Source organism: Bacillus sp. PK3-067 (genome assembly GCF_056738645.1).
The window spans coordinates 230,687-288,357 of record NZ_CP096491.1; the positions used below are offsets into that span (position 1 = coordinate 230,687).

The window sequence follows — 57,671 nt, forward strand, 5'->3', positions numbered from 1 at the left end:
ATGTCTATGTTTTCATAAGGTAATAAGTGCCCCATCTGCAAAAGAATTGTATGTAAATCTTCAAATTTCACATTTTCTCTTGGGGGCATTTTTAATTTTGAGAAAAACTTTTTTTGTAATTCAGTTAACATTATGTATCTCCTCCATTTGCAGAAATCGTATATATTTACCTATATATTAAGACTATTAATTATATATGGCGTACAGCTTGATTAATACATTTCATAAGAGTGTGTAGCACTAAACATATTAGCGACCATTAAGGAGCAAGTGCCCAAAAATCCCTTAATATTTATTCAAATGTATCTTTTTGATATTTTGGCATCTTTACTAATCCCCCAAAGCTGAGTTGATAAGAATTTTAAATGTAATGTCTAAATGTGTACTTTGTGATAAATCGAAAAATAGAGAATCTTAGATGCAGTTATTATTCAGATAAACAACTATATAGCCTTTAATTCTTCTATTTATACATATAATACTCTTTATATCGTTCAAACCTCGATTTTTTTGTTTTTGCTGATACTATGGGTGACCTTAATGTTTTAGAGGATGCTGCTTGCTTTGGCATTTGTAATACTCCACGTTTCTTGAGCTCTCTATACAAACTACTCACTTTGCACCCTACTATTTTCGCAATATCTGGATATTCTGTCCCTTGATTAAATAATTGAACTGCTCGTTTACATCTTTCATCCCATTTTTCTTCTGTGGTTCGATTTTTAACTGTTTTTTTGTCTAGCTTGATACACTCTCTTTCTATATTACACTGCTCAGCATTATACTGTTCTGCGTCTGCTTGACGATTACAATGCTCCTTCCCCTGTAAGGGTATCATTTTTTCTTTTTTCACAACTTCTTTCATGTTTCATTCACCTCATTTTGTTTGATAAATTCTCGCAGCCTACTGCGTTATCTGCAATTCCTGCTAGTTTCTAAGATAATTATTATAAAAAAGACCATTAACGCTCCTTTTCCTTATCCCTACTATGCATAGTTTTAATCTGCTATTTATACGCCATATTGTTTTAGTTGTTTACGCAAACTACTTACATGACATCTGAATTGATGTGCATTTTTAAAATTTGGAAATATCTTCTTTTCCTTAATACAAGCACTTTCTAATATTAGTAGATTTGATTGATCTCATTTGAACCAGTCTATCTATTTTTGAACCTAAATCCAAACAACCCTACAATTACTTTCATAAAACAAATTTTAAAATCTGAATTTACTAATTAATTTTCTAAACAAATGTTAACGATGTGGCAAAATTAAAAATGAAAAAGAGTATGGCTTCCTTCTTGTTGGCAAATGAAACAAAAATTTCTTTAAATCTTTATTAGGAATAAGTTTTAAAGTAAAACTCACCTTGGTTATAGTTTTACATAATTGTAAACTATAGTAAATTGATATTATTAATATTGAATATTCTTAACATTAATCCCATTTATACCCATCAACAAACAAAACATTAATATTAATTTCTACTATGAGTGAATTATCGCTGTGATATCTTGGGTCACTAGTTCAGGAATAGATAATCCGTAGCCTATATGCTAGATGTTTTTTTAGGAGGGTTATCCTATAGTAATAGGTTAGCTTTTATTTGCTACTTTCTCCTCGAAAACTTTATCGATAAGATTATCAATAACTTCCGTGCATCTTATAATAAAATCCGCATCCTCACGAGTAGTATCACTATTGCTAATACGTTCAATTACTTCTGTTCCATATTCCCTATCCTCATCTGTTTTTGCTAAATACCTTTTGTAAGCCCTTACAACTAGTATTGCGTCTTTTTGATCCATATCAATTTGGCGTAGCTCATCATCAAAGTCTTCCAATGAAATCCCTCCTGTTTGTAAATAACGAAGTCTATTTAATTATATTACAATATAAAAATTTATTGTTGTAATTATTTTTGTGAACTTGTGTAAAAGTGTAAATGTCCACGTTTACACTTTTACACATTAAGAACGAAATTAAATGGAAGAATATGAAGTTGGATATAAAGAGCCATATTCATTTAACACTTGTAAAGAAGGATTTATAGAAGGTGAATATAACAGAGGCTTTTAGATTAAACAATATTTATTATATATCGAGTCGATATTATAACTCGATGCTGCTGAAAACGGGATATAGTATTTAAATCAAAGGAGTGAGGAAATGAGTACAGAATATAAATAAGAGAACTAAAATATCTAATGGATCTCACAAATAGTATAGGTAATGTATATAAAAAGATCACTTGTCTTGGAAACAAGTGATCTTTTCATTAGATAAATTGCTACTTGCCAACAGCAGGTAGTTGTTATCCTATTCATATGTTCAATAGGATTATAACACATATTCTAGTTATGTAGTCGGATTTGTTTCTTTTTATTATTTTTTTACTTGCTAATCCATTTGGAGATAATGGGATAATGAAAATCTTTTCCTTGTAATACATATAAAATTCCTTTAAGGAGCCCGAAACCTAATTAAATAGTTAGGATTATTTTGATGTATTTTTTTAAGATGTTCATATGTAAAAGTAAAACTAAGTTTAGGTATTTATATAATTTGTAAAACACGCCGTTGAATATCCAAATAAAAACCCAGTAATATCATGCATAGGTACCGATATTACTGGGCTTTATGAGTTTAACATTTTGTATCTTTTGTAAAACTAGTTTCTGTTTAATCTTATAATTAAATAAACTTTGAAACCCATTTGTAATTATCTCCTATATTTCAAATCAAGAATAATATTATAAAAATCACATAGGAGAATAAAAAACGCATTTATAGATTCCGCATGAAATTCCCCCAAAAAATTCGTAAGAAAAATTAAGTATTTATCCTATTTGAAAAATGCTTAAGCTAGCAGACACTGTTGTTAAAGCCCCTCCTTCATTATTGGAAAGAGTTATATTTCCAGTTCCTGCTGTGGAGGTATTATTTATTAAAGTCAATGTAGACGGGACAGTTATAACTGTGAAAGCAACTTTGCCTGTTGTTTGTATACGGTTTATTCCTGTACCATATCGCCCACCTGGAATTGGTACACCATTTAACGCTAAAGAAAATTGATTTGCCTGTATAGCTGTTAAAGTAAAATCAGCTACATATGTTCCGATTGTATTAATTATTATATTTGTGGTACCTGCTACATGTGTCAATGCTGACCCTATTTTAGGTCCATTTGTATTAAAGCTAACAGCACTTCCTACTGCAATCAATTGATTAGTTGTATCATAGGTATATAAGTAGTTTGTTATCCCTGATACATTATTTCCAGTAGGACCTGTGATTCCTGTAGCTCCAGTAGTTCCTGTAGGACCCGTAGTTCCTGTAGACCCCGTGATTCCTGTAGCTCCAGTAGTTCCTGTAGACCCCGTGATTCCTGTAGCTCCAGTAGTTCCTGTAGACCCCGTGATTCCTGTAGCTCCAGTAGTTCCTGTAGGACCTGTGATTCCTGTAGCTCCAGTAGTTCCTGTAGACCCCGTGATTCCTGTAGCTCCAGTAGTTCCTGTAGACCCCGTGATTCCTGTAGCTCCAGTAGTTCCTGTAGCTCCAGTAGTTCCTGTAGGACCCGTGATTCCTGTAGCTCCAGTAGTTCCTGTAGACCCCGTGATTCCTGTAGCTCCAGTAGTTCCTGTAGGACCTGAGATTCCTGTAGCTCCAGTAGTTCCTGTAGCTCCAGTAGTTCCTGTAGACCCCGTGATTCCTGTAGCTCCAGTAGTTCCTGTAGTTCCTGTAGTTCCTGTAGTTCCTGTAGACCCCGTGATTCCTGTAGCTCCAGTAGTTCCTGTAGCTCCAGTAGTTCCTGTAGGACCCGTGATTCCTGTAGCTCCAGTAGTTCCTGTAGACCCCGTGATTCCAGTAGTTCCTGTAGACCCCGTGATTCCTGTAGCTCCAGTAGTTCCTGTAGTTCCAGTAGACCCCGTGATTCCTGTAGCTCCAGTAGTTCCTGTAGGACCTGTGATTCCTGTAGCTCCAGTAGTTCCTGTAGCTCCAGTAGTTCCTGTAGACCCCGTGATTCCTGTAGCTCCAGTAGTTCCTGTAGGACCCGTAGTTCCAGTAGACCCCGTGATTCCTGTAGCTCCAGTAGTTCCTGTAGGACCCGTGGTTCCTGTAGACCCTGTGAAATACTGTAAACTTACATCATCTATAAGCACTTTAGAACTCCCAGCTTGTCCCTCTTTATAAATAAGTAATATAGCTTTATTTGCTAAAGCCGGCGATGAAGAAGTATTTTGATATATCTCTAACCAATGATTTTGATTACTATTTGGCATATGATCCGATGGGATGCTCATGTTTAAACCATATTTCAAGAATAAAGAATTGTAATAATATGCGAGAATAATAGAAAGCGGAGGGCTTGGGGCACCTCCTGTTTTAGCAAGTGAAATAAGAAATTCAAAACTTTCATTTGGAAAGATAGGTATTACTTGTATAAGGTGAGCACTAGTTTCTCCACCAATTAAGCTTGCACTATACTTACCCGAATGACTATTCGTTCCATCAATTTGTACATTTGTTGTAACGAAAGGATTAAGGGTCCCACTTTCAAAGTTCCCATTAATTATTAGGTTTGTAATCAACAAAACACCTCTTTTCCTAAGAATATTTTATAAATAAAATCAACTTCTTTATGAATTTATATAAGAAATAACGCTTTTATAACTAAAAAACACTTCATTCTTAAATTTTTCCAACAAAAAATCTAAGAATCCTATTAGTGTAAATGTGGAGCATTTTATACCTCATAAAGGGAATAAGGATTTAAAATTTTCATGGGAAAACCTCTTTTGGTCATGTGCCCATTGTAACAATATAAAGTTAGCACAATATGATAACATGTTAAATTGTACAGATCCTCAAGATAATGTGGAAAATAGGATGAATTTCAAGGTGGAACCAGTGCCTTTTGCTAAAGTATATATAGAAGCAATGGATCAAGAAAATAAAACAATTCAGACTGTTGAATTACTACATAAAGTATATAATGGAAGTACCCATTTAAAAACGATAGAAGCATCATATATTAGAGAAGCGTTAGTTGATGAAATGTTAGATTTCTACGATTTGTTAAGGAATTATATTAAAAGTGCAACTCAACAACGGACAGATAAATATTTTTTAGAGATTATCGAAAAACTAGATTCTAGTTCAGCCTTTGCGGCATTTAAGCGCCAAGTGATTAAAAATAATAGTAATCTCATTAATATATTTGGTGAACATATTAATGTTTCAAGGGAACTTAGTCCCAGCTAAAAAATGGATTCTTATTAAAAGAATCCATTTTTTCTTTTATGTTGTATTTTGGGGTCACCATGTTATTTTTAGAGAATTGTACTTTAAGTAAATATAAATATCACTTTTTAGGAGGATTATTTGTAAAACACATCTCTAAATATTCAAATAAAACCCATTAATATCTTGCACACATACTGATATCGCTAGGCTTTATCAATTTTACATTTTGTATAAATCGTTTTAAATCAACGTGGATATGATAATAATTTAGTTAAACTATATGTATAGGTAAATAAAGAAGAATGATTCATTCTTACAGAAAGATATATATCTATCTGTAAGAAAAGTTTATAGGTTAAAGATATATATGGTAATACACAAGTATAAATCATAAGGATAAGCATCATCATGTATCACCCGTTCTTTTGAAAGTGTCCAGAATGTCAATTAGTGTGTAATTTTTATATAACAAAGAAAAAACACCCGTAATGGATGCATAGTAAAATAATTTTGTTTTACAAATAATGAATATATAATTCGAGAAGATTGGCTGGATAATTTTACAGTTGTTGATCTATGGAATATAAAATAAAATATTGCATAGAGGTGAAATACATGGATAAAGAATTAGCAAATACAATTTTAGATCAGCTGAAAAATGGTGAAATAACGGAGTATGTTGTTACGAAAGATGTATTTTATACGTTCAGAGAAGTTGTTGTAAATCGAGAAGATTTTAAGCATTTCATTGGTAACGCACAGCGAGGCGGACAAGTGATTTATACATATTCAGAAACGCCACGTTCATAAAGTGAAACTTTGATCTGTGGGGGCATCCCCCACTGTTTATTAGTTGAACCAATCGGGCATTTTACCACATTGGGATTATATGTGGAAAGATAGAGCTGGCAATCGATTTATGGCAATGTGGTGCTACCCAAAAATACAAAAATCTCCTTCAAAAAAAGAAAGGCGCCTACGCACCTTTCTTTTGTAATTCATTTGTACTCTCTTCAACATCCAAAATTCCTTCTGAATCACTTTAATGCATCATTGTACGGACCTAATTGCTTTTTAGAAAAGTAATGATTTGTCTCCTTACTTTTCAGTAACATATTTCCTTTTATAATTAAAAAATAGGTAGCTACTAGAAAATAGATTAGCCCTAATATCCAATCCAAATTTGTAGCTAGATTGTGTAAAAGAACATACCTCATATATGCATAACCAATCGGAACATGTAGTAATATAACCGCACCTAATCCTGGGTTGTATATTGTTTTAGCTTTTATATTCGCAAAAATACCATGCCATATGAATTGAAAAAAACCCATAAAAATAGGTGCCAAACCAAGCCATATTATGTTTGGAAAGAAAACCGGAAGTAAATAAAAAACATACGCAATCAAAATATTTATTACCATAGCAGATTGTGTATTTAATGGATAGCGATCTGGTATATCACTTTTAAATATAACTACATTAAACAGACCAGCAAAATAACCTGGCCAACGATACTCTTCAAATTGATGCACTAAAATGGCCATAAAACTTAATGCTAACAGTGCTTTTATTTCACTCATTTCTCCCAAATTCACAACTAAACAAACAGCGACAACAATAGCCACAACTAACCCTATATCACACCAATGCTTTCTAAAGAAACTAACCATCTCTATCACCCACTCACTGTCTCAATTTTTATAAAAATAGCGTTCAAATAGGAAATCAATCTGTTTTTCTACAGACAGTACTATTAGATCTGCCCCTGATTCAAGAATTGGCATCATTAATGCTGGAAGAAAAATGGATCCAAATATTTGCACTGTCATCATCATTAAAATTTCTTGATCCGTTTCATTTGTTATTTCGCTCAAAATATTCTTCACTTTACTAAAACCTAGCCTCTTCAAAAAATCTCCATATTCGTATTGAGATGTAAATACCGTAGTTCCCATTGCAATAATTTTCCTAACTAACTCAGGGTATTGCTGAATTACTAATACATAACCCAATAAAAATATTTTTAATCTTTCTTTCGCTGGCACTTTAATATCATCTAAAATAGAAAAAGTACCTTGAAAGCTAATTAATAAGACTTTAATCGTCTCACTAATCAACTTTTCTTTTGAGCCAAAGTGGTAATTGACAAGCGCAATATTTGTATCTGACAATTCTGCGATTTTTCTTATTGTTACACTTTCGAAACCTTCTTCTTTAATTAACTCCAATGTTGTATTTAAAATCTTTTCTTTCGTTGATATGTTTTCATTTTCCCTCAACTTATTTCCCCCTCTAGAATTTATTAATTAAACAATGTTTTAAACATTGTTTAATTTTATGGTATCACCTTCAATTTTTAAAATCAATTTAATCCTTTCGACTTTTCCCTACATTTTTTATAATTTATTTTATACAAAAAGCGTGAAAATGCTAAACTGTTCACGCTTTTTGTATTTGGGGTCACCATATCAAAAAAAGAATATTGTACGTTTAGAATATTTTTCTTTGAAACAAGGGATATTTGATGCTGTGAATTCGATATTTTTTAAATGTTAACCCGTATATTCCCTTCAACAATAGGAAAAGCAAATAGTCGTTTGTAAAGGTATACCTTTACAAACAGGTTAAGAACACCTATGAAACATCAAGTTTATAAAGGTTATTGAGATTATTTTATAAACGTTTATTTTTGTTAAACACCTTTATAAACTAAAGTAATATAATCGTGGTAACAAATGTAAGGATTATGTTAAATATGGTAAATATTTATGGATATATACGTGTAAGTACAAAAGATCCAAATGAACAACGTCAATTACATAAGATGATGGAAAGAGGAGTGGAAGCTCGGCGTATTTTTGTCGACAAAGCAAGCGGACGACATTTTGATCGTCCGCAATATCAATTGCTGAGAAAAATATTGAGTCAAGGTGATATTGTCTATGTAGATGCTTTAGATCGTATGGGACGTAACTATGACGAAGTAATTTAGGAGTGGAAATACATAACAAGGGCATTACAAGCTGATATTGTTGTTTTAGAAAATGAAACATTGTTTGATAGCCGAAAATTTCGTGAGATGGGAGATATGGGCCGGTTAATGGAAGATCAATTTTTATCATTGCTTTCCTATGTTGGAGATCAAGAGCGGAAAAAAATCCATCAGCGACAAGCAGAAGGGATTGCAGTTGCTAAATCTCAAGGTAAGCATTTAGGGCGCCCTCCATTTAACCTTTCAGCATTAAGTCACAAGCAACTAATTATAATAGAAGAAACTTATGAAAAATGGAAAAAAGAGAAATGACAAGCGTTAGATTTATGGAAATATTAGGAGTTAAGAAGAATACTTTTTATAAGATACTAAAAGAATATGCAGAGAACAAATTAAACCCTAAATAAATCATATGAGCCGAATATTCATAGTACATAGTAATGTCTTCCTAGTATCGCAGTTAATAATCCAGCTTTAATAGTTCGGAATTAAAGTACTAAAACAAACATTAGTATTTTCTTATCTTGTAAAAATATGTGACGTTATTCTAAAATTAAAAAGAACTTGCAGAAATCAATACAAGTTCTTTTTAATTATAAGAATTAATAGTTATATTATTTTTCTTTCTAAGAAATCCATTTAGTTATTTCGTATAAATAATTTTGTACTTTTTCTCCTTTTAGTTAAAATACACTTATTGAGAAACTACTTCTTCTGAATTAAAATCTGTAGCCTTTGTTTCATCAATTTTTTGTTGGATTTCCTTTAAAGCTTCAGCATAATTTTGTTTACCCGCTATATTTTTTATCTTTTTTCTATTGTTCTCTGATAGTTTATTATTATATATAACAATCATTTTTTCGTCTTCTATAATATTCCCATAATCATCGAATTCAATATGCGTATTAAAGCTAGCCGTTTTATCAAATCCAGGATTTAATTTTTCAGGGATGAAAGTAGTATCCGGAACTCCATTATCTTGTTTTAAATACACAAAGTAATATTTATTTTGACTTTCAACTGCACTCTTAACTTCATTCTTAACCTCATTTGTACCAGATAAGCTTTGTTCTTCAAACACATTCTTTCCTCCATCCTTCAGAAGAAGATATCCACCGAAAAATAGAATACTTAAAAATACAAAACAACTTAATAAAACTATTTGTTTTTTCTGCAACAAATATATCCATCCTTTACTATATTTAACTTACTTCCCTAGTATCATTAACTTAGTAATTTTACGTTCTTTTGCAATCAATAAAATACTAATTAATAAAATATCACAAATTGCTAATCCTAAACTAATTTTAAATAATAACCATCTATCATTAGAAATGAAAAAACAAACCATAAAGGAAAATTGCCAAAATACCAATAAAGCGAGATAAACCACGTTATGTTTTTCAAAAAAACTGTATCCAAAAACCCATTGTAATGCAAGTATTTGTTTAAACATCTCTAAATAATATATAGCAGAAAAGAAAAGTAACACAGCAGAAAGCACTAAAAATAGTGTACAACTAATTATAGTTAATTGAAGTTTTTCTGTATCATTTGATATCTTTTGCTCAACAAGTGAGTATGCAATAGATACCGGACTCCAAATATTATCAAAATTATACTTTTCAATTGTTCTTTTTGTTTTCTTAAAAGGAAACTCATTATCTCCATTTTTGGTATAGTAGCCATAACCCATGGCAATTGAACTGGATGTATACATCGGCTCAAACTCATGCGTCAAAACCACCACTATTGGATCAATAATTTGATAATTCGTATCTACAGCCATTTGAGTAGTAAATGTAAAATAAGATTGTTCATTTTTTACATATAGTATCTTTATTTGTACTGAGTCAGGATTCTCATGATTTAGCATCATGGAATAATCTTTTTTTATTGTTGTTTTGATATCTTCTTGATTTGCTTCATATTTTTTAGGCACTAAAACCGTTATTTCAGATTTGTTAGGTATTGGTAACTGTAACTTTTCACCATCAATTCCGTATACAGGATTGATTGATAAATAATTTCTATTAATAACGATTTGTTTTCCTTCCATTCCCCAAGGGTTAGGATTTAACTCATTATTCTTTTGATTGAAATAATAATAAGACGGAGCAATGTATATGGCTCCCTGATCCTCTAATTCCTTATATAAATTCTTGAATCGATTCAAACTATCTTCATTTTTGATATCAAATCTGTCTCCAGCCCCTACTTCCATACCTAGTGATGCATAATCTTTCATCAATTCCCATTTTTCTTGTTGTGTAATTGTTTTTTTGAGTTCAATAAAAGTGCTAATCCCTTGTTGCAGTGCAAGAATTAAGAACACAGCTAATATAAATCGAATCCCGAGATTAGAATAAAAGAATAGTTTTATGGGTTTTTTATTTTTAATCATTTGAGATATATGTATATTTTTACTACCAAGCCAAGTAACGATTATAATTAAAAGTATGACTAAGAATAAAAGAGAAATGTTTTCTATCCAAAAGCCTATAAAAGGTACTATTTGCTGATATTGATTGTAGTAATAAAGAAATATTAATAGACTCATGCTAGCCAGAAGAAATGAACCTAAAATGATATTTACATACCTTCTAAGTAAATATAACCCGATTTGCCAAAAATTATCTCCGTGCATATATTGAATAGCAATAGCTTTGTAATTGTTCATAACATCATAAGACATAGCTAGTAATAATAATAAACATAATACAAAACTTGTTGTATAGATCATGGTTTGATACGGATACTCTGTAAAAACAGATATTGATTCATTTTTTGTTATTTTTATTGAAAGTCCATTTTTGTCGGCAATTTTTTTAAATAACTTGATATTTTTAGAATTGTTTAAAGAATATGTACCTCTAATATCTTTAATTGATGCTGCTGCAATCATCGGCCGAATTTCTATTGGGTTAAAATTATGAAAAATCTCAATTTGACCAATTTGATTTTTATTATTAGTTTTTATAGTAGAAAGGAATGCTTCAGAATTACTATTTGAATTCAGGAATTCCCCTGTTTTTAATTTTAACTGCTTAAAATATTGATCATAATCATATAATGCTACATAATACACGATTTTTTCTTGTTTATTTTTTGTAATTTCGTGTGACGTCCTTTGCAGATTTACTTTAGCCTGCATTGCAATTTCTGATAAAATTTTAAAGTTTTCAACTTTATTTTTTTGAGGATTCCCTTCTTTTATTTCTAAAACAAAATTTTCCTCTGAATAGTTAACATCATAATTAAAAGCTTGAAACTGCAAGTATTCAAATTGTTTAATTGATAAAAAACTCACAATTGTAAAAGTAATAAAACTAAGAATAAATATTAATTTTTTCATAATATAACCTTTCTCTTATAATTGAATGATTCTTGAAAACAGATGAGACAAAGCTGTATCATGCGTTACTACAATAATTGTTTTTCCTTGCTGGTGTAACTTTTGAAAAAGAGAGGTAATAATATCACGATTTTCACTATCTAATGAACCAGTTGGTTCATCAGCTAAAATGAGAGTTGGATTTTTAAGTAGTAGTCTAGCGATAGCAACACGCTGCTGTTCTCCTCCACTTAAAGTATGGACTTTCTCTTCACCATAGTTTGTAAGATCCACTTCCTTTAGTACTGAGCATATCGCATCTTTTTTCTGCTTTTTATTTAGCTTTTTATGTTTAATAGCAATTTCTAGATTACTATTTACAGATTCGTTATCTATTAATGCATAGTTTTGAAATATGAATCCAATATCATTTCTTAATAAGTCTCGTTTTTTCTTATTAGAATTTGTTTCCTTTCCTAACAATTTGATTTCACCAGAATCTGGATTTTCTAACATGCCAATAATATTTAAAAGTGTTGTCTTCCCCTTCCCACTTTTTCCATATATCCCAATAAACTCTCCTGCTTTTACTTCCAAATTAAAATTTTCAAAAAGAATTTTATTGTTAAAACTCTTATTCATATTATTTATAAAAATCATATAAATCCCACCTTAAAAACATTTTAAGGGGATTTATATAATTTCTATAAATCCCCACAATATCAATATATTTAATTAAAAAACATATTTTTGGTAAGTTACAGCATATGGTCCAGTAAAAGCTAAATGTAAAGCAGCTTTATAACCAGGTCCTACAGCTATACTCTTATAAGGAGTGCCATTTTTTGTGATTCCAGAGGCATGTACTCTAGAAGAATGATAATATATAGCGTAATGCTCCATTTTATTTTTATCAAAACCAGTATCAAAACTTTCTGCTGCAGAGGCTGCAATAGGTACTAGTGCTCCAATTCCCAACATAGCTGAAAGTGCTAAAGTAATTGCCTTCTTTTTCAATTTTATTCCCACCTTAAAAATCTTGTTTTTTATAATACTAAGAAAATATATTCTAATTTAAAAATTATGAAAGGTGCGCATCTTTCCAATTCATCTTAATCCAAATGGTATATTATAACAATAAATTAATCGAAATATGCAAAATTGCATATTTTTACCTTAAATTAAATTTAATCCCAAAAACAATAAAAAAAACTAGTTCTAAAATGAAGAACTAGCTTTTTGTACATTTACTTTCAATTTAAATCATCTAATTTACTTTTCTATAGTCCATCTTTAAGTTAGCGTTTCCTGATAATTCTAGATATTCTACTGTAATTTTGTGTACACCAGCAGTCATCGGTATTTTTACTTTACGGATATCTCCTCCATTCGCAATCCAAGAATCAATTACCCGCTTATCGTCAACATATATTCTTACTCCATCATCTGCCTTAGCTTCAAATTCATAATTTCCATTCTCAAATAAACCTAATTTTGTAAATCTAGCAGAGAAATTATCATTAGGGATACTTGGATACGGAGAAGTGCTTCCCCAGTTAAAATCAATATTAATAAATCTATCTATTGACCATTTCCCCCCTTTTACAATTGCATCACCCTTTAAATCTTTATTGGCATAATACTCAGCTGTCCAATGTGGAAATGGCACTGCAGTAGCATATGGCTCGATACCAAATTCCACCTTACTTCCGCCACTTTCTTCTAAGTATTGTACTTCAATAAGGTGAACATCTTTTTCTGTAGACTTGCCAAGAATTGTTGCGCCTGTATTGTCGTCAATAACTATCTTTCGAGCATCTTCTACAAATCCACCACTTCCATACCAACGATCTATAACAAGTTTGCCATCAATATAAACTCGTAAGCCATCATCAGCTTTTCCACGAATAATATATTCACCTTTAGGTAAACGTTTTACGGTGGTATAGCGCGCAGAAAAATTATCCTTTGGTACCTTCAAAGTTGGAGCGCCTTCGCCATTATCTTCTGCAAGTTTTTGCTGTTGACCAAATGGCTTAATTACTCTTGCATCTACAGGAAGTCCTTGTAAATTCTTATTTGGATAATAATACCCCAACCAATGATCAAATGGAACTACATCAGAGAAGATACCCGCATTCCCTGTCAATTCATGAAAATCTGTATCTATTTTATGCTCTCCCGCTGTTAACTTTGGTAGTAGTGCACGTTTAATTTGTCCAATTGAATCATTATTCCATCCATCAATAATATTCTTACCGTCAAAATTTACTTTAACATAATCATCGGCAAGAGTTTGCATAAAATAATCCCCTGCTTCTAAATGTTGCGATTGATCAAATTTAGCCGAAAACTCATCATTTTTTTGTCCTTCTGGTGCACCTAATCCCCAATTATAATGAACTTGGCTTGTTTTTTCTTTGTAAACATTATTACTAGATGAAATATCAGCACCTGGAATAACAGCATAAAAATTATCAATATCCGGAGTCCAAACAAGATAATGATCTTGAGGAGTAGACATCCATTCATCATGTACAATTGCTGAACGGTGCCAAACTCTTTCAGCAGGATCAAAGATTTCCTCATATCCTACACCTGTCACAGCATGATTTTTATAAATTGGATGTGTTTGAGTTGTGATAATAGCCGGTCTATTTTTATCTATTTCTTTCTTATATTCCTCAAAAACAGCAGGGTTCACAGGCTTGTTCTTATATTCTTTAATAGTCACAGAATATTTCCCTGTTTTTTCCCAATACTCTTTCGTGCCTGCAATACCATCATTACCAAATGTATTACCTTGGGCATCTGTTTTCATTAATTTCGGTAGCGTATCAATAATATAAGTTTCATAATCTGCCTGATTATTTTTTAGACGTGGGAATCCATTATTTGCCCAATATACAGAAACATTTGCATATGCTGTAGGTAAACATCCATGAGTCCAGTCGTAGTCTGGCACATTCGGTATAAACTTATGATTATAATATGGAGCATTCGCTGAGCGAGTTAACCCATTAATTTTTTTTATATTTTCTATATTTGAGGTAGTGTTCTGTGCATTCGTAAATATATTTATTTCTTCTAATTTTTCCTTAGATACTGATTTTTTAGTGTTCAAATCAATGAAGGAACCTTCTATATCTGATTTTTGCAAATATGAAATAGGTGACACATAAATGCTATTCTCTTTATTAATTGTTTTGAATGGATTAGCACCTTTCCTTGTAGATTCTATTACACCCGGAATCTTTTCGTTACCGCTCACAATAATAAATCCATTTTCCTGGTCTGCTTTTTGTACAACAAAAAGATATGCAGTTATTTTTTTATTTTCGTCATATAATTTTCTATCAAATACCAGCTTACTGTCTTTCCAATCAGTATTAGAATTATTCTGAATAATATTAAAATAATTCATTGCTTGTTGTGTCGCTTTCTCAATAGGGACAATCCTTAAATCTCCCTTTTCTTCGGCATTGACACTGGTTGTAGTGACTAAAAATAAAAATAAAAAGGTTAAAACGGTATAACTAGTTCGAAATACTTTAAACATACAAAAACTCCTTTTCTATAAAATTTTGAATTCTCACATATGATATAACAATATTTAGAAAAAAGTAAATTATTTTCCTATATAAAAATTTACATATTTTTAAAATTGAATTATAAATATATAGACTACTAAAAAGGGAGGTCCATAAATATGTGGAAGAAAACATTACTTATTTTTTGTTTATTATTTTCTATTTCTTTATCCGAAGGTGGCTTTGCATCTGCTCAAACAATCCCATCAAATGAAATGACTTCAAGTTTCTCTTACATTTTAAAGAGAAATGCCTTAATTATGGCTTATGCTGCTGAAGAGGCTAAAGAAGAAGGCACTTATCCTTGGAGTGTTGGATTGGCATTTGCCGAAAAAGTAAAGCCTGGTGGTGAATGGGATTATAAAACAAAATTCGGAAGAAAAAAACAGTTCATTTACAATGGCTACTTGATGAAAGGTGAAGACTTAGGAAATATTCACTTTGGTTATGTAGCAAGAGCTGGAACAATACCAATTGAACTATTAGCTGATATTGAAGGAGCTTACCAAATCTGGTATAGCGAGGAATTAAAAGGATGGGCTGATAATTATTTTGATCAAGAAAATGATGAAGCAGGTAGAGCATATGGGGTTATTTTATGGGATAACAAATTGCTTCCGAATCCCCAAGATCCACCACCTCCACCGGTGAAGCCTTTTGATCCTAGTGCAGAGAAACAAAAATTTAATGCTTTAACTGTTCAAGAAAAAACTAAAATTAAAGCAGATATACAACGTATCTCTAAAGAATTATCAAAGTAAATATATAAGATTTTGATAATGTAAACTGACCTCATAAATAGGGGTCAGTTTTTTATATTCCTTAAATATGCAATTATGCATATTTAAGGAATTCAATTGCTATAATATACCATTTATTCTAAAATGTTATAAGATTATGAATTAAGGAGATGCGATATGAAACCTATTATTAAAGGGGTAAACATGAGTGTTTTAGCAATGAGTCTTTTACTTCCTTCTACTGTCAGTTTTGCGGATGAAAACATTGATTCTAGTCAAGACAAAAAAACTGTTGTCACATCAAAACCACCATCATTAGATCCTGAAGAAGGAAAAAAAATCCTTGAAATCGGAAAGGAAAAAGCTAGGAAAGCTTGGGAACAAGAAAATCAAAAAAATAAGATAAACAGAATGCGACCACCATCTGAAAGCTATTTTCGACCTGTTACACATTTTAAACAAAGTGATTGGTTTTATTGCGGACCAGCATCAGCACGCAGTGTTCTGACTTTCCACAAATCAGATAGTGGATCATCATTTCCAATACCAACTGAAGAACTTCTTGCTTCATTAATGTTAACAACTAACCAAGGAACAAATTCTCTTAATTTGGCTTGGGGATTAAATGCATACAAAGACAATTATGATTTTGCTGATAGTACCTATGGAGCTATGAGCCCTAGTAGCATTAGGGAACTAGAAGTATTAGTAAAAAACAAATTATCAGATGGAACGAATGTACCGATTGTGCTGACAAATACACAACACATGGAACGTTATAAAAGAGCAGAAAAGAACTATAGGCATTTTATAGTAATTAATGGCTATCATGGTGCAGATAGAACAATGCAAATTGTCGATCCTAATCACAAATTAGATAAAGATGGAAAATCCTTAGGTGGTGTATATGAGGAGAAAGTAGACGAGAATGGAAAAGGAGTAGGAAAAGCCGTTCTAAGTGCAACAGGTGGCAATCCAACATTAGTATATTGAGAAATTTTAAAATATTATTGTTTATTCTATGTCTAGGTATACTTGTATCTTGCAGTCAAAACAAATCAAATATAAAAGAAAAAGAGCTTAATAGTACCTATACAGAATTAAAATTGGATTATGAAAACTATTACATGGCGTCTACATTCAATAACAAAATGTACTTACCTGTTTCTGATAATACTAAAGAACGTCTACCTAATAAACTTCTTGCATATAATTTCTCTAACCAAACAGAAGAGACTATATTTCATTCGAAAATGGGTAGCGAGGCAAATATACAAGGGGTACATGCTAATGAAAAATGGTTATTATGGATGGATACCAATGCTATTGGATCAAAAACCATTCTATACGCAAAAAATTTAAGTAATGATAAGGAAAATCAAATCCATAAAACAAATGAAATTATAGAACCTTATCTTTATAAACATTATGTATCATGGATGGAAATTAATGAAGGGCAAAAAAATGCAGATATTATTCTCTATGATCTAGAAACTAATACAAAAACGAAAATAGATACTGTACAATCTTATGATACAGCTAGTACTACACTTCATATGAATGAAGATAAATTAGTCTATACTAACTCTACTGAAAAACAAACTACCATAAGCACATATAGCTTAAAAAATAAAAATATAAACAAATATGTAGTTCCACAAAATAATGTTTTAGCTCCTAAAATTGTAGGTAACAAAATAGTCTATGTAAGCTTATCTAGCGATGAAAAAACAAGTGGAAATTCAATTGAAAGTTATTTCATTTTGGATATGGACTCTAAGCATGTAACACCACTCTCTATTGAAGGGGTAAATACCCAACAAGGAGATGGGATTGGATCTATGAGTGCAACTATGAATTATTGGGCATTTAGAACTGACAATCAAAAAATTTTGGTATACCAATTTAATAAAGATAGTTATAAAAAGATCAAATTAGATATTCCAAATGCATTTCAATTACGTATGTCAGAAAACGGAGACACCAATATTATATGTGACAACCCAAATACCTTCCCAGAAAAAGTGCATGATTCTATTGTGTCCATTTCATATGATAAATTAAAATCTGAATTTCAAAATAAAAAAACAGAGTCCTATATTAATTAAATATCCGAAACCTATTCTATAATTTAATTACTAAAAAATTGAGTTTATAAAAAAGCTATTTCAAAGAAATAGCTTTTTTATTTCCTTAAATAGCAGCGCTTCTTTAAAAAACAGTATATAGAAATAATAAAAACAGAATTTTAACAGGAGTTATAGGATTAATTTGTATTAACCGTTTGTTTTGGTTTATGTATCTTTCGAGAGGAGAGGGTAGGGCATGGAAATGCCTAAAAACAGGTTGTTACTCCGAACGACTAAGTTATTTAGACGTTTGAGCTAAATGTAAAAACACTTTAATATGTATAATTATTTTCTGAACATTACAAACTGTCTGTTTTACTCGGAGATGCTGGTTCTTCCCCTTATAGGGGGAGATGGGCAAAAACACCCTAATTTCATTGTAAATAAATTTGATAAATGGTTTGCAACATTAATAACCGGTTCCTTAACATACAAGGTACCGGTTATTTTGTTTCTAAAATGTGTCTAAACGTACAATTTTCTTTTTTTGATATGGTGACCCCATGCCCATCAACTTAAGAATTTACTTTACCCCCAATTGTAAAAAAAAACGCCATCCTTTCCTATAAATCTACAGAAAGAAAGCGTATTTTTTCATTTTAAGGGGTATTTTATTTTGTTAGCTTGATAGTGATGTGGCGGTATCCCAATTAGGAATGTCGGAAATATGAGACGGAAGCCCCAACAACATATCCTACTAAGCATATAAGTAAGATATCCCCACCGTTACCTAAAAAAACATTAGATTGTATTTTTGAAGGATTCACTAACTCATTAAAATAAGGGATAATATTCATTAATCTAAAGAACGCATATAATATTATAAATTGCCAACTAGTTAGTGTAGCATCTTTTAAAATTATTTTTTGACGCTCATCTTCTTTAGAAAATCCCGTTTCATCACCTGATATTCGTTTAGTAAATGTTATAATCAACGAAACCAAAATCCCTGCAATTATTACAATAATAATATTCATAAAACTATCCTCATTTCCTATAAGTTTTTTGATAAATAAAGAGTGTATCCACTGTAGAGTCTAAAATAAATGCAATACTGAATGCTAATTCTAAACTAGGATCATATTTATTATTTTCAATAGCATTTATTGTTTGTCTACTGACATTACACATTTCTGCCAATTTCCCTTGAGAAATACCTTTATGTTCTCTAAACTTTTTAATTTGGTTATGCATCTCAAATACCTCATCTTTTTTGATGATATGTAAAATATGTTTTACATATCATATGATAAATAAAAAACGGATATGTGTCAAATACTTTTTACATATATCCGTTTTAATATTAGGGGTCACCATACATGGGCATCAGCTTAAGAGATTTTAATACCCTCAAATACTAAAAAACGTTATTCTTTCTAAATAAACTAAAATTAGAAAGGATGATGTTTTCTTATGCATTTTTCGATTCAAGATAAATTACAATCATTTGCGGAAGAATTACAACGATATGTTACACCTGTATTCTTAGAAGAACTTGCAAGAGAAATCGGATTTATAAAACGAAAACGTAAGTTTTCTGGTTCAGACTTAGCTACTATTTGCATTTGGATCAGTCAACGAGTAGCAAGTGATCCCTTGGTTCGATTATGTAGTAGGCTTCATGCAGCGACAGGAACTTTACTCAGCCCCGAGGGCTTAAATAAACGTTTAAATACAAAAGCAGTTTTGTTTTTAAAACATATTTTTTCTTTACTGTTACAACAAAAAATATGTGAACAAACACAAATTCCTAACCAACTTTTCTCTTATTTTGAGCGAATCCGTATCCTAGATGCCACCGTATTTCAAGTGCCAAATGCTTTAGAGAATATATATCCGGGCTCTGGAGGATGCGCCCAAACAGCGGGCATCAAAATTCAATTAGAATATGATTTACATAGCGGGCAATTTCTTAATTTTCAAGTGGGACCAGGCAAAAATAATGACAAAACATTTGGTACGGAGTGCTTAGATACCTTACGACCAGGAGAGTTATGTATTCGCGATTTAGGTTACTTTTCATTGGAGGACTTAGATCAAATGGATCAACGAGGTACATACTATATTTCTCGTTTGAAATTAAACACGAATGTATATGTGAAAAATCCAAACCCAGAATACTTAAAAAACGGTACAATTAAGAAACAATCGGAATACATACAAATTGATGTGAAACAGATTTTGAAACAACTACAGCCTGGAGAAACATTTGAATTAGAAAATGCTTATATTGGTGATAAACAACAACTGTTTGCACGCGTTATTTTTAATCGATTAACAGAAAAACAACTCCAAAAACGACGAGCGAAGATCGCAGAAAAAGAAAAATCTAAAAATAGAACGTACTCAGAGAAAAGTAAAATGATAGCGGGATTAAACGTGTACGTGACGAATACACCTTGGGAATGGGTTCCGATGGAACAGGTACATGAGTTATATACTTTACGTTGGCAAATAGAGATTGTCTTTAAAACGTGGAAATCACTCTTTAAAATAGACCATTATCGTAATGTAAAACAGGAGCGATTAGAGTGCCAACTATATGGAAAGCTAATCGCTATTTTCCTATGTTCCTCTACAATGTTTAAAATGCGCCAACTTCTTTTACAAAAGAAGAAAAAAGAATTAAGTGAATATAAAGCGATAGGGATGATACAAGATCATCTATTTCTCTTATATCAAGCGATACAAAAAGAACCCCAAGAGATAACAAATCTTCTGATTCGCTTGTTCTACCTTCTACAGAAAAATGGGCGGAAATCTCATCGATATGAGAAGAAGACTGTCTTTGATATCATGGGTGTTATCTATGAATATAGTGGATTGAGAAAGCAAAAGAAAGCTGCATAAGTAAAAAAATGAAACCCGTTAGGGTTTATTTCGTATGCTTATTTTTAAAGAAAACACACATTTTAAAAATTTCTTCATTTATGTAAATGTAAGTTTATCTTATTTTTGAGCTTAAGTTGATGGGCATGGACTCACTATATCATTCCGGGAATTTTGTACGTTTAGACACAATTTAGATACATTTGAACAATTTCCTGTACGTTAACTTAAAATGAATAATTACTATTTTTCAGCATATCCTAACTCTTATCCTATAATATAGGTTGGAGAGGACCTTATGCTAAAACATAAATTATCCATAATATTTTGTGGAATTATAATAACATTTTTCTTTATATCGCCATTGAAAGGGAAAGCAACCAATGTGTGTAATGAGAATTTTTATGACTCTTATAATACTTTATTGGCTCCATATGCAAGTCAAGTTATTAGAAAGCAACTTGGAACATATCATCAATATAGTTTAACAGAGACAAAAGTTATAAAAGTTGAGCGATATCCAAAAGGCTCTTTTAATTTTCTTGTGACAGTTGAATATCATACTTATGTAAATGCTCATAATCCTCCCAATTACAAAGTAACAATTACTTTTAAAATTGATTCCAGTGGGGTAAAAGTTAAAGAAGTGAAACAACAGCAAGAATAGAAAAAACAGTAAAGTATAAACTCACCTCTATACATGCTCGGTTAACATAACGTCTCATTATCGGTAGCAAGAAAAAAGACGAATCCCTACTTTCAAAAGGAATTCGTCTTTTCTTTTCTCTATAACCCTATTCATCTTTTTATACATTCCCATCCTCTTGTGGTTTTAGAGTTCTTGTTTGTTACCGGATTAGCAAAAAACCGTATACAATCTTGCATACTCTTAGCGTGGTTATTTTCCAAAATGCTTGCGGTACCCCTAATAGTTAATCTTTTTATTAGCTTTTACTCTTATTGTTTCTACTTCTGAATATGATTTTTCTACAACTCCTACATCTGGAATATTCCCCATTAAAGTGTTTTTAATATCAAAACGCAATATACTAAAAGTATTTTCTTTTAATAACAGCTCTTTATAAATAGAATCATCAACAATTATTAATTTAGATTGTATTTTTTGTCCCTGTCCAACGCCGATTCCTAAATCATCTCCTCCTTTTGTCACAGGAATAATTTGAGTTCCAACCTGTATCTCTTCACTAGAAATATCTTTTCCATATACCACACCTTTTTCTTTTGTGATGGATGGCAAATATTGGATAGGTTCTGTAACACGTGGACGTATTGTTTTTTGTAACATCTGTTCTTTTAGTAGTTTCTCAGCTGTAGTTTTATTCAAAACTCGTACTGATCCAGTATTTTCACAGGATGTTTCATCTTTATGTTTAAATTCAGAACCACACATCTGTTTTTCTTTATATTGCGTAGATGAACTTAATTTAGACTTATATTCTTCTGTTACTTTTTCTACTTGTTGTTGATCCCCAGATACAAGCAGTACATTTGGCAACGCTTGATAGAAACAATACCCTGCTCCTATTATTAATAAAATACTACAAAAAAATAAAAACTTTTTCATCAATCAAAATTCCTCCGTCTTATTAGTGTTTTGCGTCTTTACATGTTTGAGGAAAATATGTGAAGGCGCAAAAAAATAAAAATTATATCGTATATATAATATTTATTTTTTTTAAAGGGTATTTTGAATTATAAATGGCATTTCTTAATAAATACTGATCATCTATCTTAATTTTTTCTTAAGAAAGCCGAAAGTTATTATATAAAGATTCATAAGTTTCCATATCATCAACTCCCATTTATCCCAATAGAGTAAACCCTATTAGGATGTTTCTTTGAATCGTTTCCGTACCCCAAATAGCGTATTTATTCAACAAAAAATTAAATGTAGACTATTGATTATGTGTTTTATTTCTTATTAAACATTACAGTACGTGAAATTATATATTTCCCTTATTAAAAAAAGCCCCCATAGATCTTACACCTATGAGAACTACCTAAGGGTATTTAGACTTTCGACTCCATTTTATACGCTTCATTTAAAGAACTTTGCAACAAAACACTATATTTCCTATCAATATAGTTAATCCAATCAAGCAAACCGAAATAATTTTTTGAAGTATGCATACTCATTTTCTAATTAGATTAATATAAAGGGAATAGAAACGTTATAATATTTTTTAGTTTGGAAGAGCGTAAAATTTTACTTTAAATGTACCGTTAGAAGTATATCCGCTAGGAGGACCTGCGATATACAAATTCTTTCTATCATCTCCTGAAGGAATCGTTAGAATAGAACCATCTCTAACATTTGACCAAATCCCACGGTCTGAACCATTACGTATATCTTTTGCAACACCAAATGACAAAGAGGTAGCACCTGCTCCTTCTAAAACAACTCGTACTTTGGTACCTGCCGCGAGATGTTCAAGTGAAAAATTATTACTTGATCTACTGGTTTGACCAGGCTGTGCCTTATAGAGTGACTCCACTTCTCTTGTTAAAGTGCCAGTTACATTAGACAATTGGAATGTTTGATTATTACCACCATGGAAATTATATACTGTAACATTTGTTCCATTTGCAGTACCATAACCACTTACATCTAACACTTTGTTTTGATCCTTCTTATTCCTTACATAATAATATCCATTTCCTGCTTCTGTTGGTATCCAATATTGCTCTTCCTTATTTTGATTAGACGTAGCAACTACATTATTAGAACCATTAAGATCATTCCAAGCTAATACTAAATTTTGATTTGCTATATTTTTAATTTGGTATGCTGATTTATTTGAATCATATACTAGCTTCCATTTTTGATTATTAGCGTTGCCATTTTGCCACAATTGAACATTTCCATCTGCTTGATTTAAGTCAACGACACTACTATTATTTAAAATAGAAACTATTTGATAAGTACCACCATCTTCCAGTTCCGGTGCATAAGGGTCAAAGTTAATGGGTGGCTTTGCGTTAGCAAGGGCTTTTTCAAATCTTCCATCTTTGATCTCAAGTGTTGCATCTCCAAAGTTCGTAGTCATTAGTTTTTCACGAATATTTAGGCTTGGATAGCCATTCCAACCAACCATTGGTAGTTGGAGCCACTGGTGATAATAGTTTTCTGGCGGCTCGTCATTGCTATTAGCCAGGCGAAAAGCATGTGTCAAGCCGCCGTCCTTATGGTATACAATTTTCGGGTGGTTTCCATCGAATCTAACGTTTGAGCGAGGTTTAGTGTACCAATTACCATGTGCTGAATAAGTTACATATTGAACCTGACTATCTTTAACCCAAACTATTGTGTGTTCCCAGTCATGTCGATGTCCAAGCGCAACAAGGCCCGAAGTTTGTTGATCTTTCTCAAAGTAACTCGCATACATAATGGCAGTCCAACCATTACTTGATTTGGCCCGAGAATAAGTGTTTGAATTTACCAGTCGGTTAACATCTCTACAGACACTTTCCGGGGAACCGACCAAACTTAGGCCAGGGTTAGTCGTGCCATCTGGAGAAATTGCTGCAGTCGCATAACACCCGTCTGTGTCGTAGTCATACTTAGGAGCATAATCTAACTCTATCTTTGACGCATTTTGTGGAAGTGCCTTGATTACATCCCCATATGCTTTTGGGGTAGAAAGAAAACTCTTATCAAATTCTCCACCTAAGTTGAATGCAAATGTACTCAATACTATTAACGCAGTCATTACTATTTTTGATATTAATTTCATGTTCCCCCTCCTAGTTATATAAATAACATACATCGTAAAGGTCAACCTGTGTCTAAACGTAAAAATCCTCAAAATAGCGTGGTGACCTCTAAATATATATCATAAAGTTTATTTTATCCCATTTGCATTTCTTTTTTATTGAGAAATACAATTCAAATCAGTGTTATATTCAGAAATAGATAAAGCACTCTTTCGAAGGCCTTCTATTATTCTAATTTTTATTTAAGAGTTCTCTTTTGCTTATATATAATAAAAAAGAATCCTTATTATAAGGATTCTGCAACATCCCAAACAATACAGTATCCATTACGCGGATTATTTAAGCAAAAAATTAAATGTAGACTATTGTTTAAGTATTTTATTTTTTATTAAACATTACGGTACGTGAAATTGTATATTTCCCTTATTAAAAAAGCCCACATAGATCTTACACCTATGAGAGCTACCTAAGGGTATTTAGATTTAGACTCCATTCTATTGTAACAGGCTTTCACCATACATGAGAAACATAATGAACCAAAAACAGACCATCATAATAAGAAATTCTTTAACCCCTTGCTGAAAGGAAATACGACCTTCTTCCATTCTACATGCCCCTTTTCTCTACAACTTTTTATATGTTAAAATAAGAGGGAAAGAAATGTGCCAATTTCTTTCCTAGACGGTCACTCATGACTTTGCTCTTTGTTTGCTTTTGCAAATGAAGAGCTTTTATTTTGCATACTTATGCTTACTTTCTAACATCGCATAACGTAATAACTTTAACTTTGTCTCTCTTTTCAATGCTTTCCACTCAGATACACCAATTTTCATTTTCCATTCCTCCAATATTTAAATTTGTTATTTATATAGCTTATAAGTTCCAGTTGTAAATCTTTCTAGCTTGTTTATCGCTAAATCCTTCATGGACAGCGAATACTTCTGGAAAATCGGAGAGACACAAATCAATAATTGTATTATCAGTTGTTCTTATATAATAATACTGAACAGCCCCTTCATAATTCGAATATAAATAGTATTTATTAATTTTATAATTTAATCCATTTTTCTCTAATACCTCATAAAGCTTATTTTTAGTTTCATCCATTACGTCAAAAATGGTTAACTGCTCCATTATTAACAGCTCCTCATTGCGTAAATTTACTAAACTAACTCTAAGAACAAGATTGTTTCATTATGCTCATTGGTATGCACATTAAACTGTTTTCCTGTAGCTTCTAATGCACTAAAAAGCATTCTTTTATATCCTTGATCCATAAAATCTACACTTATTTGACCATGATTCATAATAAATTGAAGATCAGCCATCATCTTTTTAACTTTCCGTTCCATATAATAACCTCCTCAATATAGTTATATAACTTATAATTATATTGAGGAGGTTGTAATATGGCTGTTAATAAAGACAAGTACACTCAAATTTTAGTTACTTTTACAAAAGAACAAGTAGAGCAAATAGAAAATTATTGGCATGAAAATAAGCTGAAGAACCGAAACGAAGCAATTCGTCAGATCGTAGACAAAGGGTTAAGTCGTAAATAATGGCTACCCTTTTTATTTTCCCTAAAAAACCTAAAAACGCATTTAAATTCCCTGTCTCCCTTTACATGCGTTTTTATAACAAATACGACTTATTTATATTAACAACACCTTCAAAACCTCATACAAGCAAATCTGAAGGTTCGTTTTTTAGTTAAACTGATTTTTTTCATGTATTCTTTAAATAAATTAAAAAAGAGCCAGATTTTCATCACAGCTCATGAATTAATTGGTTCTGTATGTGTACATGTGGGATATTGGGAACAGCCAAAAAACTTATTTCCTGTTTTATTCGAATTTCGGATGACTAAATCATGTTTACATGTTGGGCATTTCCGTTCTGCAGGTTTTACCCCTTGATACACATCTTCAGCCGAATATTCGGGATTGATTTTATTAATCAATTTCTGAAGTTCTACACGATCTATAAGTTTTACATGGCATGCCTCCGCTAATTCTTTCGCCTGTCTTGTATATACACTGTTTGTTACAACCCAGCCCTCGTGTGCTTTGTAATAGGCTTGTGCTGCATATATCTCTTGTACAGCACTAATGCCGACTCTATTTTTCATCCCGTAGCGTTTCGCCTGGATTACAATACGATTTTTCCCCTTCAATACCAGATCCGCTCCGAAATCATTTGACTGCTTTGTGACTGTTGGAGAATAACCCAACTCTCCAAAGAGAGCTTTTAGGTATACTTCGAATTGATGTCCGTCCATTTTGTCTATATAACGAATACCAGACTTAGCCATTCGCTTTAATATTCTTCGATCCTGGATCTTCCGGTACATGAATTTACAAATACGAAAAAGAACATAAAGGATAAAACCATACATCAAAATTTGTAATATGTTTGGCATTTCTGGTAGATTAGACACTTCGCTCCACCTCTTTAATTGGTTTCATTTTCTTTGGTTGGGCTGTTTCTTTTGTTTGTTGCTCACTCACTTGTTTCTTCCGGACATCGTTCCAATCCTTTTCATTCGTTGGGATGTCCTCTTTAAGATCTACAAAGCATTTCATTGTCTGAATGAAGTCTTTCCCGGCTTTATCATTATCAACTGCCATAATAACCTCTTTAATATCGTGCCCTTCTTTTTTCGCATCCATTAAAGATTGAATTACTGTTTTTGACTTCAATCCATGCATAGAAACTAGGCGAGCGTTTTGTATCTTATTTTGCTTGATACTCCAATGAGATAACATATCAATCGGATCTTCATAAAAATAAATCTTATCCGGTTTACCTACATCAACCGTAAAACCGGCATTGATTTTTTCATAATTCGGGACAATTTGCTTAAAGCTTCCTCTCTTATTCTCCATTTTGACAGTACCTTGACGGTTCATTCCGATGACTTGCCCTTTGCCACCTTCTTCTCTCCATTTGAACACCACGTTATTTTTCTTATCCTGGGCGATGAGATCCTTTTTAATCAGCCAATTCACCAAGCGAGGATCTATTTTCCGTTCATTAATTAGATATTCTTTTATCTCTGTTTGCTTATTTACTTCCAGGTGTTTGGGATAACTAAATGGCTGCTGCTCTTTTTTGCGTTCTTCTTCAGCTTTTGAACGATCAAACTCTTTGTAGTCCCCCTTCTGGATGTCCATCACAGCTTGTGGAAATGTCATGTCATAGTACATCATGGCAAAGCTAATCGCTCCATACCCTTTTTCCCCACGACTATTCCAGGCGTATTGATTGCCTTTAATGATGAGACTGTCATGCTCCGTATGACGATAATAGTTTCCTTCTTTCTTAAATGTTTCTCCTTTTGCTTCCAGATATGAAATCAAGTCTACTTTTCTTGCTTTCATCGCATCCTCCGCACTGACATATGCCATTACGGAATCCCCCCTTTACTCTATAAAATGAAATAAAAAAGAGGACTATTCCGTTTCCTAGTCCTCTTTTGCTACTTATAGTTGATATATTCAATTTTTAATTGCTGTCTTTATAAAAAAATCTTTACTAACAAGACGCTAAATCACCGCATTTTTGAATGAGTATAGATTTTTTTATTTCTTACTATATAATTATCTTTGGCTTCAAATTTAACTTTTCATAGGGTTTTACTATATAGGGAAATGAATTGTTCTATTTAATATCTGTGATTCCCAACCATTGTCTCTATAAAATCATTAATAAAGTTTTTTTGATTTAATTTTAATCCAATGCGAACCCCTGTAGCTTCTGCACCTGGACGGAAATCAGCAATCGTTTGTCCTCTGAAAGATTTTAAATCAACTTCTACTTTACGATACATATATTGAACAAAACTAGGATTAGCTATTGCACTCATTGCAACTACATCATGTAAAGGAGCCCCTTTAATACTTTTATTCAATTTTTTATAGGCACTGTAATAATAATCATAAATTGGTTTTATTAGTGATTTGAATGGACTATTTGTATGTTCCACAATATAATTCACTTCGTTTGGTAGCAATACAGCCGAATTTGTTACATTTAAAGGAATCATTGTTAAATTTTTTGACTGATTAATTACAAACTGTGTTGAGACAGGATCACCATACGCATTGGCTTCCGCTACAGATGTGACATTTCCTGGTTGTAAGAACACTCCGGACATGATATATACTTCCTTTACACTTTGCATTAGTTCTTTCCAAATATTTAATACCATCGCAAGGGAAGTAGATCTTCCTACATCAATAATTGTTAACTCTTCCTTGTACTTTTCAATAATTTTAGGGATTAAGCTAAAATCATGAACAGACATAGTTTTTATACTTTCAGGGGGCCGAATAGGACCAAGCCCTTCTGCGCCATGGATTTCTGGATAATAAGTAGTAAACCCATTGGAAAATGGCAAAGTTGCACCACTTATAACAGGGATATCTTGTCTTCCAGCCAATTGCAAAAGGTATAAGGCATTTCGAGTTGTTTGTTCTTTGGTAACATTACCGTAACTTGTAACAATTCCAACAATTTCAATCTTAGGATTTAGTAGACCATATACGATAGCTAGAGAATCATCAATACCTGGATCGCCAAATAACAATACTTTCTTCAAGGTATATCTCCTTTCTTGCAAAAACTAATTTTATAAGACAAGCTTTATACCATTTATATGTACGAAATTAGTGCATTTATGACGCATGTTTTGAGATATTCCCTCTATAAGTAATTTTCTACTTAACCTCGCATAATACGGCTTGCTCCCTGGATACTTTTGTGAGTTTCTAAATCTAAGTGATTTTAATAATTCAACAGCTACCTTCGACTTTTCAGCAATAAACAATGTTTTCCCCATACGTAATACCTCCTATTAATCTGTAATTTCAGTTTCACGCTTCCATTTCTTATTTCTCCGCTTTTTCACCATTATCTGACCGAATAATAGCAACGTGTTCAAAAAGACAGCTACAAGGAACATACAGCCCGCAAACAGCCATACATTCATGGCATTCTCTCCTTTCGTTCTATAAATAAGAAAGAGGGCTTTTCCTTTTACCCTCTTTCATTTTTAGATATAAAAAAATCACTCTCCGTTATCTCAATTGAGTAACAAAAAATGATTTAATCTGCTTTTCCTGTTATAAAATTTTTCATCGTTCCATTTCCATTGTTTCTCTTTTTCTACCTGATTTCTTTGTAGTTTTCGACTGATCTACATTCCCAGGATCTATTTCCTTATCTTTTTCTTTATCATTCGCTTTTTTTCCATTCAATTGCTGAAAATTTTTATCAAAATCCATTTCTTTTGAAGTTGTAGACTGATTCACTGTTATTCCTTCTTTTCCAAGCTTCTCATCCACCTGATTTTCTAATTTCACTACGTGTTCCTGGCTTACTAGCTCATTATCAATCGAAACATATTTCGTTGTATAATACCGCTCTTCAGCTTTTACACGAGTGACAATGCTATCAATATTATCTGGTGTCTCTTCATATTGTGAACGTCTGTATGCTTCGAATTTTCGGCTTAAATCTTTATCTAATGTAGTTGGCTTCTTTTCTTTTAAAGGCTGAATTTGTTGATCTAGAGAAGCAATAGGTGCATATCCATCTGTCTTCATTTCTTTATATAATTCCACTTCTTTTTCATTAAAAGAGTAATCTTTTTGTGCCTCCGCTTTATCAACTAAGAGTCCATATCGTTCATCTTTTACGATTTCATCTAGACTCATATTTACATCTTTTTCATAAACAACAAATGACAAATTTCCTCTTCCATCAAAGATAGAACTTTGAACCTTTTCATATAAATCTGGTTTCAAAATGTTATTTAAATAGACGTTTTCTCGTTTCCCGTTCTTTTCCATGAGTGAAACATATAAATCGTCCCGATTTGTTTTATCTTGGTTCCATACAGACAAATAATTTATATCTTTCGTAACGGCATCCATCATGTGGATTCTTGCCAGTTCTTCATCTTGCATACCATTTGCTAATACTTCAATTGTAACTAAGTGGTTGGGTGTCTCTTTCGATTTTTCTAATGGATTTTCTTGTACTTTTTCCATCGGTATTTCTTTGTTATTTCTATGGTTCACCACCTCATCTCGTAACGCTTGTTTTACTTCATCCGATAGATACCTTTTCTCGTTTAATACTTGTTCATATGGTGTCTTGTAGTCCCCATCTCCCATATTGAAACGATCCATACTCACAAGCTCTATTCTTCCAAAATTCCTATCGACTTCTTTTGGAATGACAATATGATAACGAGCTTGATCGTAGGGGATGGTTTGACCTCTTTCTTTAGCTTCTTCTCTTGCTTTTTCAATACTTGAAATGACTTCAGCCATTTTTTCATTGGCTTCCCCAAATGGAATCAGTTGATTCGCCTTAAAAGTTTCATTGTCGCTCCATTGAACTAGCATAGTTGGACGATTAATTTCATTTTGATTTATTGCTGCAAACTTTTCTTGATTCGCCTCGTTAAATGCATCAATAAATTCTTTATCACTCAATTTTTCTGCACCTTCTACTGGTTCAAACGCATGATTCCTATCTGCTTGTTCCCTTAACTCTGCAACAGAAACAAGCTCTTGTGTCGTATTACTTAAACTCATGTATTCCACCAATAAAATATTTTTTTCATTCTGTTTTTCATTTACAAAGCTAGGTTGAGCATTTTTTTCTAGTCCAATTGGTGCAAGTATTTTTTCTTCAACCTGCTCATATTCAATCGTTGTATAATACCCATCCTCTTTATCCAAACCTTTAAAACTTGCCTCTTCTGCTACTGTATATCCATGACCCTCTACATGAAAAACTTCTTCATTGTGCTGTAATGGCTTACCTGTTTTTTGGCAATAAATCACTTCTGATTCAGATTTGGGATATAGTCCTTTATATTCAATCTCATTATTCATTACTTCTTTATGTGCTGTTGAAATTCGATGATTAATTACATTCAAAGCCAAACTCACTGAATTTTGAAACCAAAAATCCTTATGATTTTCTTTCACATGCTCATTAACACAATCGACTTTTAAACGCTTTTCACGATCTAATGAAACCTTAGCGATTGGTATATCATTGAAACTATCTTCTAACAAATCAGCTTCATAATATGGCTCTAATGTATCCACAATTTTTTTAAATGTATCTTGTTCTCTGTTTGTACCAAATTCATAAACAATCTGTTCCATCTCCCCTAAATTCAAACGAATATTAGGATTTATTTCTTCTAATACACGATTATCTTCTGAAAGTTGAATTTCATAGTTTTCCCAATGTTTTTCAAAATTTAATCCAAGCCTTTCATTGATAAGTCGCTGCGCATTTTGTTGGATGCCTGTTAAAACTTCGAAATTGTCTCTTACATTTCCATCTTTATTTTCAGACACTTGTTTTGCCATATGATCTGCTCCTTTTTCGTTTGTTTTTTCTTTTTCCAACGAGCTTTCAATTGTTTCAATAAATTCAATTGAAGTTTCATGTACTTTTTTCAACAACTTCGTTTTATCTTTCATTTCTTTTCCTTGTGTCCAGCTCGCTAAATATCCTAACGAATATTCACATGTATCAATCCCAAAATAAGAAGAAACGGCGTAAGCTGTCATTTCTGCTTGAAACTCTTTTTCTGGTGCTGTGTAATTCATACGTGTCTCTGCTGTATGAAGTTTGGCATGTGCCAATTCATGAAGAAGTGTTTTTACATTTTGTAATTCACTATTTCGCGGATTCAAAGCGACCTCTTTTGTTAGGGGGTAACTTACGCCCTTTGCAACGCCCAACTCTGATTTTGGTGCAATAATTTTCACTCCGTTTTTTTCCGCAATGGCTTCCATTCCCTTGTACAAACTCTGGTAATCTGTAACGCTCCCTTCTAGCCAACGATTCGGAAAAATACGAGGAAGATCTTCCGCTTTTGCGTTCGTTTGGGACACATCAAACACATGACCGACAGCAAAATATAAGCGACCTGGTTTCACTTCTACGCTTTTAGATTCAATTTGTTTTTTCTCTTGCTCACTCGCCTTTGTAACGGATTTCCATGTCCCATCTTTGTCTTTAAATTTTGCTACAGTTCGGTTTGGAACAAGAATTTTAATTCCTTTCTCACCCTTCTTAACCGGAAACCCTTTTTCTTTCCAAAAAGAAAAGGAACCAACTGCACTGGCTCCCTGGAATTGACTCTGTATTAATGAAATATTAGATGGTGAATAGTGATAAAACTTTGCCATAAACGTTAAGTACTCTTTTAAATCTCCCGGTGTACGAAAATAACCTTCTACACTTTTTTCCATCTTTTTTGTTAAAGCTTGCACCGCTTCTTTCTTTTCTTCTGGTGATTTTGTTTGATACTTTTTCTTATAACTTTTACTCATGATCTTCTCCTACTCTTTCACTCGCTCTTTGCATTTCCTCCATTTCTTCTTCATTCCATCTCTCAGCTGTATCAAAGAAAAGCTCATGAGTTTTCACATTAACCGGAACTAACATATTTTCCTGATTCATGACATGGACTGCAAGTTCTTCCTCTTGTTCTCGTGTAATTTTGATTGTTAGTTCTTCATCTTTTACAAGTAAAACAAGTTCACCTTCTCCAATCTCTTTAATGACTCCTAATGCGATATCTTCATGAAATAATAACATCCTACTAACCTCCTGTTTTTTTATAAAAAGAAACAATGTAGCTTACGTTACATTGTTCTTTGATGCCTCATGATCTATACGTTTTTGTCTTGCATGACTAATTCGTTCCGCTACGACTTCTTTTGCTATCTTCACACTTCCCATCTCTTGTTTATCAGTCGTAATAAGACTATCTACACCCTCTAAAAAGAAATAGCCATTTAATAACTCAATTAAAATTTGCGTATTTCTATCCGCACTATTTGCACCAAGACGAATTTTTGTTAGTTCACTTTTTAATACATCATGTAAGTTTTTTGATACCACTTCCGTTACATAATTTAACGACCATTCTGTATTTTTTGCCGCTTCGTGCTCCTTGCAAATTCGTCCCATTGCTTCGCCTGTATATCGAATTCCGTGTTCTTCCATATAATCATTTATATAATCTTCTGTCGCTTGATCCATCGTTACCTGTCTTCTAATTGTACTCATTTAATAACCCCTTTCATTTTGATACGCATTCTCTTTTTGCATACGCTCATAATACTTTTGATTCTTCCAGCTTTCATATTCACTTTTAAAAGCATTTTCCACTTTCCTCATAGAATATTGAATAGATACATTCTGCTGAAATTTTCGAAATGACTTTGATTTTTTCATGTGATGGATTCTTTTTTGTTCTTTATCATATGCCTTCATTTCTTGTAAAAAAGCGTTCCCCATTCTTTTATATAGGTCATTGATTTTATTCGTCTTGTAATTTTCATATTGCTTCTTATCATACTTTCCTTCCCCATATGCTTCTTTAAAAACTTGCACTTCTTTATCTAACTTTTGGAGAAACTGATTGTAATCTTTTTTATGATGATGTAGAATATACCGACTGCTTAATTCATCAATTTGCGGCTTTAATGGTTGAATCGTATTGTAGCTATATTGCCACTGTCTTTTATCACTTGGTAACTGTTTATAGATTTGTAAAAACAATGGTTTCAAATGTTGATTACGCCAATCAAAAACGGAATCTTCTTTTTTCCTTCCCACCATATTGTTTCGAATCAGATCATTAATTTGTTTTTGTTCCTGCTTACGATCTAACAAATTATTTACGACTTTACCCTTCATCGCATCTAATGTTTTTGGTTTTCTTTTACCACGTTCTCTTGTTGGAAATGGTTCAACAGTTGCAACATGAATATGAATATTATCCGTATTAAAGTGAATGGCTGCCGACCAGATAGAGCTTTTTTCCAACCCCTCTCTTTTTTGCATTTCCTTCATCGCAAGCCGTGTTACATCCATTAACTTTTTTTCATCCAATGTTTTTGTTTTCTCATCATAAATTCCTTGTTTCTCTAACCAGGGATTATGAAAAGAAATGACATCTTGCCACATGATACTTCCATTCTCATGAGCGGTTTTAAACATTTCCTTTAAGGACTTTTTTTCACTTTCTGTTAAACGATTTGCATGTTCCGTAAATAGTGCCGATGTCTTTTCTGAATCCCCCATGTAGTCTTGATACGTTTCGAACATTTTCGGATTCAGCTTCACTTCACTTTTCGCTTCCTCCCGATCTACATAATCAATATAGTTCTGAAACGCATCGGAACTTGGTAACACAAATTTCGTTTTTAAAACAACACCCGGTGTGACGGAAGACTGAACAGGAACCGCATTACTCATTTTCAACATCCTGCATCATCATTTGAATAAACTCATTCATTTTTTCCATTGCGCTATAACAATCACTCATCATATGGATGTTCTTTTTAATGAGATTTTCCAATTCCATTTCCCTTTTATTTTGTTGCTGAAAAAATGCCAGCATTTCAATTTGAGCTTTCAAAAATTTTTGCCGGGATATTCCTTTCCTCTTTGCCATTTCATCTATTTTCTTTAAGGCAACTGGATCTATATCTCTTATTTTTAGATTCACAATTTCCGCTCCTTTCCGCAATTCTGGGTAGAGATCAAAAAATAGTGAGAAGAGCATAAGGGGTTTCTGCCCCCACCGAGGGTGTGGGGCTAGGCGGAGCCTAGCGAAACGATGGGGGCAAGAAAATCCTCTAGGTGAGTACTCACTGACGATACAAAAACCAACAGATGAGCACTCAGTGAGTACTCAAATATCACTGGTGAGTACTCACTGACGACATGACTTTTTTCACTTTTTATTAATTTCTTGTGCCTTTTGCTCTAACTTTTTGATTTTATCTCGTGCAATTTTTTGTTCTCCTTTAAACAATTCCACGTTCTTTTCTGATGATTTTATTTTTGATTCTAGGGATGCTATTTTTGATTGTGTTTCCGTTTTTTCTGCTTCCGTTTGGTACTTCATTTCATCTTGTAATTCTTTTACTTTTTCATAAACTGTCTTCGCATTTTCTTCTTCCAGTTTGATTGCTTTCCCATAATTTTTTATCTTTGTTTCGATATCCTTTTTGTCTCTTTCTATAAAATCTAGCTCATATGTTTTTTTATCTTCAGCTATCAATTCGTCATTCGCTTTTGTTTTTCTTTGATCGGTAAAAATCGTCTGAACTAATTTATTCGGACTTTTTGTTGCTGCATTTTCTTCTTCAGCTTCGTTCACATCTTGTGTGAATTTACGAATATCCATTTGTTCTTTTTCACCATTTTTATTGTAAATATCGAAAGCTAACGCTCCCCAATTCGGAGATAAGTCTTTTACTTCTACTACGTATTTTCCGTTCTCCTCATACAATACTTTGACAGGTAATTGAACACCTGGATTTGCTTTTTGCTGTGCTTTAAATGTATATCCTGTTTCCTCATATCCTTCTAATCGAAAGTAAATTTGTATAAAGTTTTTATGTGGATTGTATTCTCTTTTCTCTACAATCAATTTCCCCATCCCTGACAACTTAATTACTTTATTTGTCTCTGTATGGAATAGTTTCTCATCATTTGGCATGTAAATTTTTGATGTCAAGAAAGCGAAAAAACCTAAAAATAGAAAGCTGATAATTGTTAAGTAGATCCACGACTTATTTTTTCTTAGATTGATTCTTTCACTCTTCTTACCAATTGCACCTATCACACTCTCACCCCACCTTTTTCGTTATAAAACTTTCATACTTAACTCTTCCACACTTGTAACTCGCCATATTTCATTTTCTTTTTTTATGATGATTCGTAAAACATTGTTAACTTTTTCTTCTCGATTTTGCGTTGGATCTGTCGTGACATTTATAAATTCAGCTAACACATTTACTTCTTCTTTATCTGGTTCATTTTCTTGTAAATAAAACTTCATTTCTATTGGTTTCGTTTTATACGTATCTCCTAATTCGTATTTATCAGTTGGATAGAATTGTTGTAAAAGTTCTTCGCTCATAATGGATTTCGCCTTTTCTTTTCGCTCACTGTAGCCTTCTTTTTCTCGATGAAATGATAATTGAATAAACGTTTCGGCTGTCGATAAATACGCCCTCCTTTGTTGTTCTTGTGCGGAAGGAAGTACCTTATCCAGTCGTTTTTTTAAGTCTTCATTTTGTTTTGTTAGTAATTCATTTGAAAGTTTTAATTGTTTTTCTTTGCCATCACTCATTGACTTTTTACTCAAATAGATATTAAAAGCTGTCACACCTACAACTAAAATGACAAATACAATAAACAAAGATTTTCGTTTATCTTTCATTCTTTTAGTCTCCTATTCTTTCGGTTTTTAGAACCTTCTTACATGACCAGAAAAGACTTTTTTCCAATACGGATTATTTAAATCTTCAATAGAAACACCTTTATTCGTTTGGCAACCAATGAAAGTATTTTTATCAATTACAATGCCAACGTGTCCGTCATGTTTGTAGGTATCAAAGAAAATAACGTCACCTGGTTTCATATCATTTGCTGATACTTTTGTACCAATTTTATTTAATGTTTCCGTACTTACAGCGCCAATCGGACTAGTATACATTCCTACTTGTTCGAATGCCCAGCGTACAAAACTTGAACAATCAAAAATCCCTCTTGCGATGTCATTTGTGTTACGTCCTCCACCAAATACATAGGTAGAACGACCTATCCATTGGCGACCTACATCGGCAACTTTTGAACCGCTACTTCCTCCACTTCCTGGATTTCCTCCTCCACCAGAAACGATAGAACCCGGCTGATAATACTTCAAAACAGCATCGACATAAAGCGCGTCGCCGTAGCACGCGGAGTAGGGTATCATCTCTGGTCTTACACAACGATACATACCCGTATGTTTCACTTTTTGATATTGTTGTTGTGAAAATTTGATTGCTAATTCTTTCGTATACTTGCCACCATTTGCGCCAACAAAATCAAAAAATCCTGTCCCGAAATTGTAAGCTTGAAGGGCTGTTTTAATATGATCCATGTCCCCAGGACTCGTTACTCCGGCTCTTTCTATCGCATGTTTAAATTCCTGTACACCAGCCCAAATACTGTAGTCTGGATCTGTAATACAGTTTGGTGATTTACAATATTTCGTATTAAAAGCCCCCTCTGATGATTGCATTGGATCGCTACCTCGTCCTCCGCTTTCTTGCATCATTTGAGCAAGCATTAAAGCGACAAACGGTTCCACACCAAACTCTTTCGCATGCTTCCGAATCGTTGGCTCCCATTTTAAAACTTCGGGTGAAACATTCATGACTTGCCCTTCACCTGTATAGGTAATATCACCCGTGTCTGTTCCACTATCACTCCCCATTGCCGCAATAAAAATGCTTACTACTCCAAGTAAAAGAAAAGAAAAAAGACCCATCACAAGTAGTGCTAAAGTGATGAGCCATTTCTTTGGTATAATCTTTAAAACTAGATGCATAGTATTAAGCACCTCCCCCGAATAACATCAATTCTTCATCTGTTACTTCTACATGGAAGTGAATGTTTTTTACAGCCCCAATACTCAAGATAACATCCCCTGTTGGCAAATGTGGAATCGCCGCAATCTCACTTTCACTTAACTGTCCTGCAAATACTTTTCGTAACATATCTAAACTGTTATTATCTTGCTGCATGATAAATTTGTACTGTGTAAGTTCAAATAGCTTTTTAATTTCGTCAATCATTTCTTGTGAAGATCCTTCCGGTACAAAATCACGAATCGTGTGACTTGCATATAAAAGCCCTGCAAAGTATTTTCGATCTTCTCGGCTAAGTTTCGTTAAAAATTGTAGAGCATGAGCACTTTCTTTTTTCGTGTTGATGATATGATGCGCCTCGTCAATAATAATGAAATAACGAACTACATCTTCAAACGCAAGTTGCTTTTTGTTAAAAGCTTTTAATTGAGGCGCACCATTTGAAATCATTTCATTCCAAAGAAGATTTAACACATTAAAAATCTGTGCCTGGAATACCTCTGGTTTAAAACTGGATATATTCCGTAAAGAAAAAGATACAACCTGTTCTTTCTTGAAATCTTCAATTGTAGTAGGCCCATCAAATAATTCTGCATATGCTTCTACTAAATTTACAAGATTCAATTCAATCAACTCTAAACGATGTTTTCTGCTTTCTCCTAAATTCTCATGGTGTTTTCTATTTTCTACATCCTCATATAATTCATCACGAACAAAAGATAAAAAGTTTGAGAAAATGGGATACTCGTTTGGTGTTTTTGTTGTAATTTCATTTTTCGCTCCTTTTTCGTCATTCCATAATCCCATACGAATATATAGTTTACGAAGTAAATTTTCATATTCTTTAATTTCATCATCTTTTGCTTCTGGTGCAATGAACCGATAAATAATTGTAAGTTTAGATAAATGCTGGGTAAAACTGACTTCCTCACTTTCTGCTGTTTTATATACTTGAAGTGGGTTAATCTGACCTTGTGACCCATCTAACGCAATTGTCTTTCCACCTAGCTCTTCTACTGTATCTGTAAACTCTTCTACAACATCAAATACCCGAACAAAGTGACCCTTACTTGCATAATCCACCGTTTTCTTTTTTAACAATGTTGATTTACCCGCACCAGACTTTCCAACCATTACACCGTTATAACTCTTTCTTTGATTGTCTTTATGAAAAATATCAAAAATAACATTTCCTTTTGTTTTCGTTGTTCCATAATACGTACCGTATGGATCGTGCAAATAGGAATAATGAAACGGACACCCACCAGCCAAACTGACTGCCGGAATTTCTTTCCCTTTTCTTCGGTTCACATAATTTTTTTGTGTATCAAAGCTCGTTACGAGTGCATCCCATTCATACTCTTGTTCATTTAAAAAGACAGCTCCTCGAAAGTTATAAGATTCTAATGTTTCCATAATCTCTTTTACTTGTTTTTCTAGCTCATCTATTGTTCTAGCGGAAACATAAATACGAATATGAATACGTTTCATGACCTCACCTTGTTTCAAATCCGTATAGAGAGCTTCTAGCTCTAAAAATTCATTTTTCGCATCGATCCGATCTATATTATCCTTCGCTGTATCATGCCGAACACTTTGTTCACTCATGGATTTATTAATCGATTCAACAACCTCTTTTCGGTCATCACTCATGACATCTAATGTTGTGATCACATTTGGCATATTCATAATTTGCTCTAACCAAAAATCATTTACCTCTGTTGGATAATCATAGACATGAATGCAAGTACCTAATCCATCACCTGTTTGAAAATAACTTTCTTTAAAACTAATTCCCCCTTGTGGCTGAACTCTAGCCACTAAAAAGGGGTTGTAACCTTTCTTCTTTTTTAGTTCCTCTTGTTTTTCTTTTTTAGATTTTTTACTCTTGAACGCAAACATATTGTTGCCCCCTTACTACCATATATTTTTCGTTCCTAATTTTGCATTTTGATTAAACAATTTAAACATAAGCTCTAACTTTTTCTCTTCATCCACCTCTAATAGTTCAGTAGAGCGTTTGATATATCGCTTTGCTGCATCTACACGTTCTTTTACGATTAATTCTGTTTCTCCGTAAATAAATAAGAAGGCTTCACGATTGGTTCTGCCCCATTCTAAAAACTGAAGTTCTTTTAACTTTTGATTTAAAATTCGTTCATACAAAGGACTGGTACATTCTTTAATTTTCTTCTCTATATAACGTTGCTGTTCGGTTGTTTGACATGGGAAGTTTAAAAAAACAAGTTTAATGGACTGTTTGTAGGCTTGATAAAAATACGCATGTGAGAAAATAACAAATGCTTGCTCGTCGCTATTCTTAGAAAACATATCGTCACCTTCTACTTGAAGAATTTCTAAAAACTCCTCATTTTTCAGTTCAAATATGCCATCCTCTGTCATGTCTACAATTTGCATAATTTCCGCAATACTTTTCTTTACCTTTGGTTTTTCTTCTTTCTTTTTGTTGAGTACCACCTTCACAATTTCTTTTGGTTCAGAAATTGATTCTTTTACGTTTTTTTCGTTAAATCGAAATGCATTTTTCTTCGGTCTTTCTAGTTGTTTTGGCTCTTCTTTTTCTACATCTTTTTCGCTGAATAACGCCATATGTGAGCCCTCCCTTATTGATCGTTATCAATGGCGCAATATGCACCTTTCCTTCTTAGCAATGTAATAATCAACACTTCATACATTCGTTTTTGAGGATTCGTACTTGGTCGCCAAATCATGATAATTGCAATAGCTACCATGAAAAGAATAAATGGTAGCTGAAAGGACTCATGTACGAAGTTCCTAAGAATCATCGTTACAACTAATAAACCAATTAATAAAAAGAAATCTATTAAGTAAAGCACTTTATTAATCCGTAATTCTGTACTGATTTCCTTCGGAATCCGATAGCTTCTCATCGGGATTCCCTCCTTTTCGACAATAAAAAATAAGCGTACGATTACGCTTATTTTTTATCCGTATTCTTTTTATTTTTGCTCACGATATCTCTCCAACTTTTACCCGTATTTTGACCCATTTGATAAAAACGCTTTGTATTTTGTACCGTTTCAGAAGTATTAATTCGTTCTTGTACACCTCTTACTTTTTGTTTCACTGATGATGTCGTATGTTTAACTTTATCCGTTGTATATTGTCCCAATGTCCGTATTTCCTTACTGCTACTTGCTGCCACTTCTTTATCACTTTCATAAGGAATAATTGGGCTACTATGTGTCACCGTTACGATGTCGGCTGATGCCGGGCTTCCTCCACTTGGTACTGATCTTGGTGTTTCTATTGGTGCCGGGCTACTTCCATTTGGTACTGATCTTGGTGTTTCTACTGGTGCCGGGCTACTTCCATTTGGTACTGATCTTGGTGTTTCTACTGGTGCTGGGCTACTTCCATTTGGTACTGATCTTGGTGTTTCTACTGGTGCCGGGCTACTTCCATTTGGTACTGATCTTGGTGTTTCTACTGGTGCTGGGCTACTTCCGCTTGATGCTGGTCTTGGTGTTTCTACTGGTGCCGGGCTACTTCCGCTTGATGCTGGTCTTGGTGTTTCTATTGGTGTTGGACTTCCTTCACTTGCTCCTTGCCTTACTGTTCCTGGTGTTTGATTCCCTTCATTTGCTCCCTGTCTTACTGTTCCTGGTGTTTGATTTCCTTCACTTGCTCCTTGCCTTACTGTTCCTGGTGTTTGAACTCCTTCATTTGCTCCTTCATTTGCTCCTTGTCTTACGCCTCCTGGTGTTTGAACTCCTTCATTTGCTCCTTCATTTGCTCCTTGTCTTACGCCTCCTGGTGTTTGATTTCCTTCATTTGCTCCTTGTCTTACGCCTCCTGGTGTTTGATTTCCTTCATTTGCTCCTTGTCTTACGCCTCCTGGTGTTTGACTTCCTTCACTTGTTCCTTGTTTTACTGTTCCTGGTGTTTGAACTCCTTCATTTGCTCCTTGTCTTACTGTTCCTGGTGTTTGACTTCCTTCACTTGTTCCTTGTTTTACTGTTCCTGGTGCTTGATTTCCTTCATTTGATCCATTTGCTTTTCCAGCTTCTTTCATTTCATCTTGAAGACTTGTTGTTCCCGATTCTTGCCCATTCGCTACCCCAGGGTTTTCGTTCCCTCCTTTTTTCATGTCTTCTTGAAGTGATGGCGTACCACTATTCTTTTTATCTTTTTCCTTATTTAAGTTGCCTTTTTCTTTTTCCTTATTTGCTTCATCATTTCCATTTGCTTTCTTCTCACCAGCTTTTTTCATTTGATCTTGTAATGAATCTTTATTTTCAGACTCATTTCCATTTTTTAAGCCACTTATGAGACCAGCCATTCCACCTGTTGCCATCGCTGCCGCACTTGCTGTTTTAGCTGCTGCAACACCAGTTCCTTCTGCTGCACCTTTCGCTCCTTTTCCAATCATATTCCCGAGACTCTCCATTGGTTTTGAATTTGCGAGACTGCCAATTCCTTTACCAAGTGCGAAACCACCTACTAACATGCCCCAACTGCTTTTTAACCCAATATCTATACCGAATAACCTTTCTACGGCTGCTGGACCATCTAGAACAGCCATACTAAATGCGGCTAATGCAATCAGATACGGTACACCATTTAATTTGTCATGGAGAAAAGCTGTTCCTATTAGGTATAGCTTCAAAGATAGGAATATCATAATCGTTGCTATAAATATATTGAGGATATTAGATAATACAGCTTTTAACTTTTGACCATTCGCAACATCGGCTGGTGCTAATATATTTGCTAACAAGTAGTTAAAAGACAATTCATAAAATAATCTTGCTAATTTAATACTTACTAATAACAAAGTTAATCCCGTTATCAGTAAAGTAAAAAATATATTCCAAAAGTTCCAATGCCAGCGATAATACTTTTCTGGAAAGAAATCAAACCATCCATCTTTTAATTCTGCTAAAGATGCGACTCCCATCCCATCCATTACTCTTTTATTTTTCAATAATTTTTGTCCATCATCTGATAATTTTTTATCTTTAGCGAACTCAAAATCCGAATCAATTTTTTCTGTAATATCAATCTGTCTAATGTTTTTTTCTGGAATATGATTTTTCGGATTCATGTCCTCTTTCTTTTTCCATCCATTTTGATCTATCACTGCAACATCCGTTATATTCTTCTTAATAATTTCATCACTTAAAGAACCCTTTTGTTCAGATTTCACAACCGCTATGGCATCATCGGTGAACTTATCGACCTTTGTCATACCAGTACTTAATAAACAAATTACACTCAATGTTATGAAAATATTGATGATAATTTGAGAACGATTTATTTGTTTGTTCATAATAAACATGTAGCCAATATATAAAAACGAAATGGCTAAAAGAACGACAAACAATGGATATAACATATCAACAAAATTTTGTATTTCCGGTGAATTAAAGAATCCTTTAATCCCCAGAATTGCATCTGTCACACCTTCTAAAGCATCTACAACTAAAGATAAGCCTACAATTAGGAACCATCCTAGCCAACGCAATACATAATTCACGATGTCTCCTACTTGTAGATAATCCGAGAACGATTCTAAAACCTTTAAAATCTCTTCATCTTTCACTATTTACCCTCCTCTCATGCTTGCTATTGTCCCAATACTTCTTTTGCTGTCCAACTCACCCTTTCATTTAGTCTGTCGATACGAATAATCAATTTTCCTTTTTGTTCCCGATCTACTGAAAGGAAAAGAACCGCATCTTCTAGACCAAGAATGACCTCATTTTCTTCTGTTACAAATGGCGAGTAACTATCTAAAATCAATTGCATTTTATCCGTTATTGTCGGTACACACATTCCCTCTTCCTCCTTTATGTTTGGAATCAAAAAAGCACTCAATTATTTGAGTGCTTTCTAACTTGTTACTTGTTCTTTTTCTTCTAAATCACGCAAGATTCGATTAATCTTGTTTTCGACTGCTTGATAGACACTTTTGTCGATGTGGTCATTGTGAGCTAACATTTGAAATTCACTGTAAAACTCGCCCATTTCTTGATTTTCAACTTCATCTATTGATTTACCTAATTGCGCTAGAAAGAACTTATCAACCAGTTTCAAAACTGCTAAATCAGATTCAAAAAATTCATTAACCGTTTTTTCCTTCCAATTTTCAATGGAGAGAGAATCAAACGGGCTATCTTCCTGCTGAAACGCCTCTTCGGGAATCTCTTCATCAATTCCCATCATGGTTGGTTCTTCTATTGGCTGCATTGTCTCTACTGATGGTACATCTTCCTGTTTCGGCTCTGATGGTTTTTCCTTTCTTTCTCCTAAAAAATCTACAATGAGTGAATTTGGATTTACGTCATCATGTAGGGAATCAATATCTATATCTAATATAGATTTATCTGTATCGAATTCTACGCCTAAGTACTCCCATCTGTATTTTAAGGCTGTTTCTCCCGTATTATAAATTGGGCGAGGTCTGATCCGTTTTCTGTTATTATCCTGACGTTTTATAACACGAATAACGGCACTTTCACCTTCTTTAAAATTCATAAGTTCATTTGCTGTTAACAGTGGGCGTTGATCTAGACCTTCCGTTTTATTTTTATCAGTAGAAAGACCTTTTCCGCTTCGAGAAGGTAGGTTAATCGTCTGATCCCCTAGTTTTTTGGAAACTTTTTCGGCGGTTTCTTGATCGTTAGTTAGAATGTAAATGGTATTCCCACAGTTTCCATCAATCGTATCTGCATCCTCACCATACTTATTTTTTAATTGTGAATATGCTTGAATGATAAGATTAAAGCGAACATTTCTACCGAGACAAACCGTGATAATATTCGCCATCCCTTCAATACTTGGCATATTACCAAACTCATCCAGGCAAAAAACCACCTCACGGTGACATTTCCCTCCACGAGCGAGGGATGCACCCTTTGCCAATATAAAATAAAGCTGCCTTACAAAAATAGAAGCAATCACATGGTTCGAAGAATCAAAGTCTGGTGTAATCATAAAAATAGCGACTGGCTTATCGAAATAATCCACTTTTATTATTTTCATATCTTCATTTTCTTCTACCACTTTAAATTCTGTATGACCCGTTTTTTCATCTATTTTTGTAATAGTAATAGATGTTTTCGTTTGAGGGTTTTCTTTTTCGTTACATTGAATGGTATCTCCAACTTGTATTACTTGTTTGAAATCTAATGCAAAACGTCCTGTAATATCTGCCTTGATAGACTCCTTTGAGCCATCTGGAAATACAATGTCTACTCGTTTTCTAGGTGTCACTTTTCCTTTTATCGTTTTTCCAAAACCGACACGTTTTAAATCCACACTATTTTTTGCGGTCATTTTAGCGATTTCATCAAATGTAAAAATAGAAAGTCCGTTCATTGTTTGAGTGAAAATCCCACCTCGTGTCGTTCCTTTTGAAAAGTTTGAGGTTGCATATTGCATCTTCGCAACACTATCCGCTGGTAAACCTTCAAAGTATAAATCTAATGCATTTTGTGGATCAGCTTCCGGATCTACAATTACTTCTTTTGAACCAAGTTCTGATAACATATTTGCAACTGCATACATTGTGATTTTTTCTTCTGTACCCTCCGCAATACATTTATCTGTAACGGCTAATATCATGGCGTTACACAAGCTCATAGCACACTGTTGCCAAAAAGGATCTTTTACAGTTGGGTTGTAATACAAAGTGTGTGAGAGCGTCTTACATAATGCCTGTGCCGTTGAATAATCTCCATCTTTATAGGCATCTTTGACAAGCTGCAATAAGTTATAACTCATAGAATCAAGTGGAGTTAATAAATTCAAAACTTCAATGTGATACCCTCGTTCTTCCAGCGTTTCTTTCGATGCGCTGAACAATTCCCCCTTTGGATCGTTAAAAATTAATGATGGTTTATGTTCCGCTCTAGAATAGACATCAATTGTAGGAAATACAAAGGTTTCCCCTTTACCAGAGCGTGTTGTACCAATGATTAAATTATTTACCGGACTATCATCAATAAATACCTTGTCACCTAATCGTGAGATAACAACACCACCGCCACCTTTAAATGATTCCTCTCGATCTGGTACAGCTCGATACTGCTTTTTCAGCTCTTCAACTGTTGTAAAACGACTAGATCCTTTCTGATGATTATTTAAGTTTTTAAAGGAAGATTTCAATTTGTACACTGTTCTCGCTATAGTTCCAATCACTACAAGGAAAACAAGCATGTAGTAAATTGGATGTTCTGCAATTGGCATCTGAAAAAGAAATCCTACCTCCATATGGAATGGTTTAGGATGTAATAAATCACTAAATGTTGTTTCTATCAGCTCTAAAGATAAATTGAGTAAAAAATTAGCGATCAAAAACATTCCAACAAACAAAAAAGCACTCAATGGAATGAGTACTTCTTTTTCAGCTAATTTATATTTGATTGATATCTTTTCACTATACATATCAAAGTTTCACCTCTGTTCAATCCAGCTTCAAATTAAAAAGGTACTCTTTTTATGAATACCTTTTTGGAAAAATCTGTTGTTTTCTCTTTATTTACTCGCTACCATCTTTTCATTTTGTTTCAGAACTGGCTTTTCTTGATTCGTTGGTTTCTCTGGTTCTGTCGGCTTCTCTGGATTTGTTGGTTTTTCCGGTTCTGTTGGCTTTCCTGGATCTGTTGGCTTCTCTGGTTCTGTTGGCTTTTCTGGTTCTGTTGGTTTCTCTGGTTCTGTTGGCTTTTCTGGTTCTGTTGGTTTCTCTGGTTCTGTTGGTTTCTCTGGTTCTGTTGGTTTCTCTGGTTCTGTTGGTTTCTCTGGTTCTGTTGGTTTCTCTGGTTCTGTTGGCTTTTCTGGTTCTGTTGGTTTCTCTGGTTCTGTTGGTTTCTCCGGTTCTGTTGGCTTTCCTGGATCTGTTGGCTTCTCTGGTTCTGTTGGCTTTTCTGGTTCTGTTGGTTTCTCTGGTTCTGTTGGTTTCTCTGGTTCTGTTGGTTTCTCTGGTTCTGTTGGTTTTTCCGGTTCTGTCGGTTTACCTGGATCTGTTGGTTTTTCCGGTTCTGTCGGTTTCTCTGGATTTGTTGGTTTTTCCGGTTCTGTCGGTTTCTCTGGATTTGTTGGTTTTTCCGGATCTGTTGGCTTCTCTGGGTTTGTTGGTTTTTCCGGATCTGTTGCCTTCTCTGGATTTGTTGGTTTTTCCGCCTCTATTGGTGGCTTTGGTTTTTCTGTCCCTGTATTTTCCGTATTACCATTCTCACCCTCCGTTATTATTGGTGGGTTTACAATTGTATCTGGTTTCTTCTCTGATGGAAGAATATCACCTATACTCGCTACTGAAGAATCAATATTTTGATCACCGAATGCAAAATGATCTCCATTCACGGTGACTTGTGGCTTATTATCCGTAATAGCTGCAATCACATTATCTTTTGTTGTATCTTGAAGTGTTTTATCTGTTGTTTCTTTATCAAAGAGTGCTAGAACACGAGAAGTGGTGTCATCCCCATTTTGAAGATTACTTACAATAGATTTTTCTTTAAAATTAATTTTTGATTTATCCAGCTCTTCGAGTACATAAGCAACTTCATTATCTTTACTTTGAATTGCATTCTCTGTAATTGCTTCAAAATCTTGTTTGTTCAGATCTTCTTTCTTTTCCTCTGGTTTATTCTTATCTACTTTTTTTGTAATAGCTGATTTACTTTTTGATGATTCCTTACTTCCAAACCAACTGCAACCTGTCGTACTTAATATCAATGAACCACCAAGGAAAACAATTCCCATTTTTTTGTACAGATTCTCATAATTTAAAGGCATGTTATTCTCTCCCCCTTAGATGTTCTGTAGATCTTTATCAATTTTTTCAATCTTAGCTTTCTTTTCTTCTTCACTTATCGTAGATTGTTGAATATCTCGTTTCTCTAATTCTTTGACCTCTTTCATTACATTTTTATTTCCTTGCGTTTTAGCAAAGGAATAACAATCTTCATATTTTTTTAGATGTACAAAAGCTTCAACAATGAGTTTTTCACGTCTACCGTCCATATTGACTTTACCCTTAAGCTTAATTACCTCCTCATATTTCTTATTAAGTGCTGCCTTTTCAAAGTCGATCACATCATTTTTGACATCAATTTCATTGATTTTATTCATGTTGTCTATCCCAATAAAATAAGCAACCACACTTTCTGCAAATTTCGGCTCATATTGTAATGCTTTATTTGCCTTTCCGTTTAATAAATAAGTAAATAAAACTGCCTTCTGGCTATCTTTATCTAATTCTGTGTAATTGACCTTATCGAAGTATTTAACGGCTTCTCCATACTGCTGAATGGCTGCCTGTTGTAATCCTTTTACTACATATTGTTCCGAGCCAGCATTTGCACTCGAAACTGGTTCGGAAGAGAATAACTTAAAGGCAAATATGGCACCAGCTCCAATTAACACCACGCTTCCTATGACACTCGCAATAATCTTGAATCCTTTTCTATTTTCCTTTCCAGGCTTTACTTGTGGCTCTATTTCATTCGTTGGACTATAAGAGGGTTCTTCCTTTCTTACTGGTAATTCTTCTTGATATTCATATTCTTCATGAAAGGGAGAATCATTGATTTCCCTTTCTAACGTTTCTAACAGCTCCTTTTTTTGTTCCTCTTGTTCCGGATCTAATTGCATTACATTCATTTTTTTAGAAATGTGATCAAAAATGTGATCTGCATATCTCGAACCAAGTGATAACGTACCGTTATAAATTTCATTGGAATGACCATCTAACAAATCGAAATCAATATGTTCTTGTCGCCCAGCTGCTCTATAAATACGTTCTAATCGTTTCGTTAAGATATAAGCTTCATGAAACGAATATTGCTTACCCGACTCAATTTCTGTTCCATTGCTACTCTTAAAAATGACAAACATGACTTCTCCTTTCTTCCGTTTGATTTAAATTTATTTCGATTAATCTTTTGAACTATTATTTTCAGCTTTATTGGTTGCGTACTTATGATAGATACAAAAAACAGAAATCAATACCCAAATAACGATGAAGAATATCAAAGCTCTTAACAGCCCTTCTGTTGTTGGTACTGTCATAATCGGTTGTATATTACCAATAACCGAAACGCTCTCCAATACACTTGTTAATCTCATAATTAACACCCCGATTGCTTAATAAAACTAAAATTCCACGAAAAAAAGGCAACAAAAAAAGCCATACCCTTTGCATAGCTCCCTCATTGCCTTAATTATATTTTTTCACTAGTTCATCCAAAAAAACGGGAATAAGATTTGACCAAATTTCACATTGCTATTTACGCTCTCTGCTAAGTATTGGCATCCCATTACAATAACGAGTCCTGCTGCCCCACCAAGAAACCACCAAATACATTTATGTCTTCCTCGTTCACCACCCCAAATTAATAGATAAGCACCCCAACAAAATACAATCGCTGTACTAACCATTGCCCCTCTTTGCATCCATGCAATAAATGAATTACCTGTATTAATTAGACCGTCCATCGCATCACCTAACACTAACATTTGAGATAATGTTTCCAACATTGACATATACATTCACTCCCTTTTCATTTTTAAATGCTTATACGTTACTAAGCTGACTTGATTCATTCGCCTTGCTTTCTTCTTTCACTTCTGTTGGTGTTGCCTTATAAGCTTGCAAAGCCTTCATTACTAGATCTTGATTTTCTTCAATGTATTTCTGATGATGTAAATGAAGCCAATGGTTATAATCCTGACCATTGGCTCTTAATAGGTTTGCTACCATATCTTTTTCTTTTTTTAATTCTCTTTGTGTAATCGCCACTGTATCACCACCTTTCAATGATTATGTGATTACTTCTGATATTGCTCTTTGCAATTTTGCACAAAATAGGTAACTTCTTTTTCAAGTTCTGAAGGTTTGATTTTTGGAATTTTAATATCTTTTTTCAGCTTACCTTTTTCATAATATGCCAGTGAATCTCTTTTTTGAGATAAGCCCCAATCATACGGGTTGCTGGAACCCGGTATATCTTCTCTCTCTTCATCTAATTCTTGCACTTGAATTTTTTCTTGCTGTGCTACTTTTTTTACAACATGAAGCCAATCCTCTCTTTTCTTTTTAGTGGAATTTAACAAAACAAAACCTGTGCCATCCTCACTCATGAACTTCTTCATTTCTAACGGACTAAGTTCCATTACTTCCCCTTTTCCCGAACTAAAGACAAATGTTGAACCAATACCAATTGCAATTAACAGTCCAACAACAGCGGAAATGATCCACCCTTTACGACTCATGTGTGTTCCTCCCTATGTCATATTTTTATAAGCGATTTTGAAGTGTGATGAGACACTTTTAAACTCCAACATCTGTCTTTATTTTATAACATTTAAAGGAAAGTGGGATAGAAAATGGAAATATCATTTATGGCTGGAATGACGAACCCTGTATTGGCATGCGTATAGAGACTAATCCCGACCTAGCTTCTATATGCCCAATACCGCACTACGTATTTTGGCGTGAACGTAGAACCTTATGTATCTACTGTTGTGATGTTCCTCGCTTCTTCAGAATGTCAAAATGGGATATTCCTCACGAGTACTGACACAAACAGGTCTTTGATACACTGCATTTCCCAGTGGTCACAGATGAGTTTTACGATCTTACTCACCCAACGATAAACGTATACCTAACCCCTCTAGTGACCTTTCGAAGGGAGGCACGCATATATATTGTATATTTCACCTTTCTACATCATTACTGAAAGGAAGAGATACACAATATATATCTAAATTGTCAAAGAACAACTTACTTTGTGCTATGTTCTCAGCACACTTCAAAATCGCTTTTTTTATTTACATTTTTGTTTGACAGCTACTAATTCCGCATGTTTATTTTTTCGTTTAGCAATTAAGTTTTGATGTTCATCTCTAACCGAGCGCACTTGATAATAAATTTGAGCCACCTTTTCAATGCTTCCTGTGCTATTTTCAATTGCGATGGTGCCTTTCAGTTCGTATGTTTTTCCATCAAAAGTTTTAACACTATGAGCTTGTGATGCCGCAATATCATAAAATGTGAGTCTTTTTTCTTTTCCCATATGAACGCCTCCTATTTTTGATAAAGAAGGGAGAAAAATGCTTCCCCCTTGTCTAGTTTTCTAGCCATCTAGATAGGATGAAATAGTGAACGAATGCTTCTTATCATGCTAGGATTGTTGTGTTGTACGAAGTGATAATGCGTTGTGCTGCCTCTTTTCCGTATATGTGCTGTAATGCGGATTGAGATTCAACTACGATTGAATGCTGAATGTGGTATGTTGCGCTTTCTTTTAAAAACTGCTCCATATGAGGGATTGGGTACAAATCATATTGATGAAATATCAGGTGAATTGGTCTTATATTCTTGCATTCTGTTAGATACTGAAGAAATTTAGATAATGCTTCTCCTCTCTCTTGATACGTACTTATTTCCGTTTCTACACTGATGTACACAACGGATTTTTGTTTTAGATCCATTTGTAGCGTTTCATAACCAGTTAATAAATCATGTTTGATGATGCGATACCCTTGTTCTCGTTTTTCATGATGTGTATCTTCATAAAAGATGCCTTTTGGATCAAAAATAAAAATAAAATCATTGGTTGTTTCCTGCACATCTTCTATGACCGATTTGTAAGCTCCAAAACGATCTTTTATGATACCTGCAACCTTTTCTCCTTCATTCAGTTCTTTCAACGCTCTAATCATCTTTGTATACTTCTTAGCTACGCCTAACATGTATTGCACTCCTTTCTATTTCACTTCCCTCTTCTGACTACTACTGAAACCAAAAATACTCTTTTTGTTCCCCTTGCTTTTCACGTTGATGTTTTTCAAGAATGTATAGCAAAGTGATAGTTAACGCATCCCTGGTTTCTTTTGAATAAAGACCTAGCTCATGGAAGATATGATAAGCTGGATGCTCATTCTCGAGCGAATCCACTACTTCTACCAAGTTCGCTTCGCTCTCATAGATTTTTTCCATGAACTGAATAACTTTCTTCACATCTAGGTAGTATAAGTTTTTATGCCGTTGATCCAAATATAAAATACTTCCTGCTAATAATTTCGTAGCGGACTCTATCCAATAATCATGTTGTTTTAATGGTTTAATTACAGTTTGAGCAATTGAAATTGCTTGCATCAATTCTTCAGACAACCAAGCACTCTTGCGCCGCATAACGCCTTCCCCAGGTTTCCCTAAATTTTTCATTTTACCGACGTAGATTTTTTACATTTAATTCTATCTCCCTCTCAGTTTCTTATATCTTGCTCCCTATCCAAAGAACAACTGTCCAAATGGGAATTACGAATATACATGCATTTCGACATCCAATAGCAAACCCTAACGGATTTTCATCAATTTCGCTAAAATGTGCTTCATATTCTTTCATACTAAGATTGAGCTTTCTTACGGTTTCTTACTGCAAATACGTCTACTATTAAGCCAAGTACGACACATGCAAGACCAATCCATTTTATGTATGGATTTTCGGCTTTACCGCCTGTTGTCGGAAGATACGTTTCGATTTTCTTTGGTGTTTGTTCTAGTTGTGGTTTCATAACTATCTGTTGTGGTTTCTCTAGTTGTGGAATGACAGGTTTTTCGGTTACTTTTGGTTGTTCCGGTACCTGCGGTTGTGGTGCTTCTGGTTGCTCTGGCTTTTGTGGTATTTGTGGTTGTTCTGGCTGTTCTGGTTTTTGTGTCTCTGGTGTAGATGGTGTCGGTTTCTTCTGATCCTTCACCGTGTGCTTAATAATTTGACCATCCTCTTTAATTTCAAAAGAGAATATTTCTTTATTCAGTAAATAGCCGTCTGGTGCGAATGTTTCTTTATACGTGTACTTTCCATATGGAATCTTGAATTTTGCAATGCCGTTTTCATCCGTTTTTCCTTTTGCAACTTCTTTTCCTTGCTCGTTAAAGATAGTAAATTCAGCGTTCGGAAGCTTATTGTTGCCATCTGCAATATCTACCTTGCTAATCTCTAATTCTCCTGTGATGTGCTTATTTTTCGCTGTTAGCATGATTGTCTTTCCTTGTTCCGAAATACTAAAAGGAATAGATTCTTTCGTTAAAACATAGCCAGTTGGTGCTTGCTTCTCAACAAATGAGTATGCTCCAAATGGTAAGTCTTTCACTTCAATCAAACCGTTTTTATCACTTTTGTGTTCACTTATTTTCTTCCCTTTACTATCTTGAAGAACAAACACTGCACCTTCTAATTTTTTATCTGGATTCTCTCCATCTACTTTTAGAAGTTGCACGTTTCCTTTTACTTCTTTATTTTCGACTGTGAATGTTAGCATTTTTCCTTGCTCTTTAATCTCGAATGGATATTTTGTTTGATTAAGAAGGTATCCTTCTACCCCTTTTGTCTCAACAAAATAATACTTTCCATACGAAAGATCCTTCACTTTTGCAATCCCTTGCTCGTTTGTAGTTGTTTTTGTAATTTCTTTTCCCTCTGCTGTGAACACTGTAAACTCTACTTTTGAAAGAGTTGTTCCGCTGTCACTTAATTTCTTAATCTCAATATTCCCTATTACTTTATTATTTTGTACTGTAACTCTTGCAATCTCACCTGTTTTAACTTCAATCTGTTGTAGCTGTTCATTCATTACATAACCAGTAGGTGATTTTACCTCTTTAAGAGTATAAGTTCCGACTTCTAAACTAGAAAGGCTAGCAATTCCTTGTTCATTTGTAGTAATAGTACCAACCTTTTCATTCATACTATTAAACACATCAAATACAGCATCTTGTAATACCTCTTTTTGTTCTCCTACTTTAATAACTTCTAATTGACCTACTGACTTCCAATTCATATTTAAATTTGCACTTACTTTTTCTTCATTACGCTCTAATAGAACGTTAGCATCTTGAATTTTATCAGTTCCTTTGTAAGCAACTGCATGTAAATTGACTAAATTAGAATTAATATTTAAGGAAAGGTTACCTGTATTGGAGGATTTCGGAACCAAAATACGAAATTTCTCTCCTAATTGGAATTGTTTTTTCATTTCTCCATTCTCGGAAACAATTTTTGTACCATTCGGTTCATTTGTAAGGTTTACAGCGAATACACCATTTTTAGCGTTACTTTCTACTTGGTACAAACTCGTTTCAAAGTACTCACCATTAAGTTTTGCTTCTTGATTATCAGTTGGAATTACATTCATGTAAGTTTCTTGTGTTGCGTTACTATGATTGGCCGCATAAATAATTCCCTTAGCTGCTTTTTCAACATTAGCATTACGATGCTCAAGCTCCGAAATAGATAATTGTCCTAATGCATTCCAAACCGCTAATTGCGTTGCATAATGAGCTACCTTCCAATTTGAAACACCTAATTCTTGTGGAGATTTCTGTGGGTATCCATTCATCAAAACTCTATATACCACATTATCTGTTCGCCCTACTTCTGGAAGATCCTCACCATTCGGTGAACGTAGTCCATATGTAAGACAGTACGCAATTTGCCCATTAGAATTTTTGAGGAGTTCCGTTCGAATATCTTTCCCATATTGATGGCTATAACTCCAATCCAATTTATATTGCTCACGCTGAATTACTTCAGCACTTACCTTAGTAAACGGAAATAGGAAGTTTATTACTACAAGAAGCGTACTCATTGTAATGAGTAGCATTTGATACGAACGTTTCAACATGACTAACAGCTCCCTCATATGATATGCAGTTTTCAAAGATCACTAAAAACAGAATTTTCAGTTTTATTAACTTGAAAAATACTAATTAAGTTATCCCTTTTCTGTATTGTTCATTTACAATATAGATGTATAATTATTGTTTAACGAGTAAATAAAATTTGTTTCATTCTAATCTTGCTCGATAGTACGTAGCAAAAAAAAGTTTTTCAATTGGTTCATTGAAAATATCGGCAAGAAGTTTCGCCCTATTTTCAATAACTCCTTTTGTACCAGTTTCAATGTGATACAGAGTTTTCACGGGTATTTCAGAAGCCTCCGACAGCTCTTGAATTGTTAACCCTTTTGATTGTCTAATATTACGTATAACAGTCAATTTCTCACCCCCTTAATCACATTCTATTCTCCTTAAAGTAGAATGTCAATCCTTTAGGGAAACTTTTTTATCCCAAAGGTGAATAAATCGATTGGAGTGAAATAAATGATACAGAATTATTTCGGGGAAAATGTTAGAATTCTAAGAACACTTAAAGGATTAAATATGAAGGAACTTGGTGATGTTTTAGGAGTCGCTAGTAGTACTATTTCCAACTGGGAAAATAACAGGAAAGAGCCAAGTTTTGAAACGCTCCAAAAGATCTCCATTTATTTTAATGTAAGTACTGATCGACTCCTAAATCATAAAATTGGTGATAGTGAAGCTCTTACAACAGAAGATCGGAAAATAATTGTAGAACGTTTAGCCCAAGATTTGTACGAAAGTTATAAAAATGTTCCTGATAAAGATAAACCACTATTAGAAAATGAATTGATTGAGTATGCAAAATATTTAACGCATAGAATTGAGACTAAAAATAAACTAAAAGATAGCTGAAATCCATTATTCTTCTTGGAAGTTTCCAATTAACAGTAATAATTCACGATAAGTTTCTAAAATTTGATTGTCCTGGTCAATCATTTCATTAAACCATTCTTGATTAAGATTCATTTTGTAACCCTCCCGTATTTACGTGAATTTTTTATATTTTCATGTGTTAGTGGCACGAAATTTTTACGCTTTTAAATAATGAACCACCATTATAAAGTACGAAAGACGCTACCTTTTAGTAGCGTCTTTCTTGCTTAAACGGCTTAACCACCGCCGGGGTCGACCATTCTTTGCATAACATATTTATTTGTATCTTGCACTTTTGCATGTTGTGAATCTGGTGTTTCTAATTGAAAAAACGATGTCAATAGCATTACGGTATATAACGTAACCGCTAAAAATTTATTCACTTGACTTCACCTCTTCTTTTAATAGCTCTTTCTTGACGTATTGCGAATAAAAGATATTACCTGTCAATTCGAAAGATTCTAAGGATTCTTTTAATCCTATTATATCATTATTTATTTTCGAAAACGAATACTGTTGAAAAGCCGTAAATTTTTTGCCATCTTTTCTCAGTTCTTCATATAGCTTAATTCCTGTTTCCCTATCACCATGCATACATTCAAAAAAAGCCTTCTCAGATAAATGAATAAGATCAAATCTTATCTTATCCAAATTAACACCATTTTCTATATATAAATGCGCTAGTGTAGTATGAAACGCTACATATTTTTGTGTTTTTTGTGGAACTTGAATACTTTCACAAAGAGAAATAGCTTTCTTAATATACTTCTCAGCTGTAGATGGGCATTCAAATGTAAAACTTTCTCCTAAACAACACCAAGCTGTAGCTTTAATAATAGAAATATCTAATTCAGAATCTAGAATTTCATAGCATGTATTGCGACATCTTTCTAAGTCATTTCTCATTAAGTATATATAAGCTAAACGCTCTTTATATTTCATTTCCAAGCATTGCTTAACGTACTCTTGTTTTACTTCTTTTAAAATAACATCTGTGCGATCAGCATAAGGGATAACAGCATTATAATTTTGCTTATCATACATAGCTTCCATATATAAAATGTTTAAGGCTGCTTGGCACACCGTATCTGAAGAGAAATCTTTAACATACATCTCATCCAATAGTTGCTGACCTCTTGCTATGTTTTGATTCCTTTTGTTCTGTATTTTATAAACCGCTAAGTACTTCTTTAATCCTTTTGTATCTGAATGTTTTTCTATAATATCTGCTATTAATTTATATTCTCCCATTGCTTGGCAATAGCATAATGCTTTTTGCACATTTAATGGTGTTTTACAAAGAAGAATATATTCATGAATGATTTTTCCTTGCTCCTTCGAACTATCACAAATGGCTTGAACTAACTTTATGAAAATCTCAAATTTAAACTCTTCTGTTTTACATTGAAGTCCGTTATCAATTGTTGTTTTACTTGTTCCAATTTCCTTTGCTAGTTGTCTACTACTTATTTTCTTTTCAGTTTTAATTTTCGACAATTTCCCCATTAAATTCTTCAATGTAAAGCCCCCTTCCAAGCACAAGACACATCACCCAATATAAATTATTAAAAAGACATTTTAATCTATAGTTTAGTATTTCGATATATTCTTGGAGGTTAATAATTAATTTTTATAATCGGGTAATCAAAACTTGTCATTATATTATATAACTTAATATTTTTCTCATAAATTGTATAATTAGAAATATTTTAACACGAAGGTCTTATAGTTATGTGTAAAGTGTCCATTATAAAAATTTTATATTTATTTATCAGAAAATTAAAAAAATTGATAAGAAAATACAAACTTTTAAATTCAGATATGCTTTTAGAGTGAATAAATTCACATATTTTTTACAGATAGGATAACAAAGGCTACTTGAGGGGATTGATATTATTTTAATAACAATATAAGATAAAAAGAAAGATTGTATTTTGAAGAAAAAATATTTTTTTTAATAGTAGACAGAAAAAAAACCCACTATACTCAGTTTTAAATTGGTCTCTAGTTTGGCGACAT

General features: G+C 33.4%; 57 protein-coding genes and 2 pseudogenes (1 of these 59 cut by a window edge). 10 read left to right on the plus strand and 49 right to left on the minus strand.

Translation table 11 applies throughout. The features are described from left to right. The 4 genes from M1D73_RS28875 to M1D73_RS28890 all read right to left on the minus strand — a co-directional run. Positions 1–131, minus strand: partial view of an arylamine N-acetyltransferase family protein gene (locus M1D73_RS28875; protein ID WP_098213282.1) — the beginning only. The gene continues 676 nt to the left of window position 1, outside the view; 131 of the gene's 807 nt are visible here — the first part of the coding sequence; its start codon is at positions 129–131; its stop codon lies off the left edge, out of view. 332 nt (positions 132–463) lie between these two features. Continuing rightward, positions 464–865: a hypothetical protein gene (locus M1D73_RS28880; protein ID WP_098213281.1), complete on the minus strand. Its 402-nt coding sequence runs from the start codon at positions 863–865 to the stop codon at positions 464–466. A 733-nt stretch (positions 866–1,598) separates the two neighbouring features. After that, entirely contained in the window at positions 1,599–1,847 is a 249-nt protein-coding gene (locus M1D73_RS28885; RefSeq protein WP_086400830.1) for a hypothetical protein, read from the minus strand. A 996-nt stretch (positions 1,848–2,843) separates the two neighbouring features. Beyond that, positions 2,844–4,595, minus strand: a complete 1,752-nt coding sequence (locus M1D73_RS28890) for an NTTRR-F1 domain (protein ID WP_349917501.1) — start codon at positions 4,593–4,595, stop codon at positions 2,844–2,846. Positions 4,596–4,905: 310 nt separating this feature from the next. Here M1D73_RS28890 and M1D73_RS28895 point away from each other — a divergent pair, with 310 nt between their 5' ends. Then, positions 4,906–5,268 (plus strand): hypothetical protein, encoded by a 363-nt coding sequence (locus M1D73_RS28895; RefSeq protein WP_139020211.1) that lies wholly within the window; start codon positions 4,906–4,908, stop codon positions 5,266–5,268. A 597-nt stretch (positions 5,269–5,865) separates the two neighbouring features. Then, complete coding sequence (locus tag M1D73_RS28900; RefSeq protein WP_000356686.1) at positions 5,866–6,060, plus strand: hypothetical protein; 195 nt, start codon at positions 5,866–5,868, stop codon at positions 6,058–6,060. A 227-nt stretch (positions 6,061–6,287) separates the two neighbouring features. Here the strand turns inward: M1D73_RS28900 and M1D73_RS28905 are convergent, their stop codons facing one another. Further along, a complete protein-coding gene (locus tag M1D73_RS28905; RefSeq protein ID WP_171053863.1) occupies positions 6,288–6,923 on the minus strand; it encodes an HXXEE domain-containing protein in 636 nt (211 codons plus the stop codon). A 21-nt stretch (positions 6,924–6,944) separates the two neighbouring features. Further along, positions 6,945–7,532 carry a TetR/AcrR family transcriptional regulator gene (locus M1D73_RS28910; RefSeq protein ID WP_098212991.1) on the minus strand — a complete coding sequence of 196 codons (588 nt, stop codon included), beginning with the start codon at positions 7,530–7,532 and terminating at the stop codon, positions 6,945–6,947. A gap of 476 nt (positions 7,533–8,008) precedes the next feature. On the opposite strand from M1D73_RS28910, the pseudogene M1D73_RS28915 reads away from it, so the two are divergent. Continuing rightward, positions 8,009–8,652: pseudogene (locus tag M1D73_RS28915) on the plus strand (recombinase family protein). Between the two features lie 287 nt (positions 8,653–8,939). On the opposite strand, the gene M1D73_RS28920 reads toward M1D73_RS28915, so the two are convergent. The 5 genes from M1D73_RS28920 to M1D73_RS28940 all read right to left on the minus strand — a co-directional run bounded on the left by M1D73_RS28920 (position 8,940) and on the right by M1D73_RS28940 (position 15,138). Beyond that, entirely contained in the window at positions 8,940–9,326 is a 387-nt protein-coding gene (locus M1D73_RS28920) for a hypothetical protein (RefSeq protein WP_139020212.1), read from the minus strand. A gap of 126 nt (positions 9,327–9,452) precedes the next feature. After that, positions 9,453–11,600, minus strand: coding sequence for a DUF1430 domain-containing protein (locus tag M1D73_RS28925; RefSeq protein WP_098212989.1), 2,148 nt, complete (start codon positions 11,598–11,600; stop codon positions 9,453–9,455). Between the two features lie 15 nt (positions 11,601–11,615). Further along, positions 11,616–12,239: a putative bacteriocin export ABC transporter gene (locus M1D73_RS28930; RefSeq protein WP_086400827.1), complete on the minus strand. Its 624-nt coding sequence runs from the start codon at positions 12,237–12,239 to the stop codon at positions 11,616–11,618. A gap of 75 nt (positions 12,240–12,314) precedes the next feature. Then, positions 12,315–12,596, minus strand: coding sequence for a hypothetical protein (locus M1D73_RS28935; RefSeq protein ID WP_061663964.1), 282 nt, complete (start codon positions 12,594–12,596; stop codon positions 12,315–12,317). Between the two features lie 250 nt (positions 12,597–12,846). Next, on the minus strand, positions 12,847–15,138 hold the full coding sequence (locus tag M1D73_RS28940) for a PA14 domain-containing protein (RefSeq protein WP_098212987.1): 2,292 nt from the start codon (positions 15,136–15,138) through the stop codon (positions 12,847–12,849). Between the two features lie 150 nt (positions 15,139–15,288). On the opposite strand from M1D73_RS28940, the gene M1D73_RS28945 reads away from it, so the two are divergent. The 3 genes from M1D73_RS28945 to M1D73_RS28955 all read left to right on the plus strand — a co-directional run bounded on the left by M1D73_RS28945 (position 15,289) and on the right by M1D73_RS28955 (position 18,017). Continuing rightward, a complete protein-coding gene (locus M1D73_RS28945; protein WP_086400825.1) occupies positions 15,289–15,930 on the plus strand; it encodes a polymorphic toxin type 44 domain-containing protein in 642 nt (213 codons plus the stop codon). A 156-nt stretch (positions 15,931–16,086) separates the two neighbouring features. Beyond that, on the plus strand, positions 16,087–16,902 hold the full coding sequence (locus tag M1D73_RS28950; RefSeq protein ID WP_098212986.1) for a C39 family peptidase: 816 nt from the start codon (positions 16,087–16,089) through the stop codon (positions 16,900–16,902). A 134-nt stretch (positions 16,903–17,036) separates the two neighbouring features. Further along, a complete protein-coding gene (locus M1D73_RS28955) occupies positions 17,037–18,017 on the plus strand; it encodes a hypothetical protein (RefSeq protein WP_227900830.1) in 981 nt (326 codons plus the stop codon). A gap of 671 nt (positions 18,018–18,688) precedes the next feature. On the opposite strand, the gene M1D73_RS28960 is transcribed toward M1D73_RS28955, so the two are convergent. Then, positions 18,689–19,015, minus strand: coding sequence for a hypothetical protein (locus M1D73_RS28960; RefSeq protein ID WP_001021365.1), 327 nt, complete (start codon positions 19,013–19,015; stop codon positions 18,689–18,691). A 10-nt stretch (positions 19,016–19,025) separates the two neighbouring features. After that, positions 19,026–19,232 (minus strand): helix-turn-helix transcriptional regulator, encoded by a 207-nt coding sequence (locus M1D73_RS28965; RefSeq protein WP_000551853.1) that lies wholly within the window; start codon positions 19,230–19,232, stop codon positions 19,026–19,028. 219 nt (positions 19,233–19,451) lie between these two features. On the opposite strand from M1D73_RS28965, the gene M1D73_RS28970 reads away from it, so the two are divergent. Both M1D73_RS28970 and M1D73_RS28975 read left to right on the plus strand, forming a co-directional pair. Further along, complete coding sequence (locus tag M1D73_RS28970; protein WP_098212985.1) at positions 19,452–20,888, plus strand: IS4 family transposase; 1,437 nt, start codon at positions 19,452–19,454, stop codon at positions 20,886–20,888. A gap of 277 nt (positions 20,889–21,165) precedes the next feature. Beyond that, the gene (locus tag M1D73_RS28975) at positions 21,166–21,534 is read left to right on the plus strand and encodes a DUF3888 domain-containing protein (protein ID WP_098212984.1); all 369 of its coding nucleotides are present in this window, start codon (positions 21,166–21,168) and stop codon (positions 21,532–21,534) included. Positions 21,535–21,792: 258 nt separating this feature from the next. Here M1D73_RS28975 and M1D73_RS28980 read toward each other — a convergent pair whose 3' ends face one another. From M1D73_RS28980 to M1D73_RS28995, 4 genes are all read right to left on the minus strand, one after another. Continuing rightward, the gene (locus M1D73_RS28980) at positions 21,793–22,452 is read right to left on the minus strand and encodes a lipoprotein BA_5634 family protein (protein WP_098212983.1); all 660 of its coding nucleotides are present in this window, start codon (positions 22,450–22,452) and stop codon (positions 21,793–21,795) included. A gap of 619 nt (positions 22,453–23,071) precedes the next feature. Beyond that, complete coding sequence (locus M1D73_RS28985) at positions 23,072–24,622, minus strand: NPP1 family protein (protein WP_139020213.1); 1,551 nt, start codon at positions 24,620–24,622, stop codon at positions 23,072–23,074. Between the two features lie 853 nt (positions 24,623–25,475). Next, positions 25,476–25,736 (minus strand): cupredoxin domain-containing protein, encoded by a 261-nt coding sequence (locus M1D73_RS28990; protein ID WP_139020214.1) that lies wholly within the window; start codon positions 25,734–25,736, stop codon positions 25,476–25,478. A gap of 29 nt (positions 25,737–25,765) precedes the next feature. Continuing rightward, positions 25,766–25,954, minus strand: coding sequence for a hypothetical protein (locus tag M1D73_RS28995; protein WP_017674542.1), 189 nt, complete (start codon positions 25,952–25,954; stop codon positions 25,766–25,768). 57 nt (positions 25,955–26,011) lie between these two features. On the opposite strand from M1D73_RS28995, the gene M1D73_RS29000 reads away from it, so the two are divergent. Further along, positions 26,012–26,164, plus strand: coding sequence for a ribbon-helix-helix domain-containing protein (locus M1D73_RS29000; protein WP_000290205.1), 153 nt, complete (start codon positions 26,012–26,014; stop codon positions 26,162–26,164). Between the two features lie 215 nt (positions 26,165–26,379). Here M1D73_RS29000 and M1D73_RS29005 read toward each other — a convergent pair whose 3' ends face one another. From M1D73_RS29005 to M1D73_RS29150, 30 genes and pseudogenes are all read right to left on the minus strand, one after another. Continuing rightward, positions 26,380–27,042 carry a restriction endonuclease gene (locus M1D73_RS29005; protein WP_139020215.1) on the minus strand — a complete coding sequence of 221 codons (663 nt, stop codon included), beginning with the start codon at positions 27,040–27,042 and terminating at the stop codon, positions 26,380–26,382. Further along, the gene (locus tag M1D73_RS29010; protein WP_139020216.1) at positions 27,035–28,012 is read right to left on the minus strand and encodes a DUF3991 and TOPRIM domain-containing protein; all 978 of its coding nucleotides are present in this window, start codon (positions 28,010–28,012) and stop codon (positions 27,035–27,037) included. Before M1D73_RS29010 ends, M1D73_RS29005 begins: the two co-directional genes overlap by 8 nt. Positions 28,013–28,269: 257 nt before the next feature. Then, positions 28,270–29,205, minus strand: a complete 936-nt coding sequence (locus tag M1D73_RS29015; protein WP_139020217.1) for a nucleoside hydrolase — start codon at positions 29,203–29,205, stop codon at positions 28,270–28,272. 132 nt (positions 29,206–29,337) lie between these two features. Then, positions 29,338–29,445, minus strand: a pseudogene (locus M1D73_RS29020) (DNA topoisomerase I); the annotation flags it as partial. Between the two features lie 15 nt (positions 29,446–29,460). After that, positions 29,461–29,595, minus strand: coding sequence for a hypothetical protein (locus M1D73_RS29025; protein WP_255255092.1), 135 nt, complete (start codon positions 29,593–29,595; stop codon positions 29,461–29,463). Between the two features lie 145 nt (positions 29,596–29,740). Continuing rightward, a complete protein-coding gene (locus tag M1D73_RS29030) occupies positions 29,741–32,974 on the minus strand; it encodes an LPD25 domain-containing protein (RefSeq protein WP_481158045.1) in 3,234 nt (1,077 codons plus the stop codon). Further along, positions 32,967–33,242, minus strand: coding sequence for a hypothetical protein (locus M1D73_RS29035; RefSeq protein ID WP_087966574.1), 276 nt, complete (start codon positions 33,240–33,242; stop codon positions 32,967–32,969). The genes M1D73_RS29030 and M1D73_RS29035 overlap by 8 nt, the downstream gene beginning before the upstream one ends. A 42-nt stretch (positions 33,243–33,284) precedes the next feature. Further along, complete coding sequence (locus M1D73_RS29040) at positions 33,285–33,716, minus strand: hypothetical protein (protein ID WP_017674549.1); 432 nt, start codon at positions 33,714–33,716, stop codon at positions 33,285–33,287. Continuing rightward, entirely contained in the window at positions 33,717–34,910 is a 1,194-nt protein-coding gene (mobP2, locus tag M1D73_RS29045; RefSeq protein WP_098212976.1) for a MobP2 family relaxase, read from the minus strand. Continuing rightward, positions 34,903–35,163, minus strand: coding sequence for a hypothetical protein (locus M1D73_RS29050; protein WP_098212996.1), 261 nt, complete (start codon positions 35,161–35,163; stop codon positions 34,903–34,905). Before M1D73_RS29050 ends, mobP2 begins: the two co-directional genes overlap by 8 nt. Before the next feature lie 228 nt (positions 35,164–35,391). Next, a complete protein-coding gene (locus M1D73_RS29055) occupies positions 35,392–36,288 on the minus strand; it encodes a hypothetical protein (protein WP_098212975.1) in 897 nt (298 codons plus the stop codon). Between the two features lie 21 nt (positions 36,289–36,309). Next, the gene (locus tag M1D73_RS29060; protein WP_098212974.1) at positions 36,310–36,888 is read right to left on the minus strand and encodes a MerR family transcriptional regulator; all 579 of its coding nucleotides are present in this window, start codon (positions 36,886–36,888) and stop codon (positions 36,310–36,312) included. Positions 36,889–36,915: 27 nt separating this feature from the next. Further along, complete coding sequence (locus tag M1D73_RS29065; protein WP_349917431.1) at positions 36,916–38,043, minus strand: bifunctional lytic transglycosylase/C40 family peptidase; 1,128 nt, start codon at positions 38,041–38,043, stop codon at positions 36,916–36,918. Between the two features lie 4 nt (positions 38,044–38,047). Next, entirely contained in the window at positions 38,048–39,985 is a 1,938-nt protein-coding gene (locus M1D73_RS29070; RefSeq protein WP_098212972.1) for a VirB4 family type IV secretion system protein, read from the minus strand. Positions 39,986–40,000: 15 nt separating this feature from the next. Next, positions 40,001–40,693: a hypothetical protein gene (locus M1D73_RS29075; protein ID WP_349917434.1), complete on the minus strand. Its 693-nt coding sequence runs from the start codon at positions 40,691–40,693 to the stop codon at positions 40,001–40,003. Positions 40,694–40,707: 14 nt separating this feature from the next. After that, positions 40,708–40,995: a DUF5592 family protein gene (locus tag M1D73_RS29080; RefSeq protein WP_001258281.1), complete on the minus strand. Its 288-nt coding sequence runs from the start codon at positions 40,993–40,995 to the stop codon at positions 40,708–40,710. Between the two features lie 47 nt (positions 40,996–41,042). Beyond that, positions 41,043–43,670 (minus strand): pLS20_p028 family conjugation system transmembrane protein, encoded by a 2,628-nt coding sequence (locus M1D73_RS29085; protein WP_481158046.1) that lies wholly within the window; start codon positions 43,668–43,670, stop codon positions 41,043–41,045. A gap of 23 nt (positions 43,671–43,693) precedes the next feature. Next, positions 43,694–43,903: a hypothetical protein gene (locus M1D73_RS29090; protein ID WP_016128119.1), complete on the minus strand. Its 210-nt coding sequence runs from the start codon at positions 43,901–43,903 to the stop codon at positions 43,694–43,696. 57 nt (positions 43,904–43,960) lie between these two features. Further along, positions 43,961–46,516, minus strand: a complete 2,556-nt coding sequence (locus M1D73_RS29095) for a VirD4-like conjugal transfer protein, CD1115 family (RefSeq protein WP_098212969.1) — start codon at positions 46,514–46,516, stop codon at positions 43,961–43,963. 90 nt (positions 46,517–46,606) lie between these two features. Continuing rightward, positions 46,607–47,866, minus strand: a complete 1,260-nt coding sequence (locus M1D73_RS29100; protein WP_214134429.1) for a hypothetical protein — start codon at positions 47,864–47,866, stop codon at positions 46,607–46,609. 15 nt (positions 47,867–47,881) lie between these two features. Beyond that, positions 47,882–48,967: a hypothetical protein gene (locus M1D73_RS29105; RefSeq protein ID WP_098212967.1), complete on the minus strand. Its 1,086-nt coding sequence runs from the start codon at positions 48,965–48,967 to the stop codon at positions 47,882–47,884. Between the two features lie 39 nt (positions 48,968–49,006). After that, the gene (locus M1D73_RS29110; RefSeq protein WP_098212966.1) at positions 49,007–49,198 is read right to left on the minus strand and encodes a hypothetical protein; all 192 of its coding nucleotides are present in this window, start codon (positions 49,196–49,198) and stop codon (positions 49,007–49,009) included. 108 nt (positions 49,199–49,306) lie between these two features. Further along, positions 49,307–49,615, minus strand: coding sequence for a hypothetical protein (locus M1D73_RS29115; protein WP_098212965.1), 309 nt, complete (start codon positions 49,613–49,615; stop codon positions 49,307–49,309). 31 nt (positions 49,616–49,646) lie between these two features. Then, positions 49,647–49,871 (minus strand): hypothetical protein, encoded by a 225-nt coding sequence (locus M1D73_RS29120; RefSeq protein WP_086396672.1) that lies wholly within the window; start codon positions 49,869–49,871, stop codon positions 49,647–49,649. Positions 49,872–49,900: 29 nt separating this feature from the next. Further along, on the minus strand, positions 49,901–50,344 hold the full coding sequence (locus tag M1D73_RS29125) for a hypothetical protein (RefSeq protein WP_086396242.1): 444 nt from the start codon (positions 50,342–50,344) through the stop codon (positions 49,901–49,903). A gap of 554 nt (positions 50,345–50,898) precedes the next feature. Further along, complete coding sequence (locus M1D73_RS29130) at positions 50,899–51,147, minus strand: hypothetical protein (protein ID WP_000514061.1); 249 nt, start codon at positions 51,145–51,147, stop codon at positions 50,899–50,901. Positions 51,148–51,250: 103 nt separating this feature from the next. Continuing rightward, entirely contained in the window at positions 51,251–51,826 is a 576-nt protein-coding gene (locus M1D73_RS29135) for a TraM recognition domain-containing protein (RefSeq protein WP_098212964.1), read from the minus strand. 40 nt (positions 51,827–51,866) lie between these two features. Next, on the minus strand, positions 51,867–52,268 hold the full coding sequence (locus M1D73_RS29140) for a type IV secretory system conjugative DNA transfer family protein (RefSeq protein ID WP_431154845.1): 402 nt from the start codon (positions 52,266–52,268) through the stop codon (positions 51,867–51,869). 215 nt (positions 52,269–52,483) lie between these two features. Next, complete coding sequence (locus M1D73_RS29145) at positions 52,484–54,760, minus strand: SpaA isopeptide-forming pilin-related protein (protein ID WP_440046509.1); 2,277 nt, start codon at positions 54,758–54,760, stop codon at positions 52,484–52,486. 163 nt (positions 54,761–54,923) lie between these two features. Next, the gene (locus M1D73_RS29150) at positions 54,924–55,133 is read right to left on the minus strand and encodes a helix-turn-helix transcriptional regulator (protein ID WP_098212962.1); all 210 of its coding nucleotides are present in this window, start codon (positions 55,131–55,133) and stop codon (positions 54,924–54,926) included. 105 nt (positions 55,134–55,238) lie between these two features. On the opposite strand from M1D73_RS29150, the gene M1D73_RS29155 reads away from it, so the two are divergent. Further along, positions 55,239–55,631 (plus strand): helix-turn-helix domain-containing protein, encoded by a 393-nt coding sequence (locus M1D73_RS29155; RefSeq protein WP_000615757.1) that lies wholly within the window; start codon positions 55,239–55,241, stop codon positions 55,629–55,631. A gap of 257 nt (positions 55,632–55,888) precedes the next feature. Here the strand turns inward: M1D73_RS29155 and M1D73_RS29160 are convergent, their stop codons facing one another. Further along, positions 55,889–56,035 (minus strand): hypothetical protein, encoded by a 147-nt coding sequence (locus M1D73_RS29160; protein ID WP_001031951.1) that lies wholly within the window; start codon positions 56,033–56,035, stop codon positions 55,889–55,891. Further along, complete coding sequence (locus tag M1D73_RS29165; RefSeq protein WP_098212995.1) at positions 56,028–57,158, minus strand: AimR family lysis-lysogeny pheromone receptor; 1,131 nt, start codon at positions 57,156–57,158, stop codon at positions 56,028–56,030. Before M1D73_RS29165 ends, M1D73_RS29160 begins: the two co-directional genes overlap by 8 nt. Between the last annotated feature and the right edge of the window lie 513 nt (positions 57,159–57,671).

Bases quoted from the DNA above. Each gene is read 5' to 3' on its own strand.
- M1D73_RS28880 (WP_098213281.1), bottom strand. From the start codon at position 865: ATGAAAGAAGTTGTGAAAAAAGAAAAAATGATACCCTTACAGGGGAAG.
- M1D73_RS28900 (WP_000356686.1), top strand. From the start codon at position 5,866: ATGGATAAAGAATTAGCAAATACAATTTTAGATCAGCTGAAAAATGGT.
- M1D73_RS28905 (WP_171053863.1), bottom strand. From the start codon at position 6,923: ATGGTTAGTTTCTTTAGAAAGCATTGGTGTGATATAGGGTTAGTTGTG.
- M1D73_RS28925 (WP_098212989.1), bottom strand. From the start codon at position 11,600: ATGAAAAAATTAATATTTATTCTTAGTTTTATTACTTTTACAATTGTG.
- M1D73_RS28930 (WP_086400827.1), bottom strand. From the start codon at position 12,239: ATGATTTTTATAAATAATATGAATAAGAGTTTTAACAATAAAATTCTT.
- M1D73_RS28940 (WP_098212987.1), bottom strand. From the start codon at position 15,138: ATGTTTAAAGTATTTCGAACTAGTTATACCGTTTTAACCTTTTTATTT.
- M1D73_RS28945 (WP_086400825.1), top strand. From the start codon at position 15,289: ATGTGGAAGAAAACATTACTTATTTTTTGTTTATTATTTTCTATTTCT.
- M1D73_RS28950 (WP_098212986.1), top strand. From the start codon at position 16,087: ATGAAACCTATTATTAAAGGGGTAAACATGAGTGTTTTAGCAATGAGT.
- M1D73_RS28955 (WP_227900830.1), top strand. From the start codon at position 17,037: ATGGCGTCTACATTCAATAACAAAATGTACTTACCTGTTTCTGATAAT.
- M1D73_RS28960 (WP_001021365.1), bottom strand. From the start codon at position 19,015: ATGAATATTATTATTGTAATAATTGCAGGGATTTTGGTTTCGTTGATT.
- M1D73_RS28965 (WP_000551853.1), bottom strand. From the start codon at position 19,232: ATGCATAACCAAATTAAAAAGTTTAGAGAACATAAAGGTATTTCTCAA.
- M1D73_RS28970 (WP_098212985.1), top strand. From the start codon at position 19,452: ATGCATTTTTCGATTCAAGATAAATTACAATCATTTGCGGAAGAATTA.
- M1D73_RS28975 (WP_098212984.1), top strand. From the start codon at position 21,166: ATGCTAAAACATAAATTATCCATAATATTTTGTGGAATTATAATAACA.
- M1D73_RS28980 (WP_098212983.1), bottom strand. From the start codon at position 22,452: ATGAAAAAGTTTTTATTTTTTTGTAGTATTTTATTAATAATAGGAGCA.
- M1D73_RS28985 (WP_139020213.1), bottom strand. From the start codon at position 24,622: ATGAAATTAATATCAAAAATAGTAATGACTGCGTTAATAGTATTGAGT.
- M1D73_RS28990 (WP_139020214.1), bottom strand. From the start codon at position 25,736: ATGGAGCAGTTAACCATTTTTGACGTAATGGATGAAACTAAAAATAAG.
- M1D73_RS28995 (WP_017674542.1), bottom strand. From the start codon at position 25,954: ATGGAACGGAAAGTTAAAAAGATGATGGCTGATCTTCAATTTATTATG.
- M1D73_RS29000 (WP_000290205.1), top strand. From the start codon at position 26,012: ATGGCTGTTAATAAAGACAAGTACACTCAAATTTTAGTTACTTTTACA.
- M1D73_RS29010 (WP_139020216.1), bottom strand. From the start codon at position 28,012: ATGGCATATGTCAGTGCGGAGGATGCGATGAAAGCAAGAAAAGTAGAC.
- M1D73_RS29025 (WP_255255092.1), bottom strand. From the start codon at position 29,595: ATGAATGTATGGCTGTTTGCGGGCTGTATGTTCCTTGTAGCTGTCTTT.
- M1D73_RS29030 (WP_481158045.1), bottom strand. From the start codon at position 32,974: ATGAGTAAAAGTTATAAGAAAAAGTATCAAACAAAATCACCAGAAGAA.
- M1D73_RS29035 (WP_087966574.1), bottom strand. From the start codon at position 33,242: ATGTTATTATTTCATGAAGATATCGCATTAGGAGTCATTAAAGAGATT.
- M1D73_RS29040 (WP_017674549.1), bottom strand. From the start codon at position 33,716: ATGAGTACAATTAGAAGACAGGTAACGATGGATCAAGCGACAGAAGAT.
- mobP2 (WP_098212976.1), bottom strand. From the start codon at position 34,910: ATGAGTAATGCGGTTCCTGTTCAGTCTTCCGTCACACCGGGTGTTGTT.
- M1D73_RS29060 (WP_098212974.1), bottom strand. From the start codon at position 36,888: ATGAAAGATAAACGAAAATCTTTGTTTATTGTATTTGTCATTTTAGTT.
- M1D73_RS29065 (WP_349917431.1), bottom strand. From the start codon at position 38,043: ATGCATCTAGTTTTAAAGATTATACCAAAGAAATGGCTCATCACTTTA.
- M1D73_RS29070 (WP_098212972.1), bottom strand. From the start codon at position 39,985: ATGTTTGCGTTCAAGAGTAAAAAATCTAAAAAAGAAAAACAAGAGGAA.
- M1D73_RS29075 (WP_349917434.1), bottom strand. From the start codon at position 40,693: ATGGCGTTATTCAGCGAAAAAGATGTAGAAAAAGAAGAGCCAAAACAA.
- M1D73_RS29080 (WP_001258281.1), bottom strand. From the start codon at position 40,995: ATGAGAAGCTATCGGATTCCGAAGGAAATCAGTACAGAATTACGGATT.
- M1D73_RS29090 (WP_016128119.1), bottom strand. From the start codon at position 43,903: ATGTGTGTACCGACAATAACGGATAAAATGCAATTGATTTTAGATAGT.
- M1D73_RS29095 (WP_098212969.1), bottom strand. From the start codon at position 46,516: ATGTATAGTGAAAAGATATCAATCAAATATAAATTAGCTGAAAAAGAA.
- M1D73_RS29100 (WP_214134429.1), bottom strand. From the start codon at position 47,866: ATGCCTTTAAATTATGAGAATCTGTACAAAAAAATGGGAATTGTTTTC.
- M1D73_RS29105 (WP_098212967.1), bottom strand. From the start codon at position 48,967: ATGTTTGTCATTTTTAAGAGTAGCAATGGAACAGAAATTGAGTCGGGT.
- M1D73_RS29110 (WP_098212966.1), bottom strand. From the start codon at position 49,198: ATGAGATTAACAAGTGTATTGGAGAGCGTTTCGGTTATTGGTAATATA.
- M1D73_RS29115 (WP_098212965.1), bottom strand. From the start codon at position 49,615: ATGTCAATGTTGGAAACATTATCTCAAATGTTAGTGTTAGGTGATGCG.
- M1D73_RS29125 (WP_086396242.1), bottom strand. From the start codon at position 50,344: ATGAGTCGTAAAGGGTGGATCATTTCCGCTGTTGTTGGACTGTTAATT.
- M1D73_RS29130 (WP_000514061.1), bottom strand. From the start codon at position 51,147: ATGGGAAAAGAAAAAAGACTCACATTTTATGATATTGCGGCATCACAA.
- M1D73_RS29135 (WP_098212964.1), bottom strand. From the start codon at position 51,826: ATGTTAGGCGTAGCTAAGAAGTATACAAAGATGATTAGAGCGTTGAAA.
- M1D73_RS29140 (WP_431154845.1), bottom strand. From the start codon at position 52,268: ATGCGGCGCAAGAGTGCTTGGTTGTCTGAAGAATTGATGCAAGCAATT.
- M1D73_RS29145 (WP_440046509.1), bottom strand. From the start codon at position 54,760: ATGTTGAAACGTTCGTATCAAATGCTACTCATTACAATGAGTACGCTT.
- M1D73_RS29155 (WP_000615757.1), top strand. From the start codon at position 55,239: ATGATACAGAATTATTTCGGGGAAAATGTTAGAATTCTAAGAACACTT.
- M1D73_RS29165 (WP_098212995.1), bottom strand. From the start codon at position 57,158: ATGGGGAAATTGTCGAAAATTAAAACTGAAAAGAAAATAAGTAGTAGA.